Source organism: Nostoc sp. (assembly GCF_036919895.1).
In the GTDB taxonomy this organism is placed as follows: domain Bacteria; phylum Cyanobacteriota; class Cyanobacteriia; order Cyanobacteriales; family Nostocaceae; genus Nostoc.
Genome location: NZ_JBALBW010000124.1, coordinates 1 through 49,275 on the forward strand (window position 1 = coordinate 1; position 49,275 = coordinate 49,275).

The window sequence follows — 49,275 nt, forward strand, 5'->3', positions numbered from 1 at the left end:
CTCCCCTGCCCCCCTGCTCCCCTGCCCCCCTGCACAAGCGCAGGCTTTGAGAGATGTGGTGAGAAATCCGGGCTACGGTCTTAGTGTTGCTAATACTGATAGGATTTACGCAAAGGAGATCCCCTAACCAGCTTAAAAAGGGTATGCAAAAAGGGAAAAGTCTCGCACTCTGTTAAGCAGTCGCACGAGACACCTGTCTGCGGGAAAATCAATCTACCCGCATTTGGTTCAACTTTTCAAGACATCAGTGGGTATTTTCCTACAGCTTTATTGCCTTCAACTGAGAAGCGCTACATATTCTTAATTATAAGAATTACTGATTCACAAGTTGCTCTTGTGATTCCTGCTTAACTGCTGAACCTTGAGATCCCAGCTGAATCAGTTCGATTTTATACCCATCGGGATCTTCCACAAATGCAATTACTGTCGAACCATGTTTCATTGGCCCAGGTTCGCGTGCAATTTTCCCGCCTTGATTGCGGATTTCCTCACAAGTAGCGTAAATATCATCAACCCCAAGGGCAATGTGACCGTAAGCATTACCCAATTCGTACTTTTCCACGCCCCAGTTGTAGGTTAGTTCGATCGTCGCGTTGTCGCTTTCGTCACCGTAGCCCACAAAAGCTAAGGTAAATTCTCCCCCTGGATAATCTTTTCGGCGTATTAATTTCATTCCCAAAAGTTCACAGTAAAACTTTAAGGATTCTTCCAGGTTGCCCACTCGCAGCATTGTATGTAGTAATCGCATATTGACCTTTTCTGTGTAATTGATTTAGTCTTATTCTCTGCCAACATTTTACCTAGCTGAAAGTCTTCAGGTAGAAATGCCATCAGGCAAAGAATTAAATAAACATTTCCTTAACCATTTTTGGTGTTGCTCCTTATCCATACAATGGAAATCTTCTTTAATCTCAGCCAATAAAGTCTCTTAACAGCATAAGCTAGCGATTGGGTTAGGCAAATGGACTGGATGCGTAACAGACTCGAATAAAGGATAAAGTACAGATGAGCAAATTTCTAGATACTGCAATTGAAGCGATCGCAGCCCGTGAAATTCTTGATTCACGCGGTAGACCGACAATTGAAGCCGAAGTGCATTTAGCCAACGGTGTTGTCGGACTAGCCCAGGTTCCCAGTGGTGCTTCCACGGGCAGTTTTGAAGCCCACGAACTGCGTGATGGCGATAAAAGCCGTTATGGGGGCAAAGGCGTACTCAAGGCAGTGCAAAACGTCAAAGAAGCACTTGCACCAAAATTGTTAGGCTTGGATGCCCTCAACCAAGAACTCCTAGATCGGACAATGATCGCGATCGATGGTTCTCCGAACAAATCCAGTTTGGGCGCGAATGCAATTTTGGGAGTTTCCCTAGCAGCAGCTAAAGCTGGCGCTGAATCTCTAGATATTCCTCTATATCGCTATTTGGGTGGCCCTTTAGCGAATTTGCTCCCAGTGCCGTTGATGAACGTGATTAACGGTGGCGCACACGCCTCAAATAACGTGGATTTCCAAGAGTTTATGATCGTCCCAATTGGCGCACCTTCCTTCCGGGAAGCGTTGCGCTGGGGTGCAGAGGTATTTGCTACCCTCAGCCAAGTATTAGATGAAAAGGGTTTGCTCACTGGTGTGGGCGATGAAGGCGGTTTTGCCCCTAACCTAGAATCTAATCAAGTGGCTTTGGAATTGCTGGTTGCTGCCATTAAGAAAGCTGGTTATAAGCCAGGTGAAGAAGTAGCTTTGGCTTTGGATGTGGCGGCTAGCGAATTTTACAAGAATGGTCAGTATGTTTACGATGGTAAACCTCATGCTGCCACAGAGTTTATTGATTATTTAGGACAACTGGTTGACCAATATCCAATTGTGTCAATTGAAGATGGTTTACATGAGGAAGACTGGCAAAGTTGGCAATTGCTGACCCAGAAATTAGGTTCGCGGGTGCAATTGGTAGGGGATGACTTATTTGTGACCAACGTTACTCGTTTACAAAGAGGCATCCAGGAAAAAGCCGCTAATTCTATTTTGATTAAACTCAATCAAATTGGTTCTCTCACCGAAACCTTGGAAACGATTGATTTAGCAACTCGCAACAGCATCCGTTCAGTAATTAGCCATCGTTCTGGTGAAACCGAAGACACAACGATCGCTGATTTAGCTGTAGCAACCCGTGCCGGTCAAATTAAAACAGGTTCTCTCTGTCGCAGCGAACGGGTAGCAAAATACAATCGCTTACTGCGAATTGAAGATGAACTTGGCGATCGCGCCGTTTATGCTGGTACTGTCGGTTTAGGGCCGAAGTAGAGACTGGGGACTGGGGACTGGGGACTGGGGACTGGGGAAGATTCCCTATCTCTTGTCGATTCCCAATTCCCAATTCCCAATTCCCAATTAAGGATAAAACCCCAACTTGGGCAACCCCAAGGTTTCATCCCAGCCCATCATTAGGTTTAGACATTGGATAGCTTGACCCGCCTGTCCTTTAATTAGATTGTCAATTGCCGACATGACAATTACGCGACCTGTGCGCGGGTCAACTTCTACGCCGATGTAACAAAGATTGCTGCCATTAGCCCATTTAGTTTGGGGGTAAATGCCACTATTGCAGACTTTTACCCAAGGAGAGTTGCGGTAGAAGGCTGAGAAAATTGTGGTTAAGTCATCTCGCACTAGACCGGGATCGCTCATTGTTGCATATACTGTTGCCAAAATCCCGCGTACCATTGGCACAAGGTGCGGTGTAAATTGAATCATGAGTTCGTGACCGGCTAAGTCACTGCAAATTTGCTCGATTTCTGGGGTGTGGCGGTGACGGCCGATATTGAAAGCTGCTATAGAATTATCTGCTTCAGATAGTAATAAATTGGTTTGAGGTTGCCGTCCACCGCTAGATGTGCCAGCCTTGGCATCGATAATAGCTGTTTCTGGTAAGATTAAGCCTTGCTTTAAGAGTGGCGAAAGTGCAAGGAGACTAGCTGTGGGATAGGAACCGGGACAGCCAATGAGTTGAGCTTCGGCAATGCGATCGCGATAAAGTTCTGGTAATCCATAAACTGCTGTCGCTGCAATGGTGCGATCGCTTCTCTCAATCCCATACCAATTTGTATAAGTTGTCAAATTACGGAACCGATAATCTGCACTCAAATCTAGTACTTTACATCCTTTTTCCAAAAGTTTGGGCGCGATTTGGCAAGCCAGACCATTTGGTAAAGACAGGAAAACTACTTCACAGCGATGAGCAATTATTTCTGGTTCTACCGCTTCTATTGGTAGATTAGCTGCATGAGCCAGATGTGGGTACAAATCCCCGAAGGATTTCCCAATACTACTCTCACCGCCTAAATAAACCAGTTCGACTTCTGGATGATCCATCAGTAGCCGTACTAACTGTACTCCGCCATAGCCCGACGCGCCAACAATCCCAACGGGTACGCGTCTTAATTTGCCCATGATCTGAAATCCTTATCCCATGAATAGTTAATTCGTTCTCAGCTATCAACAATATCAGCGACTAGACTCACAGCGTACAAAACTCCTGTTACCCCTCGAATTTTTTCGGACGCTAAGAAAGAGAACGCAGGGAAATTATAAAATATTCTATTTGTCTCCCTCATCCTTTGCTGTCGCTGCATTTTAAAATCCCTACTTGGAATGGCAGAAATTTTTGCCCCGTTATCAAATCATTGCTAGTCTACTTCTCTGCCTTATAAAGGAGCTACAATCTAAAAGAAGAAATTGTAAAAAAAATTTACGTTGGTAGCTGGAAATCTATCTGTGTCACAGCCTAATACTACCCAAGCTTTTAAATTTGATTCGATTGATGCCGCTTTAGCAGACCTAAAAGCTGGTCGTGTAATTGTAGTGGTAGATGATGAAAATAGAGAAAATGAAGGCGACTTAATTTGTGCTGCCCAATTTGCCACACCCGACACGATTAATTTCATGGCGGTGGAAGCTAGAGGGCTGATTTGTTTGGCAATGACAGGCGATCGCTTAGACGAGCTAGACTTACCTTTGATGGTAAGCAACATTACAGATACTAACCAAACTGCCTTCACTGTTAGCATTGATGCCGGCCCAGAATTGGGTGTCAGCACTGGGATTTCAGCCGAAGACCGCGCCCGCACTATCCAGGTTACTCTCAATCCAGCTACAAAACCTACCGATTTACGTCGTCCCGGTCATATTTTCCCAATTCGGGCGAAAGCTGGAGGCGTACTCAAACGCGCAGGGCATACGGAAGCAGCTGTAGACTTATCTCGACTAGCAGGGCTATATCCAGCCGGGGTAATTTGTGAAATTCAAAATCCCGATGGTTCAATGGCGCGGTTGCAGCAGTTAGTTGAATATGCCAAACGTCACAATTTAAAAATAATTAGTATTGCGGATTTAATCAGCTATCGCCTACAGCACGATCGCCTCGTGTATCGTGAGGTAGTTACCAAACTGCCTAGTGAATTCGGTCAGTTTGAAATTTACGCCTACCGCCACACCCTGGATAACACGGAACACGTTGCAATTGTCAAGGGCGATCCAGCTAACTTCAAAGATGAGGCAGTAATGGTGCGGATGCACTCAGAATGCTTAACTGGTGATGCTTTGGGTTCTTTGCGCTGCGACTGTCGGATGCAGTTACAAGCCGCACTGAAAATGATTGAGGCGGCGGGTCAAGGTGTAGTTGTATACCTGCGTCAAGAAGGAAGAGGAATCGGCTTGATTAACAAGCTGAAAGCCTATTCATTGCAGGATATGGGACTGGATACAGTAGAAGCAAACGAGCGTTTGGGATTTCCTGCTGACTTGCGAGACTACGGAATGGGCGCACAAATGCTGATGGATTTGGGCATCAAAAAGATTCGTTTGATTACCAATAATCCCCGTAAAATTGCTGGAGTAAAGGGTTATGGATTGGAAGTAGTCGATCGCGTGCCATTGTTAATTGAGGCAAACGAATACAATTCTTATTACCTGGCGACAAAAGCCAAAAAGCTGGGTCACATGCTGTTACAGACTTATCTGGTGACAGTCGCAATCCATTGGCAAGATGACCCGGAAGCTGTGACGGAACGTTATGAACGCTTAGAGAAACTGCGACATTTAGCGAGAAGTAACGATCTATTGTTGCAGGAAGAAGCGCGTCCGTTAGCGATCGCTATATTTGACGAGCCATCTTTAACAGTCCACTTGGGTTTCGATCAGGCAAAAGTTGCTAGTGCTGATTGGTATCAACAAAGTGGTCATCCATACATACACGCTATCTTCCAAATTTTGGATAACCTCGCAACCTTGCCATATATCCAAAAACTAGAATTTCTGATTTCCTCTGGTTCCGATCCCTTGAGTAATTTACAGGTGCAACTAGATCGTCAGACATTCCCGGATGGTACACTGCCTTCATCAATTAGCGATCGCCTGGAAAAGCAGCAAATCTATAGCTTTAGCAAATAGCTTAGTTCAAGAAATTTTGTCGGGTGTGTTATCGCGTAGCGTAACGCACCTTACGAATAAATTATTTATTTACTCTATAAATAGGTCTAACCTGACGAAAAGTATTAAGTAAGCTCAGAAATTTATTCCCATCAAAATTTATTGGGTCAACTTTTTTACCAGAACGGTCTACGAGATGGTGGGTAGTGATGCGATCGTCTGGGACTTGACTTTGAGCAATTAACCAAGCTAGAGAATGATATTGAGCCTCCGTATAGCCGCTATGAGTTTGTTGGCTGCTTGCATCATAACTATCTGGTGGTGTTTCCAAAGAAACATGATAAGCAAAATTATTCACAGACGCGGGTAAAGTCGGATTAGTCTGCACAGTTTCCACTCCCTGAGAACCATCAAATACTGAGTTAGCTGCACCAAAAGCCCGCTTGTCTGGCGGTACTAGATAAACCACTGTGCCGTCTAACTTGACTAAGGCGTGGTAACTTGCTTGCACACCTTCATCGGTATGGGCTACTTGAAAGAAATTAATGGCGCTGGAAGCAGAGTAACCAGTTTCATGGAGGACGATAATTGGTTGATTGCTGAGACGAATGCCATTAACATCTTGGGTGTAACGTTCTCCATAGTTACTAGGGTCAACGGAAGCAACTTGATAACTAGGTCTGTAGCGTGCAAAAGCTTGAGTGGTTATATACCTTGCTACAGGCTTGTTAACCTTGACTGGGGACTTGATAACATTTTGAAATTTCTTCTCTGGCTCTTTCGCTGATTGAAATTGCGCCTGGGGATATTTACTGAAAGCTGTAACCTGTGGATTGGATGCACGGGATATTGTCGGATTGTTGTGTAATTTTGTTGCTCGTCCAATTAGCAGCACTACAATTAGAGTGGCGAACATCAGCCAGATTAGTAGTACCCTAGTCACCCAGTCTGTAAACTTCATTTTTCTAATACCCGTAAAACCGTAGATATTAATTTATAGCTAAACTGGCGTGTCAGTTGTAGAGGCGCACTTCTGTAAACCCCTACCGCTTATGGTATCCAAATAATAATCGCTATAATACTTTAATTCTAGTCAAATATACCTTGATAATCCCTGCAATAGTGCTGTTAAAAGCCATTTAATTTCAATGCTGTGGGTAGTGGATTCGTGGGTGTGAAAGTCTTCATCGTGTAGCGCTCTTAATGATGTTTTACCCACATTCTCTTCACCAACTACTAGCAGTTTAGAAAGATATTATCCTTTAGCTTCTGACTTGGCTCGAAGATAGGTCAAAATTGCCTCCGTTCCCTGCTGAACAATTTCAGGCGGTGGCGAGCTTAATTGTGGATTGTTATCGAGGAATAGCTCAGTCAAGTTTGAGAGTTGGCTGATTTCTGGCGGCAGACTGCTGAGTTGATTGTTAGAGAGGTCTAGCTCAGTCAAGTTTGAGAGTTGGCTGATTTCTGGCGGCAGGCTGCTGAGTTGATTGTTAGAGAGGTCTAGCTCAGTCAAGTTTGAGAGTTGGCTGATTTCTGGCGGCAGATTGCTGAGTTGATTGTTATGGAGGTCTAGCTTAGTCAAGTTTGAGAGTTGGCTGAATTCTGGCGGCAGGCTACTGAGTTGATTGTTAGAGAGGGATAGCAGCGTCAGTTTGGAGACTTGGCAGATTTCTGGCGGCAGATTGCTGAGTGGATTGTTAGAGAGGTCTAGCTCAGTCAAGTTTGAGAGTTGGCTGATTTCTGGTGGCAGGCTGCTGAGTTGATTGTTATAGAGGTCTAGCAGCGTCAGTTTAGAGAGTTGGCTGATTTCTAGCGGCAGGCTGCTGAGTTGATTGTTAGAAAGGGATAGCAGCGTCAGTTTAGAGAGTTGGCTGATTTCTGGCGGTAGCTTGCTGAGTTGATTGTTATCAAGGAATAGCTCAGTCAAGTTGGAGATTTGGCAGATTTCTGGCGGCAGGCTGCTGAGTTGATTGTTATCGAGGAATAGCTCAGTTAAGTTGGAGAGTTGGCTGATTTCTGGCGGTAGGTTACTAAGTTGATTGTTATGGAGGTCTAGCCATGACAAGTTTGAGAGTTGGCTGATTTCTGGCGGCAGGCTGCTGAGTTGATTGTTATCGAGGTCTAGCTCCGTTGCCTTTTCCCTGGCAGCTTTTTCAAGAATTTGCAACAGTTCTTCGTTTGTCATCAGCAAACCTCACCAACTTTGTAGCGATATTTACTCAAGTAGTATATCGTAACTAAGCATTACAGATTGGATTTGTGTGTTCATGTCCATAAAAACGGCTGTAATGTTTAAATTAGTAGGGTGCCGCAGCTACGCCCGTCGTAGACATCGCTACCCTTGCAATAACATTCACTTATTCATGAGTATCAAAGACTCGCTCACGAGTATAAAAGACTCGCTCACGAGTATAAAAGACTCGTCCGCGAGTATAAAAGACTCGTCCACGAGTACAAAAGACTCGTCCGCGAGTATAAAAGACTCGTCCGCGAGTATAAAAGACTCGTCCACGAGTATAAAAGACTCGTCCGCGAGTATCAAAGACTCGTCCGCGAGTATAAAAGACTCATTAATGGAGTTCAAAGGGTGCGCTACGCTTTCGCGCTAACACACCCGAAAACTGCGATCGCTTTATAATTGCAATGTCTACGATGGGCTACGCCCCACCAACACTAGAGGCGATCGTCTCTTGTGAAATGAGATTATTAAACACTCTTGCCTAAGTATCGAGAAAATTTTAGTTTACTACTCTAAATGCTTAACAGGCATTGATACCAGGTTTCCCAAGCAATCAGCAACTTCTTTCCGATGACAGCGATTCGGGTTCCTTTCAGCACACAAGAGTAAAACATTACCCGTTTGAGCAATTTGTGCAATTTCATGTAGAGCTATATCTGCTTCTTCTTGATTTACTGGAATCCAATTTTCTTTACCAGATGTGTTACCTAAAGCAGTTTTAGAAATATACTCAATATTATTTAATTCACAGAATATTTTAATTTTGTCGCCGTACCATTTCCGGCTCCAAGCACGAGGAACCATCCTCACATCTACAACACATCCCACATCAAACTTTTGCAGGTATTCCAAGAATGCATCGTAGTCTTTGCGATTGCCATATCCAAAAGTAAGTATACATCTTGTTTTAGCAATATCTTTAATCTTCATTTTTAATTCCTGGAAGAATCAAGTTTAAATATTACATTTTTATTAATGGTGGGTAAAATATCCCAATAATCATAAAGCTATTTTTGTGACTTTTTAGGTTACTCATGATACTGAACTGGTTTATCGTCATCATCTAACAAAACTCCTGCTGTACAGACTGTTTCTTTATATTTGGTGCTAATTGAAGGGTATGTTTTAGTTGCAATCAAAATTTTCCTTCTCTCCATAGAACAACCTCTATATCAACTAGCTCACTATCCAGTGATATTATAGACACATAAGTAATTCCAGTACGGCATCAAAATTTTTTGATTACATACTGCCGAAACTCCCAAAATTTTGGAAAATAATAAAGTAAGTCGAGTATCACAAGACTCACTTGATTTCCTCATTTATTCTAGGAAAATATGACTCATTCTTTCCTTGAACGCCTGCGTAGTCCAGATAGCCCAGTCCTCGTCTTCGACGGGGCGATGGGAACGAACTTACAAACCCAAAACCTGACTGCTGAAGACTTCGGCGGCCCGCAGTATGAAGGTTGTAATGAATATTTAGTCCACACGAAACCGGAAGCTGTCGCTAAGGTTCACCGCGACTTCCTCGCTGCTGGTGCTGATGTCATTGAAACCGATACCTTTGGTAGTACCTCCCTTGTATTAGCAGAATATGACTTGGCAGACCAAGCCTATTACCTCAGCAAGACAGCCGCAGAATTAGCCAAGCGTGTCGCTGCGGAATTTTCCACGCCAGAAAAACCCCGGTTTGTGGCAGGTTCCATCGGCCCCACAACTAAACTCCCCACCTTGGGACATATTGACTTTGACACCATGAAGGCTACTTTTGCTGAACAAGCAGAGGCGCTGTGGGATGGTGGTGTCGATTTATTTTTGGTGGAAACTTGCCAAGATGTGCTGCAAATTAAGGCGGCGCTGAATGGAATTGAAGAAGTGTTTGCCAAAAAAGGCGATCGCAGACCGTTGATGGTTTCTGTGACAATGGAAAGCATGGGCACAATGTTGGTAGGTTCAGAAATCAGTGCTGTGCTGACAATTTTAGCCCCTTACCCAATTGACATTCTTGGTTTAAACTGCGCCACTGGCCCAGACTTGATGAAACCACATATCAAGTATCTGTCAGAACATTCACCTTTTATCGTTTCCTGTATTCCTAACGCGGGTTTACCTGAAAACGTCGGCGGTCAAGCGCACTACCGCCTGACACCGTTGGAATTACGGATGTCGCTAATGCATTTTGTTGAAGATTTGGGTGTCCAAGTGATCGGGGGTTGCTGTGGGACGCGTCCAGAACACATTCAACAATTGGCAGAACTTGCAAAAGACTTGAAGCCAAAAGTTAGACATCCAAGTTTAGAACCAGCAGCAGCATCAATTTACACCACTCAGCCCTACGATCAAGATAATTCCTTCTTGATTGTTGGTGAACGTCTCAACGCCAGTGGTTCCAAGAAGTGCCGCGATTTACTCAATGCCGAAGATTGGGATGGACTCGTTTCAATGGCGAGGGCGCAAGTCAAAGAAGGCGCACACATCCTCGATGTCAACGTCGATTATGTGGGACGCAACGGCGAACGGGATATGCACGAACTAGTTTCGCGCATTGTTAATAATGTCACACTGCCTTTAATGCTTGACTCCACCGAATGGGAAAAGATGGAGGCGGGTTTAAAGGTTGCCGGTGGTAAGTGTTTGCTGAACTCCACCAACTACGAAGACGGGGAACCGCGCTTTTTAAAGGTGCTGGAGTTAGCGAAGAAATACGGTGCTGGTGTAATCATTGGTACTATCGATGAAGATGGGATGGCGCGGACAGCAGACAAAAAGTTTGCGATCGCACAACGCGCTTACCGCCAAGCTGTAGAATACGGCATACCACCCACAGAAATATTCTTTGATACCCTAGCGTTACCCATTTCCACCGGGATTGAAGAAGACCGAGAAAACGGTAAGGCGACAATTGAATCCATCGGGCGGATTCGTGAAGGATTGCCTGGAAGTCATGTGATTTTGGGTGTTTCTAATATTTCCTTTGGTTTAAATCCAGCCTCGCGGATGGTACTAAACTCAGTGTTTTTACACGAGGCGACGACGGCGGGAATGGATGCAGCCATTGTTAGCGCTAACAAGATTTTACCGCTCTCGAAGATTGACGCACGCCATCAAGAAATTTGTCGGCAGTTGATTTATGACGATCGCAAATTTGAGGGTAATGTTTGCGTATACGATCCTTTAGGAGAGCTTACCACAGTGTTTGCTGGGGTAACAACTAAGCGCGATCGCTCTTTAGATGAAAGTCTCCCCATCCCAGAACGTCTAAAACGCCACATCATCGACGGCGAACGCATTGGCTTAGAAGAACATCTCAAAAAAGCCTTAGAAGAACATCCCCCCTTAGAAATTATCAACACTTTCTTGCTAGATGGGATGAAAGTTGTAGGGGAATTATTCGGTTCTGGACAAATGCAGCTACCCTTCGTTTTGCAATCAGCAGAAACCATGAAAGCGGCGGTGGCATTTCTAGAACCGTTCATGGAAGTGTCAGAATCAGGCAACAATGCCAAGGGAAGCTTTATTATTGCCACTGTGAAAGGAGATGTCCACGATATTGGTAAAAACTTGGTAGATATCATCTTGTCTAACAACGGCTACAAGGTGATTAACCTGGGAATTAAACAGCCAGTGGAAAATATCATCAACGCTTACGAACAGTACAAACCTGATTGTATTGCCATGAGTGGTTTGCTGGTGAAATCCACCGCTTTCATGAAAGAGAATTTGGAAATATTCAACGAAAAAGGAATTACCGTCCCCGTGATTTTAGGTGGTGCGGCGCTGACTCCCAAGTTTGTCTATGAAGATTGCCAAAAAACCTATAAAGGTAAAGTTGTTTATGGCAAAGATGCCTTTTCTGACTTGCATTTCATGGATAAATTAATGCCAGCAAAGGCAACTAATAACTGGGAAGATTTGCAGGGATTTTTGAACGAAGTCGAAACGGCTGAAGTTTCGACAAATGGTCATAAAGAACCAAAAGCTACAACTGCTGAAAAAATATCTGCTGAACCAAAAGAAGTAGATACGAGACGTTCTGATGCGGTAGCGATAGATATTGAACGCCCGACACCGCCTTTCTGGGGAACGCAGTTATTGCAGCCTAGTGATATTCCCATCGAGGAGATATTCTGGCACTTGGATTTACAAGCTTTAGTTGCTGGACAGTGGCAATTCCGCAAACCAAAGGAACAATCTAAGGAAGAATATCAGGCTTTCTTAGCTGAGAAAGTCTACCCTGTTTTAGAAACTTGGAAAAACCGGATTCTTGAGGAAAATCTTTTACATCCCCAAGTGATTTATGGATATTTTCCTTGTCAATCTGAGGGGAATTCTCTACATATATATGACTCAGAGAATCAATCACAACAGGTTGCAACTTTCGAGTTTCCCAGACAAAAGTCGTTAAGGCGGCTGTGCATAGCAGATTTCTTTGCACCGAAGGAGTCGGGAATTATTGATGTCTTCCCAATGCAAGCGGTGACTGTAGGGGAAATTGCCACAGAGTTCGCTCAAAAGTTGTTTACTGCCAATCAATACACCGATTACCTGTATTTCCACGGCATGGCGGTGCAGGTTGCAGAGGCGATAGCCGAGTGGACACACGCCAGAATTCGCCGAGAGTTAGGCTTTACTGTTGGAGAACCCGACAATATTCGGGATATATTAGCACAACGCTATCGTGGCTCACGGTATAGTTTTGGTTATCCCGCTTGTCCAAATATCCAAGACCAATACAAGCAACTGGAGTTATTGCAGACTGATAGAATTAACTTGTATATGGATGAAAGCGAACAACTTTATCCAGAACAATCTACCACTGCGATTATTGCTTACCACCCAGTAGCAAAATACTTTAGCGCCTAACCCATATCCCCTCTCCTTAATAAGGAGAGGGATGCCAGAAGGGCGGGGTGAGGTTTCGACAGTATTGTATCGGAGTGAAAACCCCTGTATCTGATTATTTTGTACCCAACTGATATCTTTCATTTAACAGTTGGGTATTATAAGTTTACTCTGTTAACAACATCTTCATAAATTTGCCTTTATATAAAATACATTTCCGCAAATTCACTGTGAAGTTATGTCTTACTGTTTATCAGACTTAAATTAAATAATTTTCCAAAATTCAGTATTTACCGGATAAGATGAACAATTCATAAATGATATAACTTGAATAAATTGTCTTTTGTTGTAACTACTTTCTTTGAAAGTTAGTCCAACAAAACCAGTGGTTAAATCAATATAACTTCAAATTATGCCTGTAAAAATACTTTGTAGGCATAGTTTGAAACGTCTGAAAAAATAGTAAATCCGCTATAAATAACTTGACAAGGAAACAGCTATGTCTCGAAAACTTCAGCTAGTCAAGGCAATTCAAAAAAACTTCAAACAAATTAGTAAGCAGTTTTTATCTACAATTAACAAACAAATTATTTGGCTACTACGAGCTATTTTTGGCAATCGAAGAAGACGAAGCTCGGAGAATGCTGGCTTTGTGTTGCCAACAGTGGCAATGGTAGTTTTGGTAGTTGTATTGTTAACAACTGCAATTTTGTTTCGGTCTTTTGAACGTTCTAAAAATGCTAGTAACGTCCGCGTGAATGAAGCGACAATGCAAGCCGCTACTCCTGCCTTAGAAAGGGCTAAAGCCAAAATAACTGCACTGTTTGCTGACCCGACCTTACCACGTTCTGTCCCATCAAATGTAACGCTATATAATACTTTAACCAATAAGCTTCCTGTTTATACATTTGGTGATGAGACTGCCATAACCCTGGCTTATGATCTTGATAAAGATGCGACAATTAAAGCGGATAATACTATCGCTTTAGAAAATAAAGAAAATATTCAAACAGCCTGGAAATTTCCTGCTGATACAGATAATAACGGTAAATTTGATAGCTTTATTCTCTACGGTATCTACTTCCGCACTCCACCCCAAACTGGTACTCTCAGAAAGAGAAGCCCACTAGATGCTAGAACCCCTCCTATGCTACCAGCTAAGGCAGGTGGAGCTTGTGATGTCGCTGGTGATACTAGTGCCAGCTTAGTAGGTAGTTCGGGTTGGTATAAGCTACCAAGTGGCGAATTGAAAAAAAGCTTTTTCGTATATGCAGTAACGGTTCCCATTAGTGATATTTCTCAAGCTACTTCTCTTGATACAACCAAATATGAGAAGTATCGAGGTAATAAAGGCTTCTCAGCTTTAGAAATGCAACAAGATCGTAGTCAAGTTTCTATTACTAATAATGCTGTTGTCTATGAAGATGACTTAGATATTACACCTGGGCCTAGATTCCGTCTCAATGGACGCGTTTTTACGAACAGTAACTTATTTACTGCCAAAACTGATCAAGATATAACCCTATTTCAGGTTAGTAGTAGGTATTCTTGTTACTACGAACGAGAAAATGGCAGGATAGTTGTTGGCGGTAATATTGCAACTAGTAACCCAATTAGTCCAAGTGATACAGGTGGAACATACGTAGATTTATTTGTAGAAAATGGTGCGCCGACTACAAATAAAACTTTAGCATCTACTAATAAAACTACCTCAACCTCAACTAAATCGAATGACATTGCCTATAACACTCAGGCTTATGCTCAACGAATAGACTTGTTAGTTAACGCACAATTACTTAATGCTACTAGTACCGATCCTCAAGACATCAGAAATAATATCAGCAATCGGCTTCTGAGCGATCCAAGCTTAGATGCGACTACAGTACGTAAGGAAGAATTAGGAAATTGGTTCCGTAAACGTACTAGGCGTGTACCATTTAAAGAAGTTTTTTATGGTACTTCTGGGATTGAAAAATCTGCTGGTGTGGACTATACCACAGCAGATGCAGCAACATTTATGAAGGGTTCTGTTGATACGCTACGTCCGATGGATGCCTGGATTTATCCACTAGATACTAATACAAAATTAACACTAAATACAGCACAACTACCTGCTAGAGATCCAGACATTGTAGATAATACTCCCGTAATAGAAACAGAGTTAGGCGATCGCATCGCTGTAGGTAACAACCTGCCTGAACTGATATGGGACGACACACAAGGAAAGTTTGTCGGAGATGATTATCCCCAACCTATCACTCCTGCTGTGAAGTGGACAAGTAGCACTACCAAAGATCGGACTCGTACCACTCGCGTCAAACAGTTATCAGATTTAGGGGTAACAGGACGTGATGGTTTTTGGGAGATTTCAGCCGCTTCACCCCGAACTAATATCCTTGATGTGGTCGGTGGGCTGAGAGTGATTACAGGTGCGGGAGTATATAGACCAACAGATTCTGGACTACCTACTCGTCCAGCAACAGTCCCTGACGATCCAAGCACGCCAGCATCGGTAGTCAAGGAAAATGGTGGCATAGTAGTCTGGCCTGATGCTCTGCCTATGCTTGTACCCGATCCGACCGATCCTCTGGATGCAAGTAAACAAAAACGTGGTGATTTGGTAATGCGTGCCACGGCAGTGTATCACTACAATTTTGATTCCTACGATCCTCAGGCAGCTACACCAGACGATTATCAAACACCCATGGCCTGTGTAAGTAGCTACTACGATCCCACAAACAGAGATACAGCAAGAAATGCAGGTACACTACCGGATGTCAGCGGTGAAGTAGTTGGTGCTAGACCGACTGGAGCCAAATCAAATAATGGGGTTGTTTACGCTGCTGCCGCTACTACATCTTCTGGCATAACTAGAGGACAGACAGTAGATAGCAATGGTTTTTTTACACTTGCGGCTAGCGCTGATGATGTGACTAACACTAGTGTAACTTTGTTAGATCGCTTGAAATATCAAGCCAACTTAGTATTTCCCAATGGCCGCCTTGTGAATCCTCTACTACGGCAAGCACTGGCCAAGGCAACTACCAGTAAACTCACTCTCTCTGAACAATCAGCAATTGACTCTACTATCTGTGCAATAAACATTGCTGATGGCACTCTAGCTCAGAGTACTACCTACATTCCTCATGGTGCAATCGTAGAAAGGGCATTTCTTGATGCCCGACAAATTAAAGCTATAGATAAAGGTGGTACATTAACTGGAAACTACAATCTGGAAGTCGAACAGCGTCAGCCTCTAGAAATTCGTACCACTACTATAGATTTAAGTAAGCTTCGCACACAAGCAATCGGTATCGCATCGGATAAAGAATATTTATTGCCCAATAGCGGCATTATCTATGCTTCTCGTGATGATGCTCAAAAAGATCGTAGTAACTCAACTAGTGAAAATGTCAGCGCTAGTGACTACAGGCTCGATCCAGAACGGCGACCCAACGCCATTATGTTGATTAATGGCAGTGACTTGAGTCGCGAGAATAATTACAGACCAGAAGAAAAAGGCTTGATTTTAGCAACTGAGCTACCGGTGTATGTTAAAGGCAATTTTAATCTGCACACTAAACAAGAATTCAAAGGTACGGATCTTTTGGCTGCTCCCATTGCTCCCAGTGATCCCAGCTACGATACTAAATTTTACACTCGTGCTGCGGCAAATCGCGATCCTGACTTTGCTTGTCGGCCTAGTGACCCTAGACTACCCAATTGCACAACAGGCGAAACCTGGCGACCAGCATCAGTGATTGCTGATGCTGTCACCTTACTTTCTGGTAGCTTCCGCGAAGGTTTCCGTAATGAGGGTGATTACGATTTGCGAAATAACCAAGGAAGCGATCCTAACGTCGTACTCAGCCTACTAAAGGTAGGTTTCTGGAATAACAACTTTGTCACTTCATCTAAATTCTTAATTGACTCTGGTAGTGATACCTACTATCAAGGTACTCCCACTTCTACCGACAATAACAGTTCTTACTTGAACAACTTCGTCACACCCATTCAACGCCGAGGAACTTTCCCAGAGTATGTAATGGAGATGTGCTTTATTATACCAGTCTCTAAGTGTGGAGTGTTGGATTGGTATATTGGTTACGATGGCGATAACGACAATACAATCACTGCTGCTGAGAGAGGGATACAATCCTCTAGTCTTCCGGCAAATGCCGCAGTTGGACAATTAGTAGCTGGTACTACCGCCCAACCGGCAAAGGCTGGTTTTGAAAGATTTGCCCGCCGGGTTGCCTACAAACGAAATAATTTGGGTCAGACAGTTGATCCTTTGGGTAATTTTATGGCTTGGAATAGCGATACTCCTGTTGTACTGGGCATAACAAGTGCAGCACAGGTAGGCCTATATAATAAGAGTAGCGACGGCCTACCTCGATCAGCAAATAATGCCCTATGGTTTGCAACTACAACAGATACTGATTACACTAAAGCGCCAGGGTCGGGACTCAACGTTATCACATACAACGCCACTAATCGTCTATTCTTCAGATACCACAAACCACCAGCACAGAGTTTAAGGGATTTTCCTGGAACTACAACCGGATTGATTCTTACAGCCAGAGATGCGACATACCAGCCGTTATTAGAACCTGTATTGCAATTACAGGTAACAACCGCAGCACCTCCAACTGGTAATAGTGATTACCCCAGTTTAGCAGGAGCATCTTCATCTAGTCTTGTTAAAAATACTAGATGGTTGTCTCAGGCAAGTGCAACAAATTTTAATCTAGTAGTTGCGGGTGGTGATACTCCTGCTCGTGTGAATTCAATTGCCACGGCTTCAACTCCAACGACCTACGAAATCAATGGGGGTTTGCATAACTTTGTCCGCTTTTTAGAAAACTGGGGTGGGATTGATGCCAATATCAACGGTTCATTCATCCAATTTAAACGCAGTATCTATGCGACTGCACCATTCCAAGTTTTTGTTAGAACACTGCCAACAACTGCTCCAGCAACCACTTCTGACCCGAATTATACTGACGCTACTAGCCTTGCTAAGAATAACAGTATCTTTTTCAGAGCTCTTAATTCTGACAGACCTGGGTACACATCAGATAGTACTACTATAAGTGCTACTGGTTCTGGTGAAGCGCCTTATTATATCCCTCCTAACCGTAACTGGGGTTTTGATGTAGCGTTACTGGCGCAAAACCCCGACTTGTTTGCCCAACGCTTTGTAACTCCAGCAGCAGATCCTCCGAATGAATACTTCAGAGAAGTAGGCCGGGATGATCTTTGGGTGAAAACTCTGTTGTGTGCTGTCCAAACTCAAGCAGCAGATGGGTTTGATACTGCGGACGCTACTTACTTTGGCAGTGGTTTCAAATTTGCTCTACCTGGAACTGAACGTCCTAGTAATAGTAACAACTGCCAACTCCAGCCATCCTAAAGTGTCTGAATGAGAGTTTTACAGCACTTTTTGGTTAATAGATCGCGTTAATAGACCTCTTTCCTAATGGGGAAGAGGGGAAAATTCCAAGCCTCTCCTATTTTAGAGGAGAGGTTTAAAGAGAGGTTACGAGTGTATTACACCCGCCCGATCGCAAATTACTTTAAAACATAGCCTTATTAAGAAATTGAGTATGAACCCACGCCAACTACAAGAATTATCTACCCAGTCTAACGAGTCAGGTTTTACGATTATTGAGTCGCTGGTGGCGATCCTCGTGGTTGCCGTTTTGCTGGTAGCGATCGCACCTGTCTTAGTTATGTCAACAGCAACTCGTGTGCAAGCTAAACGGGTGGAATTGGCAACAGGAGCGGCTAAAGCCTTTATTGATGCTATCAAGTCTAAAATCGTCTCAGACCCGACAATCACAGTTACATTAACTGCCGATCCAACTAGAAAGGTATCAACTTCCACTAGTGACTATTTAATGAGCAGTACATTAGCTCCCACAACTGCAACCAAAAATACTTTGTATTGCTTTAACAAAAATGGCAGCCTTGCTAATCCCGGCTGTACTAGCGATCTATTTTACATTCAGGCTATTCGCGCTGCTGTGACAGGTAGCGATCCTGATAGCGGTCAAGGCTATCGTTTGGGAATTCGGGTGTATCGTTCAGATGCTGACTTTGATTACCTAACCGCCGCTAGCGGTGGAAAAAAAGCAGCAACATTTACTGGAGGACTAGGCGATCGCAAAGCACCACTAGTAGAAATGACAACTGAAATTGTCAGGGGTCAACCCTCCTATAACGCTTTGTGCGGAAGGCTTGGTGGTTGTCAATAACCATAATTAATCCAGCAAACATAAATGATTTTACGACTCAGTATTCGTCACTAAGGAGAACCTGTAGCAAAATGAATATATTGAGGTGGCTGTTAAGTACTCAGCTAAAACCCTCTCATAAGCAAAACAAAAATAGTGGTTTTACCCTGATTGAATTATTGGTGGCTATGCTCATCGCATTTTTAGTAATTACGCCGTTACTAAGTTTTATGATCAGTGTTTTAAACACTGATGGTCAGGAACAAGCCAAAGCAACCTCTGAGCAAGAAATTAAAGCTGCACTAGATTATATTACTCGCGATCTACAACAAGCAATATATATATATGATGTTACTGGAATTGCTTGTCTAAGTGGTACTGTTGATACTAGTACCAATAACACTTGCCCAAATGCAAGTACAACTGGGAATCAACTACCTAACGGAACAGATAAAGTTCCTGTGCTTGTCTTTTGGAAACGAGAATTAATTAATCAAGCAATTACAATTACAGGCACTCAAAAAGATGATACTTTTGTTTACTCATTAGTTGCCTACTATTTAATTCAAGACAGTAGTCCTAACTGGTCTAAAGCTGCACGCATCGCTAGATGGGAAATTAAAGATGGCGTTCCAAATACTGCTGCTACAGTGACTTGCTCTGGATTTGCTGCAACCGAAAAATATCTTCCATGTCCAGATAAAGGTTTTAAACCATTTGACTTATCACAAAAGGGCATAACATTACAAGCAAAAATGAATAGCTGGGCAGGAGGGGGGAGTTACACTCAAGATCCCTTAGTTTTAGTTGATTTTATAGATCAAACAACAATAGCACAGGGAGCGCCAGCCTCTGCTACATGCTCTACTAACTTTAGTCAAGTTCCAACAACCATTGTTAGATCGGGATTCTATGCTTGTGTAAATTCAGTTAGCTTAAATAATAGAAGTGCTGCTGAAGTTTATTTAAGGAGTAACGCACAAGCTCGTTTAATACAAAATGATGAAACTAAAGTACGTTACGCGCAGAGCAAATCTAGTTATTTTCCGAGTGCAAACATTAAAGTTCAAGGAAGCAGCTTCATCTTTACCAAATAGCTTCTATCTTTGACAAATATTAATAAAAGCAGGATAGTATGCCGAATATTCTTAGTTTAAAACTATTAGATTCTTTCCAGTTACACAGCCGAAAACCAAAGCTAAAGCAGCAATATTTAGCAAATAGACCCTCAATCAATGGCTACAATCAACAAGATGCTGGATTTACTCTTATAGAGTTAATAGTAGTACTACTGTTAGTAGGAATTTTAGCAGCGATCGCAGCCCCTGGTTGGGCTGCCTTTGTAAATCGGCAACGGATAAATAAGTTTAACGACGCCGTTTTCGCCGCACTGCAAGAAGCACAACGCGAAGCTAAAAACAAAAAACTTAGCTACAGTGTCAGTTTTCGGAAAAATAGCACAACCCAAGAGGTTGCTATTTATCGTACCGATATTGGAATCAGCACATGGAAACCTTTAGGAACGGATGTAGGCGTTAGCTCTGATAAATTTTTGCTGGGTGCAAATCTCAGTGGCGAAAACACTGCCAATACTGTTGATCCTCTTGTATCCTACACTTTAAGTGCATCAACAAAAATTACCTTTGACTATATGGGAACTTTACCCAATGCAAGCTTTGGAACACCTATAGCCCCTTCGACAGAACCACCTGGGTTAAAAATAGTAGTAGCTGTACCAAGCTCTGCAAATCCTACATTGCCTAGTAGCGTAAAGCGATGTGTCATTGTGAAAACTCTCTTAGGCTCAATGGTGACAGCAAAAGATAATAATTGCAGTTAAGTAATTTAAATACCAATTTTTATTTAAAAATACGTAATATTACTGAACATAAAACTGCACGTTGATAGCAAAATTGAAACATCATGTGCAGTTTTCATGTTTGATAGAGTTATTTAAGAGCCATTGATAAATTAGCCATTGCCTGAACATAATAAAAAGCATCATCATCAAAATATACTTTTCGGAAAATGACTGAGAACCTTGACTTTACTGTAGCTATCCCAACTTACAACGGTGAAAGTCGTTTGCCGGAATTACTAGAGCGACTACAAAAGCAACTTCACACAGAAAACTTATCTTGGGAAATTATAGTTGTAGACAATAACAGCACTGACAATACAGCTAAAGTTGTTCAAACCTATCAAAAAGATTGGCAATGTCCTTACCCTTTAAAGTATTGCTTTGAACCAAAACAAGGCGCAGCTTATGCTCGAAAAAGGGCAGTTGCAGAAGCTAAGGGTAGATTCATAGGTTTTCTAGATGATGACAACTACCCAGTATCAAATTGGGTATCCGCAGCTTATACTTTTGGTGAAAAGCATCCCAAAGCGGGAGCTTATGGCAGCCAAATTCATCCTGACTGGGAAGTAGAACCACCAGAAAACTTTCAGCGAATCGCTCCATTCTTGGCAATTACAGAGCGAGGTAATTTACCATTATTATATGAAGCGTCCAAAAAATTACTACCTCCTTCTGCCGGCCTTGTTGTCCGTAAACAAGCATGGCTAGAAAGTGTCCCAGATAAATCTATTCTAACTGGGAGAGTTAAAGGCAATATGCTTACCAGTGAAGACTTAGAAATGTTGTCTTACATCCAAAAAGCAGGATGGGAAATTTGGTATAACCCAGAAATGGAAATTTCTCATAAAATTCCAATTTCTCGGTTACAAAAAGATTATTTAATTCCCTTCTTTAGAGGTATTGGACTTAGCCGTTATGTAACTAGAATGGTTAGTATAAAACAGATATATAGACCAATTGCTCTGTTATCTTACATGATAAATGACCTGCGTAAAATTGCTGTGCATTTACTCAGATATCGAACTAAGCTCAAACATGATTTGGTACTTGCTTGTGAAATGGAGCTTTTCCTAAGTAGTTTGATTAGCCCTTTTTATCTTTGGAAAAATGGATACTTTAAAAAATAAATTATCAAAAAACAGCTATTATGACCAAATTAGCGGTTGAAAGTTTAGATATTAGCGTAGCTATCCCTGCATATAACGGAGCAACCCGTTTACCTAAAGTTTTGGATAAGCTATTAACCCAGATAGGAATAGAAAAACTTAACTGGGAAATTATTATTGTGGATAATAATAGTTCGGATAACACATCTGAAATAATCCAGAATTACCAAAAAATATATAATGGAAAATGTCATTTAAGATACTTTTTAGAAACCGAACAAGGAGCCGCTTTTGCACGACTGCGGGCAGTCCGTGAAGCAAGAGGTGAGCTAATAGCGTTTTTAGATGATGATAACTTACCTGCTCCTGATTGGTTAGCTCAAGCATATAGTTTTGGATTAGAGCATCCTCAAGCAGGTGCTTGGGGTGGACAGATTCATGGAGATTTTGAAGTAAAGCCACCAGAAAATTTTGAACGAATTCAAGCTTTTTTAGCTATCAGAGAACATGGCTCAAATCCACATTTATTTGATGCGGAGAATTTAAGACTTCCTCCTGGAGCGGCGCTTGTTGTCAGAAAACAAGTATGGTGTGAGAATGTACCACAACGCCCGACTTTAAGCGGAAAATTACCTGGTATTTTGGTGCAGGGAGATGACTATGAACCATTGCTTTATATACATTATGCAGGCTGGCAAATTTGGTATAACCCTACCATGCATACTTATCATCAAATACCACATTGGCGACTGGAAAGAGATTATCTACTAACTTTGGCACGTGGCTGTGGATTGTGTATTTTTCAGCTGCGTTTGATAAATACGAAAAATTGGCAAAAACCAATAGTTTTTGTGAAAACTATTTTAGGGAATTTACGTCGAGTATTACAACACCTTATTCGATATAGAGGGCAATTTAAAACTAATCTAATTGCTCTTTTTGAGATTGAGTTTTACTTTGCTAGTATGATGAGTCCTATTTACTACTTAAAATGTAATTTAGGCAGAGGACTAAAAAATTAAAGTAGCCTGTTACTAATGATGGATTTTACTCCAAATTTACCCAAAATATCTGTAATCATACCCACTTATAATAGTGAAAAAACTATTAGCTACACAATTCAATCAGTTCTACATCAAACTTTTACTAACCTAGAACTAATTGTAATTAATGATGGTTCCCAAGATTCAACTTTAGAAGTTATCACACAAATCTCAGACTCACGAATACAAGTCTTTTCCTATCCCAACGCTGGCGGAAATGTTAGCCGTAACAGAGGTCTACACCGTGCAGTTGGAGAATTTGTTAGTTTCTTGGATGCAGACGATCTGTGGACACGCGACAAACTTCAGTCTCAATTAAAGGCTCTGCAAGAAAACGTTACAGCAAAAGTAGCTTACAGTTGGACTGATTATATTGATAAAAATGGTGAATTTATACTTTCAGGCAAACGTGTCAATGTTAAGGGAAATGTTTATGAAAATTTGCTGCTAAATAATTTTCTAGAGAATGGTTCCAATCCCTTGATTTGTAGAAAGTCTTTAATTACATTAGGTGGCTTTGACGAATCTTTAAGTGCCGCTCAGGATTGGGATATGTGGCTAAGATTAGCCTCTAACTTTGATTTTATCTGTGTACCATCTGTACAAATATTATATCGTATAAGTGGTAATTCAGTTTCTTCAAATCTTATCAGACAGGAAAAATCATGCTTGCAAGTGCTTAAGAGAGCCTATCAAGAAAAACCCTCTACACTTAAGAATAGTTGGAATATAAGCCTAGCCAACTTATACAAATACCTGACCTGCAAAGCTTTACAGAAGCCATTTAATCGACAAAGAGGTTTAGCATCTGCTAGATTTTTGTGGAATTATTTTATTAACGATCCTTCAAGACTTAGAAATATAAATTTCACCTCCAAACTGTTATTGAAAATCATCATAATTCTTATAGTACCCACCTTACTCTACAGCTTTACTAAGCAACGCGAAGTAAAAAGCCAAGAAACTCAAATATTGATCAATAGTTAGATTACTGAAAAAAGACTAGAAGAAAAAATGAATACACGGGTGCATTTACCGTTTATAGTTAATGTAAAAAATGTTTTTAATAAGCACTCCAATAGTGGTTTTACTCTACCAGAAATGTTAGTGGTTGTTTTATTAATTGGTATATTATCCACGCTAGGAATACCCAACTGGCTAGCTTTTGTGGAGACTCGCCGCCTCAACACTGCACAAAACCAAGTTTACCTTGCTATGCGCCAAGCCCAAAGCCAAGCCACCAAACAAAAATTGACTTGGCAAGCTAGCTTTCGCATACAAAACGGTATCATTCAATGGTCAGTTCATCAAGCAGAAGCAGGACAATTTATTAGTGATGCTGTTAAAAACAATGGTAATCTATGGAACAACCTTGAACCAAATACTCGCATCGATGAAGAGGATAACAGTAAAGGAAAAAAGGAGACAACTTTACAAAAACATGCTTCACAGCAAATGTGGCGAGTTTTATTTAACTACCACGGTTGTCCCATCTCTGAAGTTGGAAATCAGTGTACAATCGGCGGATTAGGACAGATAACATTCTATAGCTTGAATGGTGGTAAAGCTAGACGTTGTGTTTATGTTTCTACAATTTTGGGGGCTATGCGAACTGGCAAAGATCATTCTAGAGCCAACGAAAACGACAAGTATTGCTATTAAGATATTTTTAGTTGAATCAAACAAGGTATTTTGTGCTGAACTTATCAGTAAAACCAAAACATCACCTGATTATTTTTACTCGCTATCCAGAACCAGGTAAGACAAAAACTCGATTGATACCTGTTTTAGGAAATCTTGGTGCTGCCAATCTTCAACGGGAAATGACTGAACATACAATATTTCAAGTTCAAGAATTGCAAAAGAAAATTGCCATATCTATGGAAGTGAGGTTCACAGGTGGCAATTTGCAACTTATGCAAGACTGGCTAGGATTGGATTTGGTTTATCAGTCTCAAGGTGAAGGGGATCTAGGTTCGCGGATGGCGCGATCGCTTTTAGATGCTTTTGAATCTGGTGCAGACAAAGTAATTATCATCGGTACAGATTGTCCTGGAGTGAATGTCCAGATTCTAATAAGAGCCTTTGAGGAGTTACACACCTTTGACCTCGTACTGGGCCCTGCGCTCGATGGTGGATATTATTTAATTGGTTTGTGCCAACCCATACCGGAGTTATTCGCTAACATCGAGTGGGGAACTGCTCAAGTATTCCAGAAAACCTTGGAAATTGCCCAGCAGATTAATTTATCACACGTTAACTTGTCGCCTTTAGCTGATATTGATCGACCGGAGGATTTGCCCATTTGGGAACAAGTCCTTATGGGAGAAATGTAACTCAAATATTGTACTTAGCTCTAGCGATTACAAATCGTACCTATACAAACTAAGACACTTGCGTGGACTAATGGAAAATTAAGATTTTGAAACCCGCGTAGGCAGGTTTTCTCTGTGTAGCCGAGACTTCCAAGCGATCGCTGCAAGATGTTACATATTCAATGAGTCGTATTCTACATCTCTACATTAGGTTAGTATCTTAAAATACCAGGAATTTCCTGAAGACACTGTACATCACAAATGTTACTGTGGCCTAGTTGAAAACCAAGAGGCAGATAGCCTTTGCCAGTATTGAATCTGCTTTGTGTTTCTACACAACAGTCACGGTCATAGGCACAATATTCAAGTAACTTGAAATATGAAAATCACTCATATTCACCGCCAGTTTGAAAAATTATGGTTAACCGTTTTACTTCCGTGAGTACTGCCCTCACAGTTAAGGTAGTTGGAATAATCTGCATATTGTCCTTTTTTGTGGACTTTTTGATTCTATTGTTACCCTTTCAACCAACCGATCGGGTATGGCAAATCAACTTAGCAACAGCGCTAGTCGATCGGGGAATTGTTCCTCTGGTAGGACTAGGGCTGCTATTTGCTGCCTATTGGATAGAAAGCGCTGATGCAGGAAGCGATCGCCCCCAAGGGATCGATTTAAGATTTACCGCCGCGATCCTCTCAAGTATTTTAGGGTTGATGTTCTTGCTGATTTTTCCCCTGCACCTCAATAACGTCAATCAAGCTAAAACTCAAACACTTAACCGCATTACCCAAGAAGCAGATCAGGCAGAAACCCAACTGAACACTCGGTTATCGCAATTGAAAGCACAACTGAATACCGATCAAGGAAAAGCTCAATTAGAGCAACTGCGAAACCAAACCAAAACTCAGTTTAGTGAAATCCTCAAGGACGATCAAAAATATAAGCAAGCACTGGAAAGCGCTCAAATTCCCGCAAATATCAAAGAGTTACTGAAGAAGGCTAAAACAGATCCCCAAGCGCTTGACAAAGCTATCGAACAACAAACAGATCCCGAAGTGCTGCGAACTCAACAACTGAGCCAGGTTCGCCAGCGCAGAGACGAAACACTGCAACAAGCTAAAGATACTGCTTGGAAGTCTGGGCTACGGATTGGGATTAGCAGTTTGCTGTTATCTATTGGTTACATTATCATCGGCTGGACAGGCTTAAGAGGTAGGGGTGCTGTACAAGGTGGTAAAGCCAGAGCTACCGCCCGCTAATTCACTATTAGCATGGCAGTAGGACGGATCCAAAAATTCTTGACGGCTTATACTGCCATGCTCCTAGCAGCTAATAAAAATAAAAATGCAGTTATCACTGAGTAAAATCGCTATAAAACTTGGGTAATGTTTTCAATTTACATACTGACATATAACGAAGAACTAGATATTGCTGCTTGTATTGAATCGGCTATGCTATCGGATGACATCATTGTTGTGGATTCATGCAGTAGCGATCGCACTGTGGAAATCGCCAGTCGCTATCCCATCCGCGTCGTCCAACACGCTTTTGAAAGCCATGGCCGCCAGCGCACCTGGATGTTAGAGTCTATCCCCCCGAAGCACGAATGGGTTTATATTCTCGAAGCTGATGAGCGGATGACACCAGAACTATTCGCGGAATGCGAAAAGGCAAGTCAGCATCCAGACTATATTGGTTACTACGTGGCTGAACGTGTCATGTTCATGAATCGTTGGATTCGCTACAGCACACAGTATCCCCGTTACCAAATGCGCCTCTTCCGCCACGGTAAAGTGTGGTTTACAGACTACGGTCATACTGAACGGGAAGTTTGTGAGGGTGCAACTAGCTTTTTAAAGGAAACATACCCCCATTACACTTGTAGCAAAGGTTTGAGCCGTTGGATTGACAAACATAACCGTTATTCTACAGATGAAGCTCAAGAAACCCTGTATCAGCTAGAACAGGGAAACGTCAACTGGCAAGATTTATTCTTTGGCAAATCGGAAGTCGAAAAACGCCGCGCTCTCAAAGATTTATCTTTGCGTTTACCTGCTAGACCGTTGCTACGCTTTTTATATATGTATTTTATCTTAGGCGGCTGTTTAGATGGACACGCTGGACTTGCTTGGTGTACATTGCAAGCATTCTACGAATACCTGATTTTGCTCAAAGTCTGGGAAATGAAGTATCTACCACAACCTAATTTAGGCACAACAGCAATTCTTGCACAAGAAAGTACACAGCAATTACAGAGTGCGGATTCGGAAACTACGCAGATTGACGTAGCATGAAGCGACTGGAATTAGAAGGTTTCTCAGTGAAATCGACAAGCAGGGATCGGGTGGGTAGGCGATCGCAAAATCGGACTTTTTCCGAAATAGGGTAGTACAGCTAGCTGTACTACCCTAACGTGCTTTACATTTAAACAAAACCACCATAATAAATTAATATTTTTAACAGACCATTTTCATAAAAGTCACTCCCGATCAAAAGTGAGTGACTGACCCAATAAAATAACTCCTCAGTTTACCTGGTGGTACTTTCACAATCATGAGCAGCTTTTGATTGAGCGCGATAGATTAGTAATACCTCATGACTTGCAACAATCATTTACAAGTCTTACAAGGAAAAGTAACATCCTCTGAGAATAACCGGCCGCCATCGGATTGGTTGATATCTATGTGTATGCTTGTAGGAAAATAGCTGATTTTCAGCAACAAGTACGTGTTTTTGCCGTAGCAGCCAGGCTGCTAGTATTTCGGATAGTTACTTGAAGCAACTTCTGCTGCAAGTAAGACCTTTGTTATTTGACAAATGTGCTGGTATGGATACCAATAACAAAAGTTCCTCTAGCTTAAAACAGGAGAATCAGGGCTTGGTAGTCGATCGCCTAAAACAGGACTTAAAAAACGACCTGATTGCTGGTTTGTTGGTAGTAATTCCCCTAGCAACTACTATCTGGCTGACAATTACCATTGCTAGTTGGGTAATCAACTTCCTCACCCAAATTCCCAAACAACTTAATCCCTTTGATGGGTTAAATCCAATTCTAGTAAATTTACTGAATTTATTAGTAGGATTAGCTGTGCCACTACTGTGTATTTTATTGATGGGCTTGATGGCTCGCAATATTGCTGGACGGTGGTTGTTAGATTTTGGCGAGCGATTATTACAGGCAATTCCTTTAGCGGGACAGGTGTACAAAACTCTAAAGCAGCTTTTAGAAACAATACTAAAAGATTCTAATGGCAAATTTCGTCGGGTAATTTTGGTAGAGTATCCCCGCCGAGGAATTTGGGCGATCGCTTTTGTCACTGGTGCAATCAGCAGTGATATCCAAGCCCAGATGTCCCGCCCCGTCCTCAGTGTTTTTATCCCCACCACCCCAAACCCAACTACTGGATGGTACGCAGTGGTTCCTGAAGATGAGGTAGTGAACCTCTCCATGTCCATTGAAGACGCTTTTAAAATAGTTGTATCAGGTGGCATTGTCGCCCCCAACACGCCTTTGATTTTCCCCAAAGAGTCTAATTTGGAGGTGAAACACGACGAAATCAAGCGGCAGGTTATTTCCGTTGAAGAAACTTAAATTCAATCTGGCAAAGTCATAAGCAAATGCGTAATGTTGTTGTTGGACTGTGCCAAAATTGATAGACTTGTAAGTTTGCCCAGACTAGTTAATCAGTTCTCGCACAATCACCCCTCACTTTTATGCAACCTCGTAAACCCCAGCAAATTGCTCGTGAATTGGCGCTTTTAAGCCTTAGCCAATTGCCAGTCAACCCAAAAAAATTAGATACATTAACAGACGATCAACTAGTATCCAAGTTGGTGCTAGGAGCAGTACGCACCCTGACTTCAGAAGTACAAGATACTCTCGATAATGCCGCAGGGGAATTGCAACGCAGTAACGATCGCATCTTAAGTAGCCAAACTCGGGCCTCCGATCTCAATTCTGCTAGAGCAATGCTTCAAGAAGCGATCGCTTGCACCCAGACAGCAATCAATCAATTGGGTACAGCAGTTGATTTCCCCGAATTGATTCAACTGGCTAATCAGGATAAGGGAGTCCGTAATTATGCTAAAGAGCTTGTGATTACCGTCAACGAAAATCGACATATTATAGATGAACTCATTTCTAATGCTTTAGTAGATTGGCAAGTAACTCGCCTCGCCCAGATTGACCGCGATATCCTGCAAATCGCTGTGGCAGAAATGAAGTTCTTAGGAGTTCCAGATAGTATCGCCATCAACGAAGCTGTGGAGCTAGCCAAACGCTACAGTGGAGACGACGGTCATCGATTTATTAACGGTGTTTTGCGCCGAGTCACTGAGCAGAAAAAAACAGCATAGTACCTTACCTGAATTCGTAATTCTTAATGAAGCTCTCTACGAGACGCTAAAAGCGAACGCAGTATCGCTACCGCTACGCTAAGGTAATTCGTAATTCCTATATCGCTATGGAGAAAAGTCTGTAGCCGCTTCGGCGGCTTTCTTGGCGCGGAACTTCTCTCCTGGCTCTAGCCTCTTTCTTTGGGAGAAGGGGAGACGCTGCGCGAACCAAAGGAAGCTGATTTTGTTTAAAGTGGCGGTGAAAGGTGAGGATAACCGGGAAGCTTTCACCCCAAGAAAAAGTGCAAAGTTAAATTAAACTCATAACTTATAACTTATAACTCATATAACTAATACTACTGCAATGGTTTTTAATTGGTTCCGTCGTCAACATAACGATTCCTCTGAGACTCCTTCTGATAAAAAACAGGAAGAAATTCCCGTACAAGAAACCCAACCAGAGCCAGCTGAAACCTCAACTGCTGAAACGACACCAGATTTGTTGGCTTTTGCTAAAGCTGCTTACAAAAATATTCAGCAAAAACAACAGGCTGAGGTAGTCGAAACCCCACCTGATTTAGCAAATGCCTCAGCCGAACCTGAAACGGTAATTGCGGAAATCACTGAATCAGAAGCAACAGAGGAATCTGTTAGTACAACCCTAGAAACATCACAGCCAGAAGTAATCCAAGCAGCTACTCAAGAAGAAAGTAGAGAAGATTCCTCTGTAAATGCAATTGCTGAAGAAACAGATGTTGAAAGCCCAGAAATAACAGCAAATGAAGTTGGACAAACCCTTACACCAGAAACAACGCAGCCAACAGCACCAGCTAATTTATCCTTCTTAGAACGGGCGGCGGCAGAACGGCAAGCAAAACTGGATCAACTAATAGCCACCGCCATTGAAGTTCCAGAACCGGAGATAGTACAGCCAGTCGCTGCAACCTCAGAAATAGGAGAGGAAATTCCCGGACTGGTATTTGATGATGGATTTGTCTGGTCGGCAAAAGTTTTAGCCGCTCAAGGTAGAAATCCAGAAGACGTTTCTATTGAAGAAATTACCTGGCTGAAAAAGCTCCGGCAAGGGTTAGACAAAACTCGCCGGAGTATTCTCAACCAACTGAAGGCGATTGTTGGTCAAGGGCCCCTTAACCAAGCTGCTGTAACGGAAATTGAGGCATTACTCCTGCAAGCTGATGTCGGTGTAGAGGCGACAGATTTTATTATCAATGCCCTACAAACAAAACTTCGAGAAGAAGTTACAGCGCCAGAAGAAGCGATCGCTTATCTGAAAAAAATTCTCCGGGATATGCTGGATGCACCAAGCATTGCATCCCACAAAACTAGCTTTACCCCAGAAAAAGAAACCTTGAACATTTGGTTAATCACTGGGGTGAATGGTGCCGGTAAAACCACCACCATCGGCAAAATTGCCCACTTGGGACAAAAATCTGGTTATAAATGCTTGATTGGCGCAGCAGACACCTTCCGCGCCGCCGCTGTGGAACAGGTGAAGGTTTGGGGTAGTAGAAGTGGTGTCGAAGTAATTGCCAATCCTGGGAAAAATACAGATCCGGCAGCAGTTGTGTTTGATGCGATCGCAGCTGCCCAATCGCGACAAACAGAATTACTTCTGGTAGATACAGCTGGACGACTGCAAAACAAGAAAAATTTAATGGATGAACTCGGTAAAATTCGGCGAATTATCGACAAAAAAGCCCCAAATGCCAAAGTAGAATCCCTATTGGTTTTAGATGCAACTTTAGGTCAAAATGGACTCCGGCAAGCCGAAGTTTTCTCCCAAGCGGCCCAACTGAGTGGCGTTGTCTTAACCAAGCTAGATGGCACTGCTAAAGGCGGCGTTGCCCTCGCCGTTGTGCAACAGCTAGGTTTGCCCATTCGCTTTATTGGTGCTGGCGAAGGAATTGAAGACCTGCGCCCCTTTTCGAGCTATGAATTTGTCGAAGCTCTCTTGAGTGGCTAATTGAAAAATTTGGAGTTAAAAATTTTTCTTGACAAAATCATGAATTTAGAGATAACCGATCTGGTATTATCACTTGAACTAAATAGAAATAGTTCAAGTCGTAAAATCACAAGTTTGTCACAATAAATGGGTGAGTTTTGCTAAAATCTCAAGCTAATGCCCTTTTTTCACCCCCTGAAGGGCTTTTGGATGTAACAACACAGAAATTTCGTTACTACATACAAAAGCCCATAAACTTACATTTTGTAGCCGTTTAAAGGGCGCGAGATGCTAGCTCCCACAAACACAACTATTGTGGGATGGACAGCAGTCTGAGCGGTGAAAAGTGCGTTGGGGAGCCAGCGCGGGTGAGTCCAGCACTGCGGGATGGTTTCCTTCCGCAGTTAACTTATATTGGCTATGGCGATTTCAAGACTTATTTACATATTCTCAGCTTTTGGAATTAATATAAGTCTGTTATTTACCAAACCAAGCTCGATTTGAGCGCTTATAGAGGTTTTCACTGAAAAGACTTCTAGTTTTTTAGTTGCTTATACCCAAACAGTTACTCTGAAAGCGTTATAAATTATTCTTTGAATAAAGTATTCTTATAACTTTAGAGATATGCTTTGGGGATTAAGTTATGAAAAGATGAGAATTTTTCTGACCTATTACTGCAACTAGTAATTTTTACGGGTTGAGTTTTAATTAAAAATACATGAATTGAAATGACTAATATTCCATCAAAAATCCAATAAGCAGATAAAATACCGATAAAAGTTGCCTGTTACGTCTTTATACTCTTGCTAAAGTGGCAAGTCTTGTCTAAATATGGTTTAGCAATGCCAAAGCCAAAAAGTTTATAAATAATCTAAAATCTGCCAATATCCAATATAAAGTGCAATAATACCTGTGCCTGTGTCTCAACTGCCCTCTCAACCCACTGACAACAATAGTGCTGCGACAGATGTCACACCAGTCGTAGCACTCAAAGAACTCGTGGCAAGGTTGCACCGGGAACAGAACAAAATTCAAGATTTGCTCAGTTCTTTAGGATTTGCCCTGAGAAGTTTCAATAATTTGAATCAGTTTTTGGAACTGATCCCACTAATGGCAACAAGAGTGACAGATGCAGACGGCAGCGCCTTGTTTCTCTACAAACCTAATGGTCAAGTCAGGTTAGAACAGTTACATTGGCAAGATAGTGGCCAGCGTAAGAATATCCGCAAAGCGCTAGAAATAGCTAGCAGTCAAATCACGCTTTTGCCAAATACTGCCCCTATAGCCAATGCGACGGGGATTTTAGATGACCAAATGCATCGTTATTTGGGGCCAGATGTACAAATCTTTGGTACGGCGATTCTGGTGAAGCATACAGAGAGGGGATGGCTCTATGTATTGAGCCGCGATCCAGAATATAGTTGGACAGAAACTAGACAAAAGTTAGTTAGATTAGTTGCAGACCAAACAGCAGTAGCGATCGAAAACGATGAACTAGCTGTAGAACTAAGAAAAAAAGAACGCCTAGACCAAGAACTAGAAATTGGCGCAGAAATTCAACGGCGACTTTTACCACGTCAATGCCCCACAATCCCTGGTGCAGTGCTAGCGGCACGTTGTAAACCGGCAAATCGCGTCGGCGGAGACTACTATGACTTTATTGCTACCAATCAGAATAAGATTCGGCTCAAGACTAAACGCGATATAGAAACTAGTCGCTGGGGTTTGGTGATTGGAGATGTCATGGGCAAAGGTGTCCCTGCTGGGTTGATTATGACGATGATGCGGGGAATGCTACGGGGAGAAGTGCTACATGGGAATTCCCCAGCAAAAATTCTGCAAAACTTAAATAGAGTTATGTATGCGGATTTGGAAAATTCCCACCGCTTTGTAACACTATTTTACTCAGAATATAATCCCCATAGTCGAATTTTGTCTTATAGCAATGCGGCACACAATCCTCCCTTGTGGTGGCACGCAGCCACGAAAACTGTTAGCCGTTTAGATACTCTAGGAATGTTAATCGGTTTGGATGCTAGCAGCCAATATGAAGATGCTCAGGTACAGTTAGAACCTGGGGATACAATTATTTACTATACAGATGGTTTGACCGATGCGGCTGCTGCTGGTGGCGATCGCTTCGATGAAGATAACTTTGTCGCTGGCTTCAATACGGCTTGCAAGTACTGCAATGGTCCAGAGGAGATTGTGGATTACCTGTTTGACCAAGTTCAGCAATTCATTGGTGATGATAAGCAAAACACTGATGATATGACACTAGTTGTTCTGCAAATTTTATAGATTGTGCTTAAATTCCAACCGAAGAGTGGTTCGGTAACTGGGAATTCACCGCACTAAATTTAATTTTTAATTTATTTTTTCTGGAAATTTCCGTAGCGATCGCCCAAATAGTCGCACATTAACCTTCCTTCAGGATTCATTTGTATTTAGCCTTTCGGATAATACATAAAAAATGATCCTTAGAATACATTTCCGTTCAAACAAAAACTATATATTTTGCACATCTAGCACAGTAGGAAACGTCAAGGGGGAGAGTAGGTAAAAGGTAAAATGTACAAGGTAAAAAGTAAAAAGTAAATTTACTTCTTCATTTTTGCTTTCTTTATATCCTTGTCACGCAAGCATTTAGCCTGCTCCCTTTTGACGTTTTAATTTTTCTTTTCTCCGGCGTAGTAAGTTCACAACAGCTACGACGGAGTTTTGCTTTCTTTATTTATCAAGTCTAAACTTAGTTGTTTTAAACTTCCTTTGTATTTGATTTAACAACTTTCATTTAATGATTTGTCAAGATATTTCTGAAAAGATTTTAGTTGAAAAATTCAGAATTAAAATTGCTATTCTTGCGCCCCAGCTTTTTGCAGACTCTTTACTATATTTTTATAACCATTAAATTCTGCAATCATCAAAGCAGTATAACCACCTCGATTTTTCAAATTCACATCTGCCCCAGCTTGAAGTAATAACTGTACAATTTCGCTATAACCTGATGAGGCAGCCCACATCAATGATGTTGCCTTCGCTGAATCTTGAAAATTCACATCTGCCCCCTTTGCCAGCAGCAAATGTACGATCTCTGTGTACTTCCGTTCGATTGCTTTAATCAAAGCGGTTTTGCCATCATCCCCAGCAGTGTTGACATCAGCGCCATAGTCTAACAACACTTTCACTGTTTGGGTCTGTCCTTGTGATGCAGCTAACGTCAAAGGTGCTTCGCCAAGATTTTTACCATTAATATCTCCCCCAGAACGCAGGAGTGCCTCGACAATTTTGCTATGTCCCTGCAATGCTGCTACCAGCAGTGGCGTATCACCCAGGCGGTTGCTAATTTGGACATCTGCACCCCTATTAAGTAATACTTGCACGACATCAATGTAGCCTTCCACAACGGCGAGATGTAGCGCAGTTTCACCATCTTGGTCTTGGAGATTAATTTCAGCCCCTCGATCTAGTAAAGCTGCTGCGATCGCACTATGTCCACTTGCGGCTGCTGCCGATAATGCAGTTCCACTATCAGCGTTTTTCATATTCACATCAGCCCCTACTGCTAGCAGTGCTTTCACAACCTCCAGATGCCCCAAGTCTACCGCTAATGTTAAGAGTGTCTCACCTTCTCGATCTGGGATATTGACATCAACACCAGTTTGGAGAATTGCTTGTAAAACTTCTATATTTCCCTGCTTAATGGCAAGTTTCAAGGCAGTATCATCATCTTTATCGGCAATATTCACCTTTGCACCAGCAACCAATAAGACTTGCACTACATCGATATGACTTTTGAGGACTGCTGCCATTAAAGCTGTGCTGCCATCTTCATTAGTGGCATTGACATCAGCCCCTTTTGATAGTAAAAGCTGCAAAATGTCAAGTTGTTTGGCACTAGCCGCCAACATCAAAGCCGTCAAACCATAGAGTTTTCTGGGCAAGTTGATATTTGCACCAGCATCCAAGAGCGATCGCACAATTTCGGTGTAGCCTAAATTGGCAGCAAACATTAACGCCGTCGTGCCTTGGCGATCGCACGCGTCCACCCTCGCACCAGTAGCTAGTAGCGCACACAGCCCTTTGATATCGCCACTTTTAGCAGCTTTTAGCAGCAAAGTATCGTTGTTTTCAGTCATGAATGAGATCCCCCACAGGGGTTTTGTTCGTCTACCCTCAAAACTCAGTCTGAGATTGTTTATCCACTTTGGCAAGAGGGCAAAGGAAAATAGCAAAGATGAGAAAGCAAAATCTTCCTTATTATCTTTTAATTTGTGCAACTTTAAGCACAGAGAATAGAGTTATGCTAATTTTTATGAAGATTTAATAATTAGGTGAGAACACTATGAGTCTAGAACTTTCTGCGTCGGTGAAATATTGGCTAAACTTCTTCCATCCGGTGCTGATGTGGGCACTATTAGCACTCTCAATTTATGCTGCCTACTTGGGGCTGCAAGTACAGCGTACCAGAAATGCTCAAGGGGAAGAAAAGAAAGAACTGATTAAAGGTAGATATAACCTCAGACACTACCAAATCGGGTCTATACTCTTAGGTCTGATGGTAGCAGGTGCGATCGGAGGGATGGGTGTCACTTACATTAATAATCAAAAGTTATTTGTAGGGCCTCACCTGCTGGCAGGACTGGGCATGGCAGGTATAATTGCATTTTCTGCTGCTTTGTCGCCTTATATGCAGAAAGGGGCAAATTGGGCGCGTGCAACTCATATTTTGCTAAATTTCACGCTTTTGGGACTTTTTGCTTGGCAGGCTGTTACTGGAGTGCAAATTGTCCAAAGACTTCTTACTAAAGCGTAGTCCTTTGTCATTTGTCCTCTCTTACAAAGTTCTGTTAGCGTAGCTCCTCCGTTCGCGCAGCGTCTCCGACAGGAGAAGGAGGCTCGGAGGAGATATCTGCTCAGACTTTGCGCTTTGTCATTAGTGTATGAGCAATGACAAAGGACTGTTGACTCAGCGCTTTTGTTTAGAATTAGTAGGAAGGGGTATTTCCAAAGATTTCTGAAAATCTTGCTGAACTTTGCGAGTTAAGCGGCGAGAGACTTGGCGGACGATTTGGTTAAGTAAGCGATCGCCTGTAGATTGAATTATAGATTTGGGTAATCGCTGAATAAACCGGGGAAAGTGCAAATCAACTACTAAATCTAATTCCCATTCAACTCTTGTAACCTCGCCCCTACTGTAAGCATCGTTTTCTATTAACTGTAGAGATGCCTTATAATCTACGTCATAACCAGGCGGTTGGTAATCAGGAATGGGTATTGTACGGATGCGGTAAATACCCTCGTCTGGGGGCAACAATTCCAAACCAATTTTCGGTTCTACTTCATAACCGAAAGCACCAAAACAACCAATTACTAAAGCGTAGCCATTTTCCCCAAGTAATTGCACCTTCATCGGTTCAGCGCAACGAGAAAACCATGAGGCGTGAGCATTCAGATACTCAGCAACCTTCTCTGCTGGGGCAGGCATTTCCATAAAATCTTGATAACGACCGTAAAATTTTGTGATCGTTGCTACATTTGCGTCTGTTAATGTTTCCTTGGCTTCTTCTTGAGAAGATTCTACAGGTAAAACTGCTTCTGTTATTTCCCAGGATTTATATTCGCCGTTTGTTGAAAGCATAAATGCATTACTGTATATTTTGGCGCTCGTCTATATTAATAATTCCCCACCTACTTGGGTCATTTCACACTAATATTCAATTTTGACCAAAACCTCATTAATCTGCAATCACCTCCATAGAATTACTAAAATAAAGAACTGAACAAGCACACAATAGTTTCCCAGGATAACATTTCTCATGAAAGCATTTGTAGCAGGGGCAACGGGTGAAACAGGTCGCCGGATTGTGCAAGAGTTGATAGCGCGGAATATTCCTGTCCGGGCTTTAGTGCGGGATATTGACAAAGCTAGGGGTATTCTGTCTCCTGAAGCCGAATTAGTTGTAGGCGATGTATTACAACCTGAAAGTTTAAATGCTGCATTGGGAGACAGCACAGTTTTGTTGGTTGCAACTGGTGCAAAACCTAGTTTTGACCCCACTGGCCCTTATAAAGTAGATTTTGAAGGGACTAAAAATTTGGTAGAAGCGGCTATTGTAAAGGGGATTGAGCATCTTGTCTTAGTTTCTTCTTTGTGTACTTCGCAGTTATTCCATCCACTGAACTTGTTTTGGCTGATTTTGGTGTGGAAAAAGCAAGCTGAAGAATATATCCAGAAAAGTGGTCTTACCTATACGATTGTGCGACCTGGTGGGTTGAAGAATGAAGATAACCTTGACGCGATCGTGATGCAGAGCGCTGATACACTGTTTGACGGTAGTATACCCAGGCAAAAAGTTGCCCAAGTTGCTGTTGAGGCGCTGTTTGAAGCGGATGCACGCAATAAAATTGTCGAAATTGTTGCCAAACCTGAAGCAGCCTCAAAAAGCTTTAAGGAGCTATTTCAACAGTGCTGATATCCTAAAGGGTTTTATTCGTCAAAACGATCGCACTTTGTCGAGTAGCTTGCTTGATCTAAATTAAACGCCCTTGATTTCAGTTTCTGAAGCGATCGCTTGTCTGTGAACGAGAGAGCGATCGCACATTAACCACCAAATTCGTTTTATTCGGGGAAATACTCACTATTGAAAATATCTTCAGAAGTAAAAGGGCATTGTTCTGGAAAAATCTCAGGCATTAAACCCGTTTTTTGAATTCCTTGCCTTCTGGCTTTAATATAAACGGCATCTAAACAGTTAAGAGAATAATTATAAAGTGTTTTGGAACGAAAAGAAAATTCTAGCTCATCACGGAAATTAGTTATTTCTATTTGCCAGCCTCGTTGACAATTTTCTTTTTCAGTTTCCCAATAACGATAAAGTAAAAGATGAATTAATAATTGTTTTAAGTAACTTTCTACTTTTCGTCTTTGTTCATTTCCCAAAGCTTCAATTTCTTCTGATAAATGTTCCCAATCAATATTTTCAATATCTTTATTTTCTAATTGTTTAAGTGTTGTTTCTACCCATAAATAATAATCTTCTTCATAAAGGGTAGGTTCAACAGATTTTAATATTTCTGTTGTCATAGCTAATTGCTCAGAAAATTAACTATCTAATTATAACATAGGTAGGCGTAGCTCTTTCTCCTTCATCAACAAAAAGCGATCGCCTTAAGTTTTAACCCGATTGTCAATAACAAATAATATGATTTTTAGGATGATGATTTTATTGGATGAGTTTTTTGCCAGAAGTGAAAAAATAGTTATGTAATCGTCAAAGTTCTAAATAACAGAATAAATATCTCGGTTATTTCAGGGTAACTATAATTATAAGTTATAAGTTATATTTTCGATATATCTCTTTTTCAAGTTCTAACTTTTCTTCATCTATTCGTATTACCATATCATCATCTTCTCCATATTTATCTGGTATATATTGATATAAACCCAACTCACAACATTCTGCAATTACAGATATCATACTCGTAAGATTTTTATAGACTCTTATCGAATCATCAAGGCAACCAACATCCCAAAGATAAACTGGAGATGGATTTAGATCGCCAATTACATATAGCATTCTTTTGCCCTCATAGTCACCTATAGGAAACCATTTTTGATTCCAATATTCATCACTAGTAGCTTCTCGGATAGTTGTGTAAATATAAACTGAATCCTGTAAAGAACAGAATGGTATAGGAATGCCACTATACAACTGTTCAGGAAAAAAAAATTCCCTCAAAGGCAAATTATAGTCGTAAGCACAACCATTTCGCCATTGATAAAGCTCGTATATTTCCTCAGATAGATTGAAGGGCAATTTCTTGATTATTTCGTCAATCTTTTGTCGAGTTAAACCTGGATTATAGCCATTCAAATAATCAGGATTTAGAGATACTAACCAATCGAAAATATATTCAAGTTCATCTGTAAGTTCAGACATATAACCCACCTAATTTAATCGTTATAGAATCGTTAATTTACTAAACAACATTTGATATATCTATTTTTGAAATTCAACTTTTTCTTCATCTATCCGTATTATAATTGCATCTTCTGCTCCATACTCATAGGGCATGAGTTAATATAGTTCTGATTTACAGCACTCAGAAATAACGGATACCATGTAACTAACAATCAGGTATGAACTTTACTGCAATAAGTTCGTCGATGATTTTTGTTAGCAAAAAGAGCAAATTTGAAGGAGTCGGACTCTGAAAGGCTTTGAATTCAAAGGTGTTGAAAAACTTATTGGGCCAATAGCTGCGCTTCTTGGCTTTGTGTATTTGTTGCAATGGTATATTGGAGACTTGCGATCGCCTTCCGATCCCATCTTTGCAGTTAAACAGCCGCCTTTGGTGATGAAACAGGGCGACCCCTATATCCGCGCCTTAATGCGAACCATCTCGGCGAGTGAAGCCAGTGGGAACCGTCCCTATTCGCTATTGTATGGTGGACAGCAAGTTAACGACCTGAGCCGACATCCTGAAATATGCGTCACAATTGTCACAGGCCCAAATACAGGTAATTGTTCTACTGCTGCTGGGAGATATCAAATTATCAACATTACTTGGTATCGTTTAGCCCCGCGTTATCACCCAAAGCCAATGCAGATGATGTTTTGGACTGCTTATAGTTTTGAAGCAGAGTATCAAGATATAGTAGTTTACCGTTGGTTAAGTGATTCTAAAGTTTGGGGAACCGATCTTTCTCAACTGTTGCGTCAGGGAAAGTTAAATGATGTTTTGCGGCGACTCTCTCCGACTTGGACAAGTCTAGGATATGGTCTAGAAACTAATTCTGTTAGTAGCTCTTTGCCTAAAGTTTATCAGAAAATGTTGAAAGAGGAATTAACCGCAGCGAATCAACCAATAGCGCCGAAATTGACACCATCACCAACTCCTTCTAATAAGTCGGTAAAGAAGAAGTGAGTTTATCTTAATTTTTAGCTTACTCAATAAAAAAACCTCTGATATTTTCTACAAATGCTAAGGTATTTTCAAAGTGAATATTATGTCCAGCATTTTTAATTATTTTTAGCTGTGCAAATTCACATATTTGAGTCATTTCTGTATTAATAGATATAAATTTTTCATCATATTCCCCAGCTAGTAATAGTATATTAATTTTATTTTCTTGTAGCTTTCCCCACAAAGAAGGTTGGCATCCAGTCCCCATGAAGCGTAATGATTTATCTAATTCCTGCGGATTGTTTTGCAACCGACTTTCTATCATGCGATCGTATTGTGGATGATTTTTTATATAACCAAAAATTGGTTGATTGTACCAATTTGACAAAAAAGCAGCAAAATCAGTTTGAATAATACTTCTGCTTAATTTTTTAGCTATTTGAGCATCACGTCTAACTCGTTCTAATCGTTCTGCTTCTGTTGCTAAACCTGGGGAAGCTGATTCTAATGCAACTTTAATAAAATGTTCCGGGAAATATAAAGTTAAGTATAAAGCTAATCTTCCGCCCATCGAATAACCAATTAAGTGGCATTTATCTATTTTTAATTCATCTAATAAATTGACCACTGCTTTAGCGGTGGGTTCCATTTTATAGTATTCATCACTTCCTAAAACTTCGGTTTTACCATGTCCTGGTAAGTCAAGGATAAGATAAGAAAAATCTTCTGCTAAAAATTTTATAGCTTCATCAAATTCATTAATATTTCCCATGAAGCCATGTAAAAAAACAATTAGAGGTTTATTAGGATTTGCATTTAAACAATAGTTTAATTTATACTTTTTAAAATTCATTTTTGGAAAATATGTATAAAATCCAAATGCAAAAATATCCGCATCCTAATAAACTTTAGAGGGTATATTTACCCCCTGACAACTGCTTTGCAACTCCCAGACTCTCAGTTATGACTATGAAATACTTGTGTTAATTTTTGCATAAAGAACCCTTGCCTGAGTCAATACACCAAATATTGCATCTCTACAAAATGTATTGTGATACCGGTTAATTTTTTATTTTTCTCATTTCTAAGGTAAAAATCGATCTAAAGCAGCTTTTAACTGTTTAATTTCAACATCAATATTACCCTCTTGTGCGGCTCGACCAATACACTCAGTTAAATGTTCATCCAAAACAATTCGTGCTACCTTATCCAATGCACCCCGAACTGCGGCAATTTGTAATAAAACATCAGGACAAGGACTATTTTGCTGCACCATTGCCTTAATGCCACGAACATGTCCTTCTATACGCGATAATCGATTAACAATTCGTCGTAAAGACTCTTCGCTATGGACGTGAGGATGAGCCACCTCTCCAGTCCCATGAGTCCGATCTATATGGTCGTGGTCTGTGTCATCATGCTGGGAATGTTCTGCTTGCTGGGATGTTGGCAAGGATTCCTTGCCTAATCGGTTTGATCCATTCATGGGTTATCAAAAGCACTCGTATTAGTAAGATCCTAGCCTAGAGGGTAATGGTTAATCGTTAATTAGTTTACGCCCATACTTGTCAACTGATGGAGTGATATAGGTTGGGGTAGTTCATCTACTGACGATTGACTTTTTCTTGGGGAATAATTTCTGTTACTACCCTACCGCTAGAACTGCCACCTTTGACAACAATATTTTCTGTTTGCAGATTCCCAACGGCTGTTTCACCCGTAAAATTTAACGGTGGGTCAACTTGTCGATACGACACATTTCCTTGAGCTTCAACTAACTTATTATCTAAATACCAAGTTAATGTATTAGACCTCAAAGACTGGCGACGCTGACCAATGGCATTGACGTTACCTGTTAAATAAACCGTTTTTTGCGGTATTTTCATTTCACCTTTATTGGCGGTTACAGTCAGGTTTTCGACACGCTGAAACATCTTCACAGGGGAGTTTGTAATAACAGTTTCTGCGTTCATGTTCCAGGTCATAGAGTTACTAGCTATTTGCACAGGTGGGTCTAGCAAATCTAATTGAGCATTCTGTTGAATAGTGGCAATTTTTGTTTTTAAGTTGACTTCGGCAGAATTACCCTTACCGCGATCGCTAATCTTACCATTTTTGTAACGGTCAATTTGTAAAGGGCGATCGCCAATCAGTTTTTGTTCTTTAATATTCCAGATTAAATGCTCGGTTCTTACTTGTAATTGAGGATCAGTGGAATTTGCTACTACTTTTCCAGAAAATTCCATCCGCTGTTCGCGGGTTTTAACTCGTGCTTCTTGCGCTACAGCTTGTAGTTGTTTGTGAGTACCATGAATCTGGTTGCGGACAATCAGCAAATCTTCTTTGGGTCGCCATTCTAATTCATTACCTTGCAATACAACACCATTATTAGGGTCTGTGGCAAATATCTTACCTTTAAGAAACAACTGCTTCCCATCTTGTTCAATATCTGCAACGTCTGCCTTGATTTGGTAAACTACTTTACCATCTTGATATAGTTCACCATAAGGACTTTCAGCTTGACCAATTTGTTTTTCTTTGGTGTATTTTGCGGTTTTAGCCCTGACTTTCCAAATCGGTCTTCCCACTTCATCTGCTTGTTCTAGGGTGACATCAAAGAAAGTCAAATTGCTATCTTGGTTTGATGAAGCCGCAGGATTTTCTTGAGAAGCTGGAGGGGCTTTCCCCCCACAACTTACTAAACCAAATATCAATAAAAAAATCAAAGGTAAAAAAAGGAAGGAGGGAGTGGGGAAGTAATTTTGAATTTTTCTCTCCCCCTGTCTCCCTCTTTTATGAAATTGATACGTCATTATTCTTGGATTTCTAGGTGTCCATCACTAGTTCTTGGGTCTTCCAAAAAACCGATACCAGATAACGGTCGGTATGGATAGCTTTGGCGAGGGGTTTTTTGAATGTCTTCTTTGATGGCTTCTAAATCGATGTAGCGATCGCTTACATTAATTAAGCTGTCACTGGTCATCGAACGCAAACTTACCACTTCTACCCGCACGCCACGATAGCTGACTGAATTGACCGCATAAGCCAAATCCCCATCACCGCTAACTAAAACTGCGGTATCATAAGAATCTACTAGTGCCATCATGTCTACAGCTATTTCTACATCCAGGTTAGCTTTTTTAGAGCCATCTGGTAGCTGGACTAAATCCTTAGCAATGACCCGATAGCCATTGCGACGCATCCACAGCAGAAATCCCTGTTGCTTCTCGTTTGTCCGGTCTACACCAGTGTAGAAAAAAGACCGCAGGAGTCTAGAACCTCCTGTTAATCGACACAACAGCTTCGTGTAATCGATTTCAATCCCTAGTTGCAATGCAGCGTAAAATAGATTTGAGCCATCAATAAATATGGCCACCCTGCCCCGATTCTCCAAAACTTGTTCTGGCGTAAATATTGAATCGGTTTCAAAATTATTCAACATCATTGTGATCCCTCGATTTTTATCCCTGTTATTTTTGATACAAATTACGAACTTTTAGATGCTAGTCACAGCTGCTTATGATAATGTTCCGGGGTTAATATAAATTAAGCCCCGATAAATTTTTTGAGAGAATAAGAAATTGAACAAAATCAGAGTTTGATAAGGACTAATCGTTTTTTAGGGGTTCTATTCGCTTAAAAACTGGTTGGAATGCACCCAACTGTTGTTTACTAGATAGTATCCCCCATGTCGCATGGGTGGCAAAAGGAGCGGTAACTGAACTTTGTTTTTGCTTGTTAAAGTTTATTTCAAAGCCCAGTTGCTGATAAATATCGCTACTGATGTTCGGAATAATTGGGGATAGCAGATAAGCTGCTAGTCTAACTGATTCTAGAACTGCGTAGAGAACTTTTTCCACGGACTGCTGTTGTCCCTGTTTATATAATGTCCAAGGAGCTTGTTCATCAATAAACTTATTACTGGCTTGGGCCAGTGAAAGGATAGCCACGCAGGCTTGACTGAAAGCTAGTTCCTTGTATGCTTGTTTCACCTGTTCCCCTAGACGCAAACCAATTGTTTTCAAAGGATTTTCGTCAGGAATTCCTTCATTGCCGATTGATGGGAAATTATTGTCAACGCAGTATTTCTTCACCATGCTCAAGGTGCGATTGAGCAAATTACCTAAATCATTTGCCAAATCTGCATTCAGAACATTAATGAACCTTACTTCATTAAAATCTCCATCCTTGCCAAATTCGATTTCCTTAAGGAAGTAATAACGAACGGCATCACTACCATAGCGCTGAACTAACGCAACAGGATCAAGGGTGTTACCCAGACTTTTGCCCATCTTTTGACCATCTTTAGTCAAAAAGCCATGTCCAAATACTTTTTCTGGCAAGGGTAAGCCAGCCGACAACAACATTGCCGGCCAATAAACTGCATGAAAGCGTAAAATATCTTTACCAATTAGGTGCAGGTTTATTGGCCACCAAGTTTCTAAAGCATTGGCTAAAGTCGGTTCTGCATCTGGTGCGAGTAATGCCGTGACATAACCTAGCAGCGCGTCAAACCAGACATAAAGAGTGTGTTTGGGATCGACTGGTACAGGAAAACCCCAATCTAGATTCACCCGTGAAATAGAAAAGTCTTGCAGCCCTTGATTGACAAAACTGAGGACTTCATTTCGCCGACTTTCTGGTTGAATAAAATCTGGTTTAGATTGATAAAATTCTGTCAGCTTAGTTTGATATTTGGATAAGCGAAAAAAATAGTTTTGCTCGTCTCGCCACTCGACTTCTTTGTTAATATGAATCGGGCAACGATGTCCTTCTAGCAGATCGCGTTCTTCTTTAAATTCTTCACAGGATACGCAATACCAGCCTTGTTGTTGTCCTTGGTAGATATCACCAGATTTCCAAACTCGCTCAAAGAATTCTTTGACGATCGCTTCATGACGAGGCGCAGTAGTTCGACTAAAGCGATCGTATTGAATATCTAGTAACTGCCACAAACTCACAAAGCTAGGGACAATTTCATCGCAAAACTCTTGTGGCGCTTTGCCTAAACTTTCTGCCGATCGCTGAATTTTTTGCCCGTGTTCATCTGTACCTGTAATTAGTAATACCTTATGCCCTAGCAATCTATGAAATCTCGCCACTACATCTGCTGCGATCGTTGTATAAGCACTGCCTATATGGGGGACATCGTTTACATAATATAGCGGTGTTGTCAGTGCAAATGTTTTTTCTGTTTTATTCACTAGATTCATACAAAATAAAAATCAACTTATTAAAACGTTTTACATCTTACTTTTATCGGCAAAGCCAAGCGATTATACAATAATATTTCCATTTTTTCCACGAACACCTTAATAGTAGCAAATTTCTTATGTCAAGAATTGTTTTGTAAAATGAATCAATTAAGTAAGCGAATCTCTGACTAAAAGATGGAAATTAACTAATCATAATTTTTTTGAATACTTTCTATTAGAAAATATTGTGATTGAGAATACATAATGCACAATGTAGAAAATTTAGCTGGTTTTATGGATTCAGATATTTCTATCTTAAGACGGTCATGGCAGTAGTAAAGAAATGTAAAAATTAAGTTAAGATGAACCCCCATATTTACTGGAAAATATATTGATTAGGTATGAGTCGAAATAGCCCCCTAGAGATTTCTCGCGCTTTGGTGGCGGCACTCTCAACCCAAATGTTTCGCTATTATGAGGATCGTATTCCCCAGGATGCTAGCGTTTTGGTAGTCAGCAATCACCGCAGCTTCATGGATGCACCGATTTTAATGGCAGCGTTATCGAGTCCGATTCGCTTTGCTTGCCATCACTACATGGGACAAGTGCCAGTAATGCGGGAGATTGTCACCGGTCAATTGGGGTGTTTTCCTTTGGAGGAAACTCAAAACCGCCAACAAAACTTTTTTTCGCAGTCGCAGTCGCTATTGCAGTCTAAGCAGATGGTGGGAGTCTTTCCAGAAGGGACTGAACCAATGGTAAAATTTACTCAACCAAACCAAGTAGGTGAGTTTCAACGCGGATTTGCTCATTTAGCATTGCGGGCTGATGTGCAAGATTTAGCTATTTTGCCGATCGCGATCGCATCCTTAGAAGAGGTAAACACCAATGGTTTTCCCTTAAGGTTTTTGAGCTTATTTGACCCTTCAGAACCTTTATTTAATCAAGCTGGCTGGCATCCTCTGGTAATTTATCGTCGGGTTGCGGTGTTAATCGGTCGCCCTTATTGGATTACACCCCAATATCAAAAAAAATATCACGGGAAACAAGCCAGAACTGTTGTGGCTGAACTGACAGAACACTGTCATGGTGAAATTAGCAATTTACTGCGTCAGGGTTGCTATTAGAGCCATTCGATTCGCTCCTTTGGTGCGCTGGAAACGCAACACCGGATTTTGGATTGTCGGAACAATCAACAGTCCAAAAGTTTTATACCATTGACTAATGACCAATGACAAATGACCAATGACCAATGACTATCTCTGAAGTTGAGCTAAACCCCTGTTTCCTGACTCCTGAACGAGTACAACCAGAGTATCCACTATTGGTATATTTGCCAGGAATGGATGGAACAGGTCAATTATTGCGATCGCAAACTGCTGGATTAGAAGCTGGTTTTGATGTCCGTTGTTTGGCGATTCCACGGAAAGACCTTAACACTTGGGATGTGCTAACTAAGAGTGTATTGGACTTGATTGACGCTGAATTAGAAAAAAGCCCTCAAAGACCAGTTTACCTGTGTGGTGAGTCCTTTGGTGGTTGCTTGGCAATGAAAGTAGCTATTCAAGCGCCGCATTTATTTAAGCGAACCATCTTAATTAACCCAGCTTCGTCTTTTCATCTTCGTCCTTGGTTGAGTTGGGCATCCCAGCTAACTTACTTAGTGCCATCAGGATTGTATGATATTGGCGCACTGGGGTTGTTGCCGTTTCTGGCATCTTTGCCCCGGATTTCTCGGAGCGATCGCCATGAATTGCTGAAAACTATGCGTTCTGTACCAGTAGAAACAGTTCTTTGGCGGTTGTCTTTACTGCGAGAGTTTGAAGTTGATGAAGAACAGTTAAGTCGCTTAACTCAACCGGTTTTGTTGATTGCCGGTGGTAGCGATCGCCTTTTGCCTTCTGTAAGTGAAGTCAAGCGGATAGCAAACATCTTACCAAATAACAAGATTGTGGTGCTACCCAATTGCGGACACGCTTGCTTGCTAGAGAAAGATATTAATCTCTATGAAATTCTTGAAGATAACGACTTTTTAGAAAAAAATAATGCTGATACAAGTACAGGGCTAGAGGTGAGAAGATAGAGTAAGAGGCGATGGCATTCCCAGAAGTGCAAATCGCCCAAAGTACTCCTATCTCCTAAACTCTGCCAATTTTAGATTTTGGGTTAACCTATCCCACCCCTACGAAAACATCGTGGTTCTCTTAAATTGCCGTGCCAAAATCGAAGTAAGTTATTGATACAAATGACCAATCCTATGGCGATATCTTAGCGGGTTTCAAATTTCTGGCTTTGTAGAACATTTCCAAGCTGTTGCGATCGCCAACAAAACGCCAGTGCCAAGGCTCATAACTCACACCTTGAACATTATCTTTAGGAAATGACATTTCAAAGCTGAAACGCGCTGCATTTGCTTGTAGCCATTGATAAGCCTTGGTCTTGTCAAAATTGGTTTGGAGATTAGTTGCTGGTACTCTTCCATCTCCAACGTCCACAGCATAACCTGTGTGATGTTCGCTATGACCAGGAGGAGCGCTGAGGGCGGCTCGTTCTGCTGGCGTTTGATTTCGCTGGGCACTGACACCAAAAAATAACTGTTCCTGGTCTTTAACTGAGCGAAAGCCAGAAATTGGCACTAAAGTTACACCAGCACTCCGCGCTGCTGCTACCATCTCCTCAAACTTTTGGGCAGCAGCTTTTCGCATTCTAATGCCCCTATTTGCGGAGATGGTTACTAATTCTGACTGAGGCGCTTCTGGGTATGGAAAATGCCCTAATACAGTATCGTTAGAATTATTAGATGGTGCTGGAGTTGGAGGAGCAGAAGTAGCTGGTAAAGGTTGAGAATCGGCAGTTTTTTTGGGTGCGGTGACGAAAAACAAAAAACCGCTAATTAAAGCCAGCAGGATAAATACCGCCACTCCCCCAATCATCAAAATTTGGGGTTGCAACCACATTTTCGGTGGTGCAATAGGGGCATCGCGTACAGCCACTGGAATATCATCACCAAGGTCATTCGATGAGTTTTGCGGTTTTCCAGAAAACCCTGCCTTATTCAAGGGTAAACTCCTGTTTTTGTGGGATAGCCATAACAGATTTTGCACTGGACAAAAGTAGACGTAACAGGTAGCATTTTACATCTGTGGTTCTTAGGCGCAATCTTGACAAACCTTTTAGAACTATACGTCAAGCTGGGAGGATTAGTCCTGGTAGGTTTTATTCTGGGACGCAAACTACCTGTAACAGTTCCTACTCGTTTGGGACAGTTCCTTTTTTGGGTGGGAGTACCCATAAGCATAGTATCGTTTTTGCGTCAATCTAGCTTGTCGGGGCAGATTTGGATTGCACCTGCGATCGCTTACCTAGCCATTTTACTAGGAGCATTTTTAGCTTGGTTAGCCATTAAAGGACAAGCTTATTTTAGAAAAACTGTCCCCCAACCACAAACTCAGGCTAGCTTGATATTAGCAGCAATGTTGGGTAATACGGGTTATCTTGGCTTTCCTATTACCTTAGCAATGGTAGGCAAAGAATACTTTGCTTGGGCGTTATTTTACGATTTACTCGGTTCATTCCCCGGAACTTATGCGTTGGGTGTATTAGTGGCAGCGCGTTTTGGCGGCGGTGTCCAGAATCATTGGCAGATTGCCAAGTCTATCTTAATTAATCCTGCGCTGTGGGGTTTTGGATTTGGCTTACTGTTTCGACAAGTGACCAAAAGAGTGGGATTCAAGCCCCGCCATGAGAGCGAAGCGGAGGGCGGCTTTGATTCTTAATATACTGCTTCAAGACTTCAATCGGCGCTC

At 41.5% G+C, this 49,275-nt stretch carries 39 protein-coding genes and 1 pseudogene; 25 read left to right on the top strand and 15 right to left on the bottom strand.

Annotated elements, in window-relative coordinates:
• Positions 1-313: 313 nt before the first annotated feature.
• Complete coding sequence (gene gloA, locus V7K55_RS24495; protein WP_334835436.1) at positions 314-748, bottom strand: lactoylglutathione lyase; 435 nt, start codon at positions 746-748, stop codon at positions 314-316.
• A 257-nt stretch (positions 749-1,005) separates the two neighbouring features.
• On the opposite strand from gloA, the gene eno reads away from it, so the two are divergent.
• Positions 1,006-2,295 carry a phosphopyruvate hydratase gene (gene eno, locus V7K55_RS24500; protein ID WP_334835438.1) on the top strand — a complete coding sequence of 430 codons (1,290 nt, stop codon included), beginning with the start codon at positions 1,006-1,008 and terminating at the stop codon, positions 2,293-2,295.
• Positions 2,296-2,382: 87 nt separating this feature from the next.
• Here eno and argC read toward each other — a convergent pair whose 3' ends face one another.
• Complete coding sequence (gene argC / locus V7K55_RS24505; protein ID WP_334835439.1) at positions 2,383-3,441, bottom strand: N-acetyl-gamma-glutamyl-phosphate reductase; 1,059 nt, start codon at positions 3,439-3,441, stop codon at positions 2,383-2,385.
• 324 nt (positions 3,442-3,765) lie between these two features.
• Between argC and ribBA the strand changes: the two genes are divergently transcribed.
• The gene (ribBA, locus tag V7K55_RS24510) at positions 3,766-5,439 is read left to right on the top strand and encodes a bifunctional 3,4-dihydroxy-2-butanone-4-phosphate synthase/GTP cyclohydrolase II (RefSeq protein WP_334835441.1); all 1,674 of its coding nucleotides are present in this window, start codon (positions 3,766-3,768) and stop codon (positions 5,437-5,439) included.
• A gap of 61 nt (positions 5,440-5,500) precedes the next feature.
• Here the strand turns inward: ribBA and V7K55_RS24515 are convergent, their stop codons facing one another.
• The 3 genes from V7K55_RS24515 to V7K55_RS24525 all read right to left on the bottom strand — a co-directional run bounded on the left by V7K55_RS24515 (position 5,501) and on the right by V7K55_RS24525 (position 8,587).
• A complete protein-coding gene (locus V7K55_RS24515) occupies positions 5,501-6,379 on the bottom strand; it encodes an N-acetylmuramoyl-L-alanine amidase (RefSeq protein ID WP_334835443.1) in 879 nt (292 codons plus the stop codon).
• Between the two features lie 294 nt (positions 6,380-6,673).
• The gene (locus tag V7K55_RS24520) at positions 6,674-7,603 is read right to left on the bottom strand and encodes a leucine-rich repeat domain-containing protein (RefSeq protein ID WP_334835446.1); all 930 of its coding nucleotides are present in this window, start codon (positions 7,601-7,603) and stop codon (positions 6,674-6,676) included.
• 561 nt (positions 7,604-8,164) lie between these two features.
• The gene (locus V7K55_RS24525; RefSeq protein WP_334835449.1) at positions 8,165-8,587 is read right to left on the bottom strand and encodes a DUF488 domain-containing protein; all 423 of its coding nucleotides are present in this window, start codon (positions 8,585-8,587) and stop codon (positions 8,165-8,167) included.
• Between the two features lie 407 nt (positions 8,588-8,994).
• On the opposite strand from V7K55_RS24525, the gene metH reads away from it, so the two are divergent.
• From metH to V7K55_RS24610, 17 genes are all read left to right on the top strand, one after another.
• Positions 8,995-12,522 carry a methionine synthase gene (gene metH / locus V7K55_RS24530; protein WP_334835451.1) on the top strand — a complete coding sequence of 1,176 codons (3,528 nt, stop codon included), beginning with the start codon at positions 8,995-8,997 and terminating at the stop codon, positions 12,520-12,522.
• A gap of 478 nt (positions 12,523-13,000) precedes the next feature.
• Positions 13,001-17,917, top strand: a complete 4,917-nt coding sequence (hpsA, locus tag V7K55_RS24535) for a hormogonium polysaccharide biosynthesis protein HpsA (RefSeq protein ID WP_334835453.1) — start codon at positions 13,001-13,003, stop codon at positions 17,915-17,917.
• 193 nt (positions 17,918-18,110) lie between these two features.
• Positions 18,111-18,761: a hormogonium polysaccharide secretion pseudopilin HpsB gene (gene hpsB / locus V7K55_RS24540; RefSeq protein WP_334835456.1), complete on the top strand. Its 651-nt coding sequence runs from the start codon at positions 18,111-18,113 to the stop codon at positions 18,759-18,761.
• A 71-nt stretch (positions 18,762-18,832) separates the two neighbouring features.
• The gene (gene hpsC / locus V7K55_RS24545) at positions 18,833-19,837 is read left to right on the top strand and encodes a hormogonium polysaccharide secretion pseudopilin HpsC (protein ID WP_334835458.1); all 1,005 of its coding nucleotides are present in this window, start codon (positions 18,833-18,835) and stop codon (positions 19,835-19,837) included.
• Positions 19,838-19,875: 38 nt separating this feature from the next.
• On the top strand, positions 19,876-20,580 hold the full coding sequence (locus V7K55_RS24550; RefSeq protein ID WP_334835460.1) for a prepilin-type N-terminal cleavage/methylation domain-containing protein: 705 nt from the start codon (positions 19,876-19,878) through the stop codon (positions 20,578-20,580).
• A gap of 188 nt (positions 20,581-20,768) precedes the next feature.
• The gene (hpsE, locus tag V7K55_RS24555) at positions 20,769-21,728 is read left to right on the top strand and encodes a hormogonium polysaccharide biosynthesis glycosyltransferase HpsE (protein ID WP_334835462.1); all 960 of its coding nucleotides are present in this window, start codon (positions 20,769-20,771) and stop codon (positions 21,726-21,728) included.
• A 20-nt stretch (positions 21,729-21,748) separates the two neighbouring features.
• Positions 21,749-22,729 carry a hormogonium polysaccharide biosynthesis glycosyltransferase HpsE gene (gene hpsE, locus V7K55_RS24560; protein WP_334835465.1) on the top strand — a complete coding sequence of 327 codons (981 nt, stop codon included), beginning with the start codon at positions 21,749-21,751 and terminating at the stop codon, positions 22,727-22,729.
• Positions 22,730-22,744: 15 nt separating this feature from the next.
• Positions 22,745-23,737, top strand: a complete 993-nt coding sequence (locus V7K55_RS24565) for a glycosyltransferase (RefSeq protein ID WP_334835468.1) — start codon at positions 22,745-22,747, stop codon at positions 23,735-23,737.
• Between the two features lie 27 nt (positions 23,738-23,764).
• Positions 23,765-24,412 (top strand): pilus assembly FimT family protein, encoded by a 648-nt coding sequence (locus V7K55_RS24570; RefSeq protein ID WP_334835471.1) that lies wholly within the window; start codon positions 23,765-23,767, stop codon positions 24,410-24,412.
• A 32-nt stretch (positions 24,413-24,444) separates the two neighbouring features.
• Positions 24,445-25,086: a TIGR04282 family arsenosugar biosynthesis glycosyltransferase gene (locus tag V7K55_RS24575; protein ID WP_334835474.1), complete on the top strand. Its 642-nt coding sequence runs from the start codon at positions 24,445-24,447 to the stop codon at positions 25,084-25,086.
• Between the two features lie 396 nt (positions 25,087-25,482).
• Positions 25,483-26,325, top strand: coding sequence for a hormogonium polysaccharide biosynthesis protein HpsJ (hpsJ-B, locus tag V7K55_RS24580; RefSeq protein ID WP_334835476.1), 843 nt, complete (start codon positions 25,483-25,485; stop codon positions 26,323-26,325).
• A gap of 126 nt (positions 26,326-26,451) precedes the next feature.
• A complete protein-coding gene (locus tag V7K55_RS24585; RefSeq protein WP_334835479.1) occupies positions 26,452-27,360 on the top strand; it encodes a glycosyltransferase family 2 protein in 909 nt (302 codons plus the stop codon).
• 533 nt (positions 27,361-27,893) lie between these two features.
• Positions 27,894-28,658, top strand: coding sequence for a DUF502 domain-containing protein (locus V7K55_RS24590; protein ID WP_334835481.1), 765 nt, complete (start codon positions 27,894-27,896; stop codon positions 28,656-28,658).
• 122 nt (positions 28,659-28,780) lie between these two features.
• A complete protein-coding gene (gene nusB / locus V7K55_RS24595; RefSeq protein ID WP_334835483.1) occupies positions 28,781-29,422 on the top strand; it encodes a transcription antitermination factor NusB in 642 nt (213 codons plus the stop codon).
• Between the two features lie 343 nt (positions 29,423-29,765).
• Entirely contained in the window at positions 29,766-31,385 is a 1,620-nt protein-coding gene (gene ftsY, locus V7K55_RS24600) for a signal recognition particle-docking protein FtsY (RefSeq protein WP_334835485.1), read from the top strand.
• Positions 31,386-31,684: 299 nt separating this feature from the next.
• Positions 31,685-31,831, top strand: coding sequence for a hypothetical protein (locus tag V7K55_RS24605; RefSeq protein WP_334835487.1), 147 nt, complete (start codon positions 31,685-31,687; stop codon positions 31,829-31,831).
• A gap of 445 nt (positions 31,832-32,276) precedes the next feature.
• A complete protein-coding gene (locus V7K55_RS24610) occupies positions 32,277-33,665 on the top strand; it encodes a PP2C family protein-serine/threonine phosphatase (RefSeq protein WP_334835489.1) in 1,389 nt (462 codons plus the stop codon).
• Positions 33,666-34,219: 554 nt separating this feature from the next.
• Here the strand turns inward: V7K55_RS24610 and V7K55_RS24615 are convergent.
• On the bottom strand, positions 34,220-35,503 hold the full coding sequence (locus V7K55_RS24615) for an ankyrin repeat domain-containing protein (RefSeq protein WP_334835491.1): 1,284 nt from the start codon (positions 35,501-35,503) through the stop codon (positions 34,220-34,222).
• A gap of 206 nt (positions 35,504-35,709) precedes the next feature.
• Here V7K55_RS24615 and V7K55_RS24620 point away from each other — a divergent pair, with 206 nt between their 5' ends.
• The gene (locus tag V7K55_RS24620) at positions 35,710-36,180 is read left to right on the top strand and encodes a DUF4079 domain-containing protein (protein WP_334835492.1); all 471 of its coding nucleotides are present in this window, start codon (positions 35,710-35,712) and stop codon (positions 36,178-36,180) included.
• Positions 36,181-36,333: 153 nt separating this feature from the next.
• Here V7K55_RS24620 and V7K55_RS24625 read toward each other — a convergent pair whose 3' ends face one another.
• Entirely contained in the window at positions 36,334-37,005 is a 672-nt protein-coding gene (locus tag V7K55_RS24625) for a DUF1997 domain-containing protein (protein WP_334835494.1), read from the bottom strand.
• A 178-nt stretch (positions 37,006-37,183) separates the two neighbouring features.
• On the opposite strand from V7K55_RS24625, the gene V7K55_RS24630 reads away from it, so the two are divergent.
• Positions 37,184-37,840: an NAD(P)H-binding protein gene (locus tag V7K55_RS24630; RefSeq protein ID WP_334835497.1), complete on the top strand. Its 657-nt coding sequence runs from the start codon at positions 37,184-37,186 to the stop codon at positions 37,838-37,840.
• Positions 37,841-37,986: 146 nt separating this feature from the next.
• Here the strand turns inward: V7K55_RS24630 and V7K55_RS24635 are convergent, their stop codons facing one another.
• A complete protein-coding gene (locus V7K55_RS24635; protein WP_334835499.1) occupies positions 37,987-38,451 on the bottom strand; it encodes a DUF29 domain-containing protein in 465 nt (154 codons plus the stop codon).
• Positions 38,452-38,698: 247 nt separating this feature from the next.
• Entirely contained in the window at positions 38,699-39,307 is a 609-nt protein-coding gene (locus V7K55_RS24640; protein ID WP_334835501.1) for an SMI1/KNR4 family protein, read from the bottom strand.
• A 337-nt stretch (positions 39,308-39,644) separates the two neighbouring features.
• Between V7K55_RS24640 and V7K55_RS24645 the strand changes: the two genes are divergently transcribed.
• Entirely contained in the window at positions 39,645-40,295 is a 651-nt protein-coding gene (locus V7K55_RS24645) for a glycoside hydrolase family 24 protein (protein WP_334835504.1), read from the top strand.
• A gap of 19 nt (positions 40,296-40,314) precedes the next feature.
• On the opposite strand, the gene menH is transcribed toward V7K55_RS24645, so the two are convergent.
• The 5 genes from menH to metG form a co-directional block, all read right to left on the bottom strand.
• Complete coding sequence (gene menH, locus V7K55_RS24650) at positions 40,315-41,127, bottom strand: 2-succinyl-6-hydroxy-2,4-cyclohexadiene-1-carboxylate synthase (RefSeq protein WP_334835506.1); 813 nt, start codon at positions 41,125-41,127, stop codon at positions 40,315-40,317.
• Between the two features lie 231 nt (positions 41,128-41,358).
• On the bottom strand, positions 41,359-41,760 hold the full coding sequence (locus tag V7K55_RS24655; RefSeq protein WP_334835508.1) for a metal-sensitive transcriptional regulator: 402 nt from the start codon (positions 41,758-41,760) through the stop codon (positions 41,359-41,361).
• A gap of 118 nt (positions 41,761-41,878) precedes the next feature.
• Entirely contained in the window at positions 41,879-43,087 is a 1,209-nt protein-coding gene (gene lptC, locus V7K55_RS24660) for an LPS export ABC transporter periplasmic protein LptC (protein ID WP_334835510.1), read from the bottom strand.
• A complete protein-coding gene (locus V7K55_RS24665; RefSeq protein WP_041565095.1) occupies positions 43,087-43,716 on the bottom strand; it encodes a LabA-like NYN domain-containing protein in 630 nt (209 codons plus the stop codon). Before V7K55_RS24665 ends, lptC begins: the two co-directional genes overlap by 1 nt.
• 166 nt (positions 43,717-43,882) lie before the next feature.
• A complete protein-coding gene (gene metG, locus V7K55_RS24670; protein ID WP_334835512.1) occupies positions 43,883-45,487 on the bottom strand; it encodes a methionine--tRNA ligase in 1,605 nt (534 codons plus the stop codon).
• A 383-nt stretch (positions 45,488-45,870) separates the two neighbouring features.
• Between metG and V7K55_RS24675 the strand changes: the two genes are divergently transcribed.
• Positions 45,871-46,596 (top strand): lysophospholipid acyltransferase family protein, encoded by a 726-nt coding sequence (locus tag V7K55_RS24675; RefSeq protein WP_334835514.1) that lies wholly within the window; start codon positions 45,871-45,873, stop codon positions 46,594-46,596.
• A gap of 125 nt (positions 46,597-46,721) precedes the next feature.
• Complete coding sequence (locus V7K55_RS24680) at positions 46,722-47,552, top strand: alpha/beta fold hydrolase (protein ID WP_334835517.1); 831 nt, start codon at positions 46,722-46,724, stop codon at positions 47,550-47,552.
• 172 nt (positions 47,553-47,724) lie between these two features.
• Here the strand turns inward: V7K55_RS24680 and V7K55_RS24685 are convergent, their stop codons facing one another.
• Complete coding sequence (locus tag V7K55_RS24685; RefSeq protein ID WP_334835519.1) at positions 47,725-48,528, bottom strand: M15 family metallopeptidase; 804 nt, start codon at positions 48,526-48,528, stop codon at positions 47,725-47,727.
• A gap of 102 nt (positions 48,529-48,630) precedes the next feature.
• Between V7K55_RS24685 and V7K55_RS24690 the strand changes: the two are divergent.
• A pseudogene (locus V7K55_RS24690) lies at positions 48,631-49,185 on the top strand (AEC family transporter); the annotation flags it as partial.
• Positions 49,186-49,275: the final 90 nt, after the last annotated feature.

Excerpts from the sequence above, each read along its gene's own strand:
- V7K55_RS24525 (WP_334835449.1), bottom strand. The coding sequence starts at position 8,587 with ATGAAGATTAAAGATATTGCTAAAACAAGATGTATACTTACTTTTGGA.
- gloA (WP_334835436.1), bottom strand. The coding sequence starts at position 748 with ATGCGATTACTACATACAATGCTGCGAGTGGGCAACCTGGAAGAATCC.
- V7K55_RS24665 (WP_041565095.1), bottom strand. The coding sequence starts at position 43,716 with ATGTTGAATAATTTTGAAACCGATTCAATATTTACGCCAGAACAAGTT.
- V7K55_RS24515 (WP_334835443.1), bottom strand. The coding sequence starts at position 6,379 with ATGAAGTTTACAGACTGGGTGACTAGGGTACTACTAATCTGGCTGATG.
- V7K55_RS24640 (WP_334835501.1), bottom strand. The coding sequence starts at position 39,307 with ATGTCTGAACTTACAGATGAACTTGAATATATTTTCGATTGGTTAGTA.
- V7K55_RS24520 (WP_334835446.1), bottom strand. The coding sequence starts at position 7,603 with ATGACAAACGAAGAACTGTTGCAAATTCTTGAAAAAGCTGCCAGGGAA.
- eno (WP_334835438.1), top strand. The coding sequence starts at position 1,006 with ATGAGCAAATTTCTAGATACTGCAATTGAAGCGATCGCAGCCCGTGAA.
- hpsA (WP_334835453.1), top strand. The coding sequence starts at position 13,001 with ATGTCTCGAAAACTTCAGCTAGTCAAGGCAATTCAAAAAAACTTCAAA.
- V7K55_RS24630 (WP_334835497.1), top strand. The coding sequence starts at position 37,184 with ATGAAAGCATTTGTAGCAGGGGCAACGGGTGAAACAGGTCGCCGGATT.
- hpsE (WP_334835465.1), top strand. The coding sequence starts at position 21,749 with ATGACCAAATTAGCGGTTGAAAGTTTAGATATTAGCGTAGCTATCCCT.
- ftsY (WP_334835485.1), top strand. The coding sequence starts at position 29,766 with ATGGTTTTTAATTGGTTCCGTCGTCAACATAACGATTCCTCTGAGACT.
- hpsC (WP_334835458.1), top strand. The coding sequence starts at position 18,833 with ATGAATATATTGAGGTGGCTGTTAAGTACTCAGCTAAAACCCTCTCAT.
- V7K55_RS24675 (WP_334835514.1), top strand. The coding sequence starts at position 45,871 with ATGAGTCGAAATAGCCCCCTAGAGATTTCTCGCGCTTTGGTGGCGGCA.
- V7K55_RS24620 (WP_334835492.1), top strand. The coding sequence starts at position 35,710 with ATGAGTCTAGAACTTTCTGCGTCGGTGAAATATTGGCTAAACTTCTTC.
- V7K55_RS24605 (WP_334835487.1), top strand. The coding sequence starts at position 31,685 with ATGGACAGCAGTCTGAGCGGTGAAAAGTGCGTTGGGGAGCCAGCGCGG.
- V7K55_RS24565 (WP_334835468.1), top strand. The coding sequence starts at position 22,745 with ATGATGGATTTTACTCCAAATTTACCCAAAATATCTGTAATCATACCC.
- nusB (WP_334835483.1), top strand. The coding sequence starts at position 28,781 with ATGCAACCTCGTAAACCCCAGCAAATTGCTCGTGAATTGGCGCTTTTA.
- V7K55_RS24550 (WP_334835460.1), top strand. The coding sequence starts at position 19,876 with ATGCCGAATATTCTTAGTTTAAAACTATTAGATTCTTTCCAGTTACAC.
- V7K55_RS24680 (WP_334835517.1), top strand. The coding sequence starts at position 46,722 with ATGACTATCTCTGAAGTTGAGCTAAACCCCTGTTTCCTGACTCCTGAA.
- hpsB (WP_334835456.1), top strand. The coding sequence starts at position 18,111 with ATGAACCCACGCCAACTACAAGAATTATCTACCCAGTCTAACGAGTCA.
- V7K55_RS24655 (WP_334835508.1), bottom strand. The coding sequence starts at position 41,760 with ATGAATGGATCAAACCGATTAGGCAAGGAATCCTTGCCAACATCCCAG.
- V7K55_RS24625 (WP_334835494.1), bottom strand. The coding sequence starts at position 37,005 with ATGCTTTCAACAAACGGCGAATATAAATCCTGGGAAATAACAGAAGCA.
- argC (WP_334835439.1), bottom strand. The coding sequence starts at position 3,441 with ATGGGCAAATTAAGACGCGTACCCGTTGGGATTGTTGGCGCGTCGGGC.
- metG (WP_334835512.1), bottom strand. The coding sequence starts at position 45,487 with ATGAATCTAGTGAATAAAACAGAAAAAACATTTGCACTGACAACACCG.
- lptC (WP_334835510.1), bottom strand. The coding sequence starts at position 43,087 with ATGACGTATCAATTTCATAAAAGAGGGAGACAGGGGGAGAGAAAAATT.
- metH (WP_334835451.1), top strand. The coding sequence starts at position 8,995 with ATGACTCATTCTTTCCTTGAACGCCTGCGTAGTCCAGATAGCCCAGTC.
- hpsJ-B (WP_334835476.1), top strand. The coding sequence starts at position 25,483 with ATGGTTAACCGTTTTACTTCCGTGAGTACTGCCCTCACAGTTAAGGTA.
- V7K55_RS24570 (WP_334835471.1), top strand. The coding sequence starts at position 23,765 with ATGAATACACGGGTGCATTTACCGTTTATAGTTAATGTAAAAAATGTT.
- V7K55_RS24585 (WP_334835479.1), top strand. The coding sequence starts at position 26,452 with ATGTTTTCAATTTACATACTGACATATAACGAAGAACTAGATATTGCT.
- menH (WP_334835506.1), bottom strand. The coding sequence starts at position 41,127 with ATGAATTTTAAAAAGTATAAATTAAACTATTGTTTAAATGCAAATCCT.
- V7K55_RS24590 (WP_334835481.1), top strand. The coding sequence starts at position 27,894 with ATGGATACCAATAACAAAAGTTCCTCTAGCTTAAAACAGGAGAATCAG.
- V7K55_RS24615 (WP_334835491.1), bottom strand. The coding sequence starts at position 35,503 with ATGACTGAAAACAACGATACTTTGCTGCTAAAAGCTGCTAAAAGTGGC.
- hpsE (WP_334835462.1), top strand. The coding sequence starts at position 20,769 with ATGACTGAGAACCTTGACTTTACTGTAGCTATCCCAACTTACAACGGT.
- V7K55_RS24635 (WP_334835499.1), bottom strand. The coding sequence starts at position 38,451 with ATGACAACAGAAATATTAAAATCTGTTGAACCTACCCTTTATGAAGAA.